Genomic DNA, 56,560 nt, shown 5'->3' with positions numbered 1-56,560 from the left:
GGGCCGCAACGATCTGGGCCGGGTCTGTGAACCGGGCAGCGTCGAGGTGGTCGAGTTCATGGAGGTGCGCCGCTATTCGCACGTGATGCACATGGAGGCCGCGGTCACCGGGCGGCTCGCGCCCGGGCGGACCGCCCTGGCCGCGACCTTGGCCTGTTTCCCGGCGGGCACGCTGTCGGGGGCGCCGAAGGTGCGGGCGATGGAGATCATCGAACGGCTCGAGCTGACCCGGCGGGGGACCTACGGCGGGGTGGTCGGCTGGTTCGACTTCAACGGCGACTCCGACACCGCGATCGCGATCCGCACCGCGCTGGTCAAGGACGGTACGGCGTTCGTGCAGGCCGGCGGCGGGATCGTCGCCGACTCGGTACCGGCGCTGGAGAACGCCGAGTCGCAGAACAAGGCGGCCGCGGCGCTGCGGGCGATCGCGGCCGCGGCCGAGCTGCGCGAGCTGGAGCCGGGGGATCTGGATGGCTGAGCGGGTCGGATCCAGGAGCCGGACGTACGCCCTGGGTGGGCTCGCGCTCGGCTCGATCGCCGGGCTGATCCTGGCCTCGGTGAGCGGGGCCGGTGGGCCGGCCGGGGTGGTGCTGGCCGCGGCCGCACTGGCCGGGCTGGCGCTGGCGCTGATCCTGCGGCACATCGGGCGACGGGTGCTCGGGGTGCTGCTGGCGCTGCTCGGGATGGGCATGGTGGCTGGGGTGATCAGCGGCGGCCCGGCCGGGATCGCGCACTGGGCGTACGCCCTCTGCGGGCTGCTGGTGGTCGCCGGGTCGGTGCTGATGGTGGCCCGGGCGCAGCGCTGGCCGCGCCGCCCGGACCGGTTCGACCGGACCCGGGCCCGCGCGCAGACCTCACCCGATGACGATCCGAACGAGGTGTGGAAGGCGCTCGATGCCGGGCACGACCCGACCACCGCGGCACGTCCGGATGACAGCACCCCCGGAAATGCACGAGAATGACCGCGATGCCCACCGCGCAGACACCTGGATCGAAAGAGGACCGATGAGCCGCCGCCGCACCACCGTCAAGAACGTCCATCACGGCCGGACCCCCGCTGCCTGGACCGGTTCCATGATCGCGCTGGTCGCCTTCATCGTGCTCACCGTCGGTTTCCTCGCCGGTCCGGGCGGATTTCCCTCGATCAACGTGCCGATCTCGATCGCCGGCGGTGTGCTGCTGGTGCTCGCGCCGATCGTCGGCGGGATCATGAGCCGGATCGGGATGGGGCAGGACTGATGACCGTCCTCGACGAGATCATCGTCGGGGTCCGCGAGGATCTGGCCGAGCGGGAGCGTGCCGTCCCGGCCGCCCGGCTCGCCGAGCAGGTCGCCGGCGCCCCTGCGCCACGCGATCCGATGCCCGCCTTCACCGCCCCCGGGGTGAGCGTGCTCGCCGAGGTGAAGCGCGCCAGCCCGAGCCGCGGCGACCTGGCCCAGATCGCCGACCCGGCCGCGCTGGCCGCCCGCTATGCCGCCGGTGGCGCCGCGGCGATCTCGGTGCTCACCGAACGGCGCCGGTTCCGCGGCTCGCTCGAGGACCTGGTCAGCGTCCGGGCCGCGGTCGAGGTGCCGGTGCTGCGCAAGGACTTCATCGTCACCGACTACCAGCTGATCGAGGCGCGGGCCGCCGGTGCCGACCTGGCGCTGCTGATCGTCGCCGCACTGGACGATGCGCAGCTGCGGGACCTGCACGCCACCGCGGTCGAGCTGGGGCTGACCCCGCTGGTCGAGGTGCACGACGAGGCCGAGATCGAGCGCGCCGTCGCGGTCGGCGCCCGGCTCGTCGGGGTGAACAACCGCAATCTGAAGACCCTCGCGGTCGATCCCGCCACCTTCGCCCGTCTGGCGCCGCTGGTGCCCGAGGGGGTGTGCCGGGTGAACGAGTCCGGGATCACCGGGCCGGCCGATGTCGCCGCATCCCGGGCCGCCGGTGCCGATGTGGTGCTCGTCGGCGAGGCGCTGGTCACCGGGGACGACCCGGCCGCCGCCGTCCAGGCGATGATCGACGCCGGTCGCTGAGGTCGCCGGCCCGTGATCACCGTCGTCGACCACGATCCGGGGTGGGTCGAGGCCTTCCGGGGCCTGCGGGACCGCTATGCGGGTGCGCTGGACGTGGCCGGCGTACCGGTGGTCGGGATCGAGCACGTGGGCAGCACCGCGGTGCCGGGGCTGGCCGCGAAACCGGTCATCGATGTGGACATCATCGTCGCCGCCGAGCAGGTCGAGGCGGCCTCGGATGTCCTGTTGGGGTTGGGATTCCGGCCGCTGGGGGAGCTCGGCATTCCCGAGCGCTGGGCGTTCGCCCAGCCCGCCGACTGGCCGCGTACCAACACCTATGTGATCGTGGCGGGCAGCCTGTCGCTGCGCAACCACCTGGCGGTCCGCGACACCCTGCGCGCCGACCCGGAACTGCGGGACGCCTACGGCGCGGTCAAGCAGCGGGTGGCCGCCGCGGCCGAAGACCTGGACGCCTACATCAGGGACAAGAACGCGATCGTCCAGCAGATCCTCACCGCCGCCGGACTCACCGCAGCCGAACGCGCCGCGACCGATGCCAACCAGATCCCACCCGGCGCCGGCCGCCGCGTCCCGCGCTGAACCCGTCGGAAAGGTTGACGAGCCCGACCGGAGACACCTAGAGTCGCAACTGTTCTAGATCAGTTGTGCGAGGGGGGTGTGATGAGCGGGCGGGCGAAGTATCTGGTGATCGCCGAGCTGCTGCGCACCGCGATCGACACCGGCGAGCTCGCGCCCGGGGCCGCGCTGCCCTCCCAGCGAGAACTGGCCGAGGCGCACGGGGTCACGGTGATGACCGTGCGGCAGGCGCTGGCCCGGCTCACCGAGCAGCAGTTGATCGTCAGCGAGCACGGCCGTGGCACGTTCGTCGCGCCGCGGGCGTTCGCGCTGCCGCTGGGGCCGCTGGCCAGCCTGGTCGACGAGGCCGCCGCGGCCGGGCGGACGCTGACCACCACGGTCCTCGACCACGGCTCGGCAGTGCAGACCGGTGAGGCGGCGTACCTGATCCGACGCCTCCGGCACCTCGACGGGGAACCGTTCGCGCTGCAGACGTCCCGGTTGCCGCTCGAGGCGGCCGCACAGATCGACCCCGAACGGCTCACCGACCGCGCCCTGTACGCGGTGCTGGCCGAGGCCGGTCTGGAGGTCGTCGCCGCCAGCGAGCGCATCCATGCGGTCAACCTGGACGCCGACGCGGCCGCCCTGCTGGGCCGCGCCCCCGGCACCGCCGCCCTGCTCAGCATCCGCGAATCCCGGACCGCCGACGGGACCACCGTGCTCACCGACCACGCGCAGATCCCCGGCGATCTCGGTGTGGTCAGCGCCGAGCGCGCCCGGCTGCAACCACTGCCCAGAACCAAGGAGGCGTCATGACCGACACCCGTACCCTGCCCGACGAGCGCGGACACTACGACCGCTTCGGCGGCAGCTTCGTGCCCGAGGCGCTGCATGCCGCGCTCGCCCAGCTCAGCCAGGCGTACGCCGACGCGATGGCCGACCCGGCCTTCGCCGAGGAACTCGACGCGCTGCACCGCGACTACGTCGGCCGGCCCAGCCCGATCACCGAGGCGCCCCGGTTCAGCGAACACGCCGGAAACGCCCGGATCCTGCTCAAGCGCGAGGATCTCAACCACACCGGGTCGCACAAGATCAACAATGTGCTCGGGCAGGCGCTGCTGACCCGCCGGATGGGCAAGACCCGACTGATCGCCGAGACCGGTGCGGGCCAGCACGGGGTCGCCACCGCGACCGCGGCCGCGCTGTTCGGGATGGAGTGCCGGGTCTACATGGGCAAGGTGGACACCGATCGGCAGGCGCTCAACGTCGCTCGGATGCAGCTGCTCGGTGCCGAGGTGGTCGCCGTCGAATCCGGTTCGCAGACGCTGAAGGACGCGATGAACGAGGCGCTGCGCGACTGGGTCGCCTCGGTCGATGACACCCACTATCTGATCGGTTCGGTCGGCGGTCCGCACCCGTTCCCGATGATCGTCCGCGATTTCCAGCGGATCATCTCCACCGAGGCCCGCGCGCAGACCCTCGAACGCTATGGCCGGTTGCCCGATGCGGTGGCCGCCTGCGTCGGCGGTGGGTCGAACGCGATGGGCCTGTTCGCCGACTTCATCCCCGACGGCGACGTGCAACTGTTCGGCTTCGAGGCCGGCGGCGACGGGCTGGAGACCGGCCGGCACGCCGCCACCATCTCGGAGGGGAAGACCGGTGTCCTGCACGGCATGCGCACCTTCGTGCTGATGGACGAGGACGGCCAGACCAAGGAGTCGCACTCGATCTCCGCCGGCCTCGACTATCCCGGGGTCGGCCCCGAGCACGCCTGGCTCGCCGAGACCGGCCGGGCGAGGTACGAACCGGTCACCGACGCCGAAGCGATGGCGGCCCTGCGGTTGCTCGCCCGGACCGAGGGGATCATGCCCGCGATCGAGTCGGCGCACGCGCTCGCCGGCGCACTGCGGCTGGGGAAGCGGTGGGCCGAGGAACGCCCCGATGAGGAACCGATGATCCTGGTCAACCTGTCCGGGCGGGGTGACAAGGACGTGGAGACCGCGATCAGATGGTTCGGCCTGGACGGCAGCGTCGACGCCACCACCGGCGGTGCGGCGGCCGACGCCGACGCGCCCGCCTCGATGACCGGAAGCAAGGAACTGTGATGAGCGAGACGAGCACCAGCGACACCGCGCGGACCTTCGCACTGGGGCGTACCGGGAGGGTCTTCCGGCAGGCCGAGGCCGACGGCCGGAAGGCGCTGGTCGGCTTCCTGCACGTCGGCTATCCGGAGGTGGCCACCTCGCTGGCCGCGCTGCGGGAACTGGCACCGGCCTGCGATCTGGTCGAGATCGGGCTGCCGTATTCGGACCCGGTGATGGACGGCCCGGTGATCCAGCGCGCCGGCACCTCGGCGCTGACCCGCGGGGTGCGTACCCGCGATGTCTTCGCCGCCGCCGAAGCGGTCGCCGAGGCCGGCGGGAACGCGGTGGTGATGACCTACTGGAACCTGGTCGAGCACTACGGGGTTGATGCCTTCGCCCGCGACCTGGCCGCCGCCGGCGGGTCCGGGCTGATCACCCCCGATCTCACCCCGGACGAGGCCGAGGAGTGGTTCGCCGCCTCCGACGCCCACGAGCTGGACCGGATCTTCCTGGTCGCACCCAGCTCCAGCGACGAGCGGATCGCCAGCACCGTCGACGCCTGCCGGGGCTGGTTGTACGCCACCTCGGTGATGGGCGTGACCGGCGTCCGATCGGAGTCCTCGACGGCGGCACCGGAACTGGTACGCCGGATCCGGGCCCTGCGACCCGAGGTGCCGATCGGCATCGGGCTCGGCGTCTCCAACGGCGCCCAGGCGCGGGAGACCGCCGAGTACGCCGATGCGGTGATCGTCGGCTCCGCCCTGGTACGCACCCTGATCGACGCCGAGGACGCCGGTACCCCCGACGACCTCAGCGGCCTGCGCGAGGTCCTCGCGGACCTGCGGGCCGGGGTACGCGGCTGAGCCGTTCGCTCGACCAGGTCGCGCAGCGACCGTTGTTCCACGCTCCTCGAGTAGGTCGCGCAGCGACCTTCCCCACGCTCCTCGAGTAGGTCGGGCGGCCTTCCTCACGCTCCTCGAGTAGGTCGCGCAGCGACCGTTGTTCCACGCTCCTCGAGTAGGTCGCGCAGCGACCGTGTCGAGAGGAGCCCAGCGCTGATGGCCTGCGGAATTTGCGGCTCGATCGGGGAACTGGTCGATCTGGGCGCCGATCGTGAATCGAGCCGCAGATTTCGGTGGGGGTTCATCTCGACACGCCGACCATTGCTCCGCTTCGCTGCGCATGGTCGGCTACTCGATGAACGGGGTGGGGGTTGGGCTCCCACGCTCCTCGAGTAGGTCGCGCAGCGACCGTGTCGAGAGGAGCATCCTTGGTGCCGCTGGTGTCCTGGGGTTCATCTCGACACGCCGACCATTGCTCCGCTTCGCTGCGCATGGTCGGCTACTCGATGAACGGGGTGGGTGCTTCGCTGCGCGTGGTCGGCTGCTCGATGAACGGGGTGGGTGCTTCGCTGCGCATGGTCGGCTACTCGATGAACGTGGTGGGTGCTTCGCTGCGCATGGTCGGCCACTCGATGAACGGGGAGGGTCAGCGCAGGAAGGCGGTGATCTCGGAGAGCACCTCGGGGGTGCGGGTGTGCAGCAGATCGTGCGGGGCGCCGGGCAGGGTGCGTACCGTGGCGCGGGGGAGCAGCCTGGCACGGGTCTCGGCGGTACCGACGTCCTGGACCCCGGATCCACCGGCCAGCAGCGCCAGGGTCGGGAGTTGCAGCTCCCGCAGCTGACGCTCGGGAATGGTGTCACCGACCCGGGACCGATCCCGATGCTCGGCCAGCCCGGCGACCGCCAGCCGGCCGGTCGCGCCGCGCACCGGCGCCCCGGCATGCTGCTCCAACCAGGCCCGCTGCCAGCCCTCCGGTCGGTCCGGTTCCGCGCTCGCCCAGCGCCGCAGCCCCTCGCTGAGCGGCGGCTCGGCGAAGACCCGCTCCGGATCGATCAGGATCAGCCCGGCCACCGGACCCGGCCGGCGGACCGCCAGATTCATCGCCGCCCAACCACCGGTACCGGCGCCGACCAGCACGTACTCCCGGCCGGGCAGCTGGCCCAGCACCTGGTACAGCCAGTTCGCGGCATCCGAATCGCTCTCCAGCGGCCGTGACTGCAGGCTCATCCCGGCATCACCGAGGGTGTCCACCGCGTACACGGTCCGCTGCCGCACCAGCGGGCCGACCAGCGGCGCCCAGTCCGGGGTAGCCCGGGCCCGGTCGGCGAGCAGCACCAGGGCCGGCTGCTGCGGATTCGCCCCCGCGAACCGGTGCACCCGGACCACCCCGAAATCGGTCCGCAGATCCAGGCTCGCCGCCGGCGGCGGCAGGTCCCGCAGCGCATCGGTGTACGCCGCGGCGTACCGGTCGTGACCGGCGGCGGAGGTGAACTGCCCGACCCGCACCGCCGGCTGCAGCAACCAACCGGCCAGCAGCCCGAGCACCAGCAGCAGCACCGGCAGCCAGCGGTGCCGCCGGGGTGCGGCGGTGCTGCGGGTACGCGCAGCAGTCCGGCGCGTCGGCTGCCGGCCCGGCGAACTCTTCCGCGGCGGGGGCCTGCGCGGGGTCGCCTTCCGCGGTGCCGGCTTGCGGGTGGTGGACCCGGTGGACCGGGTGGCCGGGCGCGCGCCAGTGCCGCGCGTGGGCGTACGCGAGGTGCCAGAGGCAGGGGACATCGACAACTAACTCCTGGGGGCGGCCGCCGAGGCGGTGGGAAGTGGCCCGCAACGCCTTCATGATACGCCTCTCACCGGCCGCAGCCGCTAGCATGGCCGGGTGAATTCGCCCCTGTCGACCCCGGCGCCCGAGCAGCACCAAGGCTCCGATGGTGCGACATCGAGCGGTGGCGCCACCGCCACCCGGGGGACGGCCGCCGGCGGCCGGGTGCTGCTGGCCGCCGCGATCTTCGTCATCGCCACCTATCTGATCTCGATCCCGCTCTACTGGCTGCAGGGCCGCTTCGAGATCGCCACCTGGGTCTTCAATCTCGGCACCCTCGGCCCCTTCCTCGGCGGGCTGGTGGCGCTGCTGGTCTGCCGCGGGCTGCGGCTGCCGCTGCGCTGGGTCGCCGGCCTCGGTTTCAACGTGCAGGTGGTCCGGCGCTCGATCCTCGCCGCCGCCGCCGCGCTCGCGATCGTGCTGCTGGCGGTGCAGTTCTATGGCTTCTTCCACTGGCAGATGAAGCCGATCGACCTGGCCGGGGTGCCCTATCCGCTCGCCATGCCGGGCGACTCGGGCACCATCTTCGGGTTCATCGCGATCGGGTTGCTGATCGGCTGCATCCTCGAGGAATTCGGCTGGCGCACCATCCTGGAGCCGACGCTGCTGCCCAAGCTGGGCGTGCTCGGCACCGGCATCGTGGTTGGTGTGATCTGGGGTCTGTGGCAGTGGCCGTTCTGGCTGGCGCTGATGCAGCGGCAGAGCACCAACCCCAGCCGGATGCAGGCACTGCTCTACACCGGCAGCCACTTCGTCGCCGCCATCGCGGTGTCGCTGATCCTGGTCGTCATCCACCAGCGGATGCGGCACGGGCACTGGGCGGCCGCGGTCGCCTTCCGATGGGTCTACGGGATCGGTTTCTTCCTGATCCTGGACGAGGAGCTGGGCCGCTGGCAGCCGATGTTCGCGATCGCCGCCTGCTCGGCGCTGGCCGCCGCGGTCGGCTACTACTACCACTGGCGCCGGACCCGGACCAAGCGGGTCCGCCCGGCCGCCCGGACGGCGCCGTCGAGCTAGCCCGAAGGGCGCCGGTTCGTCAAGATCGTCTCACCATGGCACACGATTTCGGAGAACGCTGACGGGCTGAGTACCGTTTCACTGCTGCACCCGGGGCCCCCCGAGTGCGGTGGGCCGTGCCGCCACGCAGCCAGCGCGCGCGGGCGGCACGCACCAGAAGTCAGGAGATGAGACATGACGAGCGAACCCGTGATCGCGCGACGGCCCGTCCACCGCCCCGCCGAGGGGCTCTACGATCCTGCCTTCGAGCACGACGCCTGCGGGGTGGCCTTCGTCGCCCAGCTGAGCGGCGTGGCCGACCACGACATCGTGGAGAAGGGTCTGGAGGCGCTGCGCAACCTCGACCATCGCGGCGCGACTGGCGCCGACACCGCCGCCGGTGACGGCGCCGGCATCCTGATCCAGGTCCCGGACGCCTTCCTGCGCGAGGTCTGCGACTTCGAGCTGCCGGACGCCGGGGCGTACGCCGTGGGCACGGCCTTCCTGCCCCAGGAGGGCGACCAGCGCGCCGCCGCGGTCGCCGGTATCGAGAAGATCGCCGCCGCCGAGGGCCTGACGGTGCTCGGCTGGCGCGACGTGCCCACCGAGGACGGCACCCTGAGCCCGGTCTCGGTGGCGGTGATGCCGCACTTCGCGCAGCTGCTGGTGGCCGGTACCGACGGCCAGCAGGGCATCGAACTGGACCGGTTGGCGTACGCCCTGCGGCGCCGCAGCGAACGTGAGGTCGGGGTCTATTTCCCCTCGCTGTCCGCGCGCACCCTGGTCTACAAGGGCATGCTGACCACCGATCAGCTCGAGGAGGTCTTCCCCGAGCTGCACGACGAGCGGCTGGCCTCGGCGCTGGCGCTGGTGCACTCCCGGTTCTCCACCAACACCTTCCCGAGCTGGGAGCTGGCCCACCCGTTCCGGATGATCGCCCACAACGGCGAGATCAACACCGTCAAGGGCAACCGCAACTGGATGCGGGCCCGGGAGGAGCTGCTCGCCTCCCAGTTGATCGGCGGCAGCCTGGAGCGGCTGTTCCCGATCTGTACGCCCGGGCACTCCGACTCCGCCTCCTTCGACGAGGTGCTGGAGCTGCTGCACCTGGGCGGGCGCTCGTTGCCGCACGCGGTGCTGATGATGATCCCGGAGGCGTGGGAGAACAACCCGTCGATGGATCCGGCCCGCCGCGACTTCTACCGCTTCCACGCCTGCCTGATGGAGCCGTGGGACGGTCCGGCCAGCGTCTGCTTCACCGACGGCACCCTGATCGGTGCGGTGCTGGACCGCAACGGCCTGCGCCCCGGCCGCTACTGGATCACCGAGGACGGGTTGGTGGTGCTCGCCTCCGAGGCCGGTGTGCTGCCGGGGATCGAGGCCGCGCAGGTGGTCCGCAAGGGCCGGATGCAGCCGGGTCAGATGTTCCTGGCCGATCTGGACCAGCACCGGATCATCCCCAACGACGAGATCAAGGACACCCTGGCCGCCGAGCAGCCCTACGGCGAGTGGCTGGCCGGTGGGCTGATCAGCCTCGACGACCTGCCCGAGCGCGATCACACCGTGCACGGGCACAGCTCGGTGACCCGCCGCCAGCAGGTGTTCGGCTACACCGAGGAGGAGCTGCGGCTGCTGCTCACCCCGATGGCCAACACCGGTGCCGAACCGATCGGTTCGATGGGCACCGACACCCCGATCGCCGCGCTCAGCGAACGCCCGCGGCTGATGTTCGACTACTTCGCCCAGCTGTTCGCACAGGTGACGAACCCGCCGCTGGACGCGATCCGCGAGGAGCTGGTCACCTCGCTGGCCGGCACCATCGGCCAGGAGCAGAACCTGCTCGAACCCGGCCCGGCGTCCTGCCGGCAGATCGTCATCCCGTTCCCGGTGCTGGACAACGACCAGCTGGCCAAGATCGTCGCGCTGAACCGGCTCGGTGACATGCCCGGCTTCCGCCCGCACGTGGTCCGTGGCCTCTATCGGGTCGAGGACGGCGGGATGGGTCTGCGGCACGCCCTGGACCGGGTCTGCGCCGAGGTCAGCCGCGCCATCACCGAGGGTGCCCGGACGGTGATCCTGTCCGACCGGCACTCCAACGCCGAGTACGCCCCGATCCCGTCGCTGCTGCTCACCGCGGCCGTGCACCACCACCTGGTGCGCACCAAGGCGCGCACCCGGGCCGCGCTGATCGTCGAGGCCGGTGACGTCCGCGAGGTGCACCACGTCGCGACGCTGCTCGGCTACGGCGCCTCCGCGGTGAATCCCTACTTGGCCTTCGAATCCGCCGAGGACCTGGCCCGCGAAGAGGTCTATGTCCGCACCTCCCCGGAGGAGGCGGTGGTCAACCTGAAGAAGGCGCTCGGCAAGGGCGTGCTGAAGGTGATGTCCAAGATGGGCGTCTCCACCGTCGCCTCCTACACCGGCGCCCAGATCTTCGAGTGCCTGGGCCTGTCCCAGGAGGTCATCGACCAGTACTTCACCGGCACCACCTCCAAGCTCGGTGGGCTGGGCCTGGACGAGATCGCCGAGGAGATCCGCCGCCGGCACCAGAAGGCGTACCCCAGCGACGGCATCCCGCTGCCGCACCGCGAGCTCGAGGTCGGCGGTGAGTACCAGTGGCGCCGCGAGGGCGAGCCGCACCTGTTCGACTCCGAGACGGTGTTCCGGCTGCAGCACTCCACCCGGGCCGAGCGCTACGACATCTTCAAGGCCTACACCGGGCGCGTGGACGACCAGTCGAAGCAGCTGATGACGCTGCGCGGGCTGCTGGAGTTCAAGTCCGACCGCGAACCGATCCCGCTGGAGGAGGTGGAGCCGGTCGAGGAGATCGTCAAGCGGTTCTCCACCGGTGCGATGTCCTACGGCTCGATCAGCCGGGAGGCGCACGAGACCCTGGCGATCGCGATGAACATCCTCGGCGGCAAGTCCAACACCGGTGAGGGCGGTGAGGACGCCGACCGGCTCTACGATCCCGAGCGCCGCTCGGCGATCAAGCAGGTCGCCTCCGGCCGGTTCGGGGTGACCTCGGACTATCTGAGCAATGCCGACGACATCCAGATCAAGATGGCCCAGGGTGCCAAGCCCGGTGAGGGCGGCCAGCTGCCGGGCAACAAGGTCTATCCGTGGGTGGCCAAGACCCGGCACAGTACGCCCGGGGTTGGCCTGATCTCCCCGCCGCCGCACCACGACATCTATTCGATCGAGGATCTCAAGCAGCTGATCCACGACCTGAAGTGCGCCAACCCCGCGGCACGGATCCACGTCAAGCTGGTCGCCGAGGTCGGTGTCGGCACGGTCGCGGCCGGGGTGTCCAAGGCGAAGGCCGATGTGGTGCTGATCTCGGGCCACGACGGCGGCACCGGTGCGGCCCCGCTGACCTCGCTGAAGCACGCCGGCGGACCCTGGGAGCTCGGCCTGGCCGAGGCCCAGCAGACGCTGATCGGCAACGGGCTGCGGGACCGGATCGTGGTCCAGGTCGACGGTCAGTTGAAGACCGGCCGCGATGTGATCATCGGCGCCCTGCTGGGTGCCGAGGAATACGGCTTCGCGACCGCGCCGCTGGTCGTCTCCGGTTGTGTGATGATGCGCGTCTGCCACCTGGACACCTGCCCGGTCGGTGTCGCCACCCAGAACCCGGAGCTGCGCAAGCGGTTCTCCGGCAAGCCGGAGTTCGTCGTCAACTTCTTCCGCTACATCGCCGAAGAGGTCCGCGAATACCTTGCCCAGTTGGGATTCCGGAGCCTGGATGAGGCGATCGGGCGGACCGACGTGCTGGAGACCCGGACCGCGGAGGCGTACTGGAAGGCGCACGGGCTGGACCTGGGGCCGATCCTGCACAAGCCGACCGGACACTTCGCCGACTCCTCGCCGCTGCTGTCGGTGACCGGCCAGGACCACGGCCTGGACGAGTCGCTGGACCGGCAGGTGCTGATCCCGCTGGCGCAGCCGGCGCTGGCGAACGGTGAGCAGGTGACCGCCGAGGTCGAGGTGCGCAACATCCACCGCACCGTCGGCACGATCCTCGGTCACGAGGTGACCAGGGCCACCGACGGCAAGGGCTTCGACGACGACACCATCGATCTCACCCTGATCGGTTCGGGTGGCCAGTCCTTCGGCGCCTTCCTGCCGCGCGGGGTGACCCTGCGGTTGATCGGTGACTCGAATGACTATGTGGGCAAGGGATTGTGCGGGGGCCGGATCGTCGTCCGTCCGCCGGCCGACGCCGGTTTCGAGCCGCACGAGCAGATCATCGCCGGCAACGTGATCGGCTATGGCGCGACCTCCGGTGAGCTGCTGCTGCGCGGCCAGGTGGGGGAGCGGTTCTGCGTCCGCAACTCCGGTGCCACCGCGGTCGTCGAGGGTGTCGGCGACCATGGGTGTGAGTACATGACCGGTGGCCGGGTGCTGATCCTGGGTGGTACCGGGCGGAACTTCGCCGCCGGCATGTCCGGAGGGGTCGCCTACGTGCACCAGTTGCGCGAGGAGAACCTGAACCGGGAGATGGTCGACACCTTCGCCCCGGACGCCGAGGACGTCGCGGTGATCACCGAACTGCTGCAGCGCCACCACGAGCAGACCGGATCGCAGAGCGCCGCCGAGCTGTTGTCCGGTGACATCGCGGGCAGCTTCACCAAGGTGCTGCCGCGCGAGTACGCCAAGGTGATGGCGGCGCGCAACCAGGCCAAGGCCGACGGCCTCGACGAGGAGGCGGCCGACCGCCGGATGATGGAGGCCGTCGGTGTCTGATCCCACCACCACCCCACGCCGAGACGAGATGGAGGCGTACCATGGCTGACCCCCGCGGATTCCTCAAGCACGACAGAGAACTGGCCGAACGCCGCCCGATCGCCGAGCGGGTGAACGACTGGCAGGAGGTCTATCCCGGTGGACCGGGCAAGGCGCTGCTGCCGATCATCACCGAGCAGGCCAGCCGCTGCATGGACTGCGGTATCCCGTTCTGCCACCAGGGCTGCCCGCTGGGCAACCTGATCCCGGAGTGGAACGATCTGGTCTACCGCAACGACTGGACCGATGCGCTGGACCGCTTGCATGCCACCAACAACTTCCCCGAGTTCACCGGGCGGCTCTGCCCGGCGCCGTGCGAGACCGCCTGCGTGGTGGGCATCAACTCCCCGCCGGTGACGATCAAGAACGTCGAGGTGGCGATCGCCGACCGCGGCTGGGACAACCGCAATGTGAAGGCCCAGTTGCCGGAATGGCATACCAACAAGACGGTTGCGGTGATCGGCTCCGGCCCGGCCGGGTTGGCCGCCGCCCAGCAGTTGACCCGCGAGGGGCACACCGTCGCGGTCTACGAGCGCGCCGACGCACCGGGTGGCCTGCTGCGTTACGGCATCCCCGAGTTCAAGATGGAGAAGGAGGTGCTCGACCGGCGGCTGCGGCAGATGCGCAACGAGGGCACCATCTTCCGCTCCGGTGTCGACGTCGGCACCGACATCACCGGTGATGAGCTGCTGAAGCGCTATGACGCGGTGGTGCTGGCGATCGGGTCGACCGTGGCGCGGGATCTGCCGATCCCCGGCCGCGAACTCGGCGGAATCCATCAGGCGATGGACTTCCTGCCGCAGGCCAACCGCGCCGCGCTCGGTGAGGAGGTCGAGAACCAGATCCTCGCCACCGGCAAGGACGTGGTGATCATCGGCGGCGGCGACACCGGTGCCGACTGCCTGGGCACCTCGATCCGGCAGCAGGCCCGCTCGATCACCCAGCTGGAGATCATGCCGCAGCCGGGCGAGGACCGTCCGGAGAACCAGCCCTGGCCGACCTACCCGATGATCTATCGGGTGTCCTCGGCACACGAGGAGGGCGGCGAGCGGATCTTCGCGGTCAACACCACCGAATTCGTCGACGACGGGTCGGGCAATGTGGCCGCGCTGCGGTTGACCGAGGTCGAGCAGGTGGACGGGAAGTTCAACCCGATCGAGAGCAGTGAACGCGAGATCCCCGCGCAGCTGGTGCTGTTGGCGATGGGCTTCACCGGCCCGGAGCGCGGTGGCCTGGTGGAGGAGTTCGGGCTGGAGCTCGACGCGCGCGGCAACATCGCCCGCAGCGAGCACTACGAGACCTCCAAGCCGGGCGTCTTCGTCGCCGGCGACGCCGGCCGTGGCCAGTCGCTGATCGTCTGGGCGATCGCCGAGGGCCGCTCCTGCGCCGCCGGGGTGGACTGGTATCTCACCGGGGACACCAAGCTGCCCAAGCCGATCATGCCCCACGAGCGCCCGCTGGTCGTCTGAGGCGTACGCTCGCGGCATGAGTCGGCCCACTGAATCGTCGGTACGCGGCCGGCCGAAGTCCTATCTTCGGCTGGCCGGGGTGGTGCTCTGGGTGCTGCTGGCCATTGCGGCCTTCTTCGTCAACCAGCTGCTCGCGATCGGGTTGCTGGTGATGCTGCTGGGGATGGTGCACCGCTCACTGCGGATCCCGTTGCTGGTGCTCGGGGTGGTCTGCGTGATGGGCGGGGTGCTGATGCTCGTCGGTGTCTTCGGCGGCGCACCCGCCTGAGCTGGCCGCGGGGCGCTCGGCCCGATCCGGCCCCGGCCGGGGAGCGTACGGGCGCCCCGGCGGCTGGCCAGGCGGTCATCGCGAGGTCGATGATCTGGTGCAGCCGGGTACGCGGAACGCTCGCGTTCGACTGGTTGGACAAGCCCTCCCACAGGGTACGCACCCAGTCGGTGAGCACCGCGGGGTCCAGGCCGGGGTCGAGCCGGCCAGCCGTCTGGTCCTGTTCGATCCGCTCGGTGAGGATCGCGGTGAGCGCATGCTGATGCTCTTCCAGCGTCTGGCGGACATCGATGGTGTCGCGACCACCCTGGATCGCGGCGCTGACCACCAGGCAGCTCATTGGCCGTTCGGTGTCGGTGAACTCATCCACCGAGTCGCGGAGGATCTTCTCGGCGGCCTCGCGTGCGGTCGCGCTGCGCACCGCCTCGATGTAGATCGCGGTGTAGCGCTGCATGTAGTGCTGGACCGCCTCGGCGAACAGGGTGCGCTTGTCGGTGAACGCGGCATAGAAGCTCGACGGTGAGATCCCCATCGCCGCGGTGAGGTCGGCCAGTGAGGTGCCGTCGTAACCACGCGCCCAGAAGAGCCGGGTCGCGGCCAGTAGTGCGGCATCGCGGTCGAAGCCGCGGGGGCGTCCTCGGGTGCTCACCGCGTGACGGAGTACGCCTGCATGGGCTGTGGCGCGCGGGTGAGGGGCCGCCGGTCGTGGTGATCCCCGGGGTGATGGCCGATGCCGAGTCGTTCGGGCCGGTCGTCGATGCGATCGAGGGCGGGCGGCCGGTGCTGATCGTCAACCGGCGTGGGCGGGCGCCGAGCGGGCCGCTGGGGAAGGGGTACGCGGTGGCGGTCGAGGTCGCCGATCTGCGCGCCTGGCTCGACGAACTGGGCAGACCGGTGTCCCTGGTGGGCTGGAGTTGCGGCGCGACGATCGCGCTCGAGGCCGCAGCGGGTGATCCCCGGGTGACGAGGGTGGTGGGTTACGAGCCCGTGCTCGCACCCTTCGGTGCGGACGCGCTGCCCGCGTTGCGTGCCGCCGACAACGACCGGCGGGTGGAGATCGTCAACCTCGACGTGTCACTGTTCCCGCCGAAGCGGGTGGCCGAGCTGCGCGCGAGTCCTGCGTGGCCGGTGCTCGCCCGGCTGGCCGAGCCGCTCGCCGATGAGCTGACGGCGCTGAACGAGTTCCGCCCCGGCGACTGGTCGGGAGTCCATGCCGAACTGATTCTCGGTGAGCTCAACCAGGGCGGGGAGCCCTACGGTTCCGCGTTCGATCGGGTTGCCGAGCGGTTGCCGTCGGCCCGCACGGTCCTGCTGCCCCATCAGGGGCATCTCGCGCACGCGGAGGATCCCGCCTCGCTCGGCCGGTTGATCGGTGAGTTGCTCGCCCGCCGCTGAATCCGTGCTGGCAGGGCATTCGCGAGATTCGAGAGCAATGCTCTTGATTCTCGGACGGCCGCGTGGTTCAGTCGACTCATCAAAACGAGAGCGGTGCTCTCTAATCCGGTGAGGAGTAACCGTGGTCACCAGTGAGCTCGATTTCGCGACTCGATTCTTCAATGCGGTCATCAAGGGGTTGTCCCGGCTGGGCATCAGTGCTTTCGGCGCCCAGGAGCTGATCGTCCGCGGACGCAGGAGTGGCAAGGAATTCAGTACACCGGTCAACCCGATGACCGTCGGCGGGGTGACCTATCTGATCGCGCCCCGCGGTCAGACCCAGTGGGTGCGCAATGCGCGCCACCACCGGGAGGTGGCGCTGCGTCGAGGGCGGCGGCGGACGGCGTACGAGATCGCGGAGGTGCACGGTGCCGAGGCGGTGCCACCGATGCGCCACTACCTGCGGAAGTGGGCCTGGGAGGTCGGACGATTCTTTCCCGAGGGGGTCACGGCAGACTCGACCGATGCCGAGCTGGCTGCGGTCATCCCCGCGCACCCGGTGTTCCGAATCACCGAGCGGGCCGCGTGATGATCCGAATGCTGTGGGGGAGTGTTGGAGTCGCGGTGCTGGCGTTCGCGGTCTTCGAGGCGGTCAAATACGGCGGGTGGACCTGGCTGGCGCTGGCGTTCGGTGTGCTCGGGCCGGACCTGGCCTTCCTGGCTGGGCTCGGAGCCGATCCCCGCGAGACTGGCCGGGGCCGGCTGGCGCCCAAGGCCGTACCGGCGTACAGCCTGGCACATCGTGCCTGGCTCCCGATCCTGTTCCTGGTGGTGGTGTCGCTGCTGCCGATCGCGCACGCGGTGTTCGTGCCCTGGTTCCTGTTCGGGCTGGCGTGGCTCACCCATATCGCCATCGACCGGGCCGCCGGATATGGGCTGCGCGATGCGGAGGGGTGGGTGCGGGGTCGCGCGCCGGTGGCCTGAGTCCGATCTCCATCGGCCCATAGTGCGTATTGCATTAGTGCAATGTGCACTATAGGCTCTCACCGGAGAGCGAGGGGGCAGCGCATGGGCATCGGTAGGGCGGACCGCGACCTGGTGAGCCTGGCGGTGCTCGGGCTGCTGCTCGGCGGGCCGAAGCACACCTACGAGATGCAGCGGATGATGGTCGAGACCCGCAAGGACTTCGTCACCGGCCTGCCGCGCAGCATGTACCACGCGGTGGACAAGCTGCAACGCACCGGCAGCATCACCCCGGTGGAGACCGTGCGGGTCAGCGGCAAACCGGAGCGGACCGTGTACGCGATCACCGAGCGGGGGAGCGCCGAACTGCAGCTGCGCCTCGAATTGCTGCTGGCCCAACCCGACCCCGACGCCACCCTCTTCGTCGCCGCGCTGTCCTTCCTGGCCTGCCTGCCGACCCGGCGGGCCACCGCCGCACTCCGCGCCCGGGCCGAGGCGCTGACCGAACACATCGAGACCACCGAGGCCGACCTGGCCGACGCGCCGACGACCCTGCCGGCGGTGCTGCTGGTCGAGGCCCGGTTCGAACTCGCCACCGCCCGATCGCAACGTGACTGGGTGCGGGGCGTGCTCGCCGATCTCGAATCCGGCCGCCTCGACTGGTCCGACGACATCACCCGCCTGACGCCAGATTCCCAACCGGAGAAGGATTCGCGATGACCACCACACCCACCGACGAGACCCTGCGGCACGTATTGAGCGAACTGGGCCGCGCCTGGAACGCCGGCGACGCCCGGGCGTACGCCGACCTGTTCACCCCGACCGCCAGCTATGTCACCTTCGACGGCCGGCTTCTCGCCGGCCGCGAGCAGATCGAACAGGTGCACCGCTTCCTGTTCACCGGCCCACTCCGCGGTTCGACGATGGTCACCGGCGATGACGCCATCGAATCGGTCCCGACCCGCACCGACGACCTCGCGGTGATCGTCAGCACCGGCGCCGTCCAGCTCGCCGACCAGCCGGTCGCCGACGACCGGGACTCGATCCAGACCCTGGTCCTCACCCGCGTCGAGCAGGGCTGGCGGATCGCCGCCTTCCAGAACACCCGACTCAGCGCGCCGGGTACGCCTTCGGCAACCGCATCCCACGCTCGGCCATCAGCGCCCGGACCCGGTTCGGGTAGTCGGTGATGACACCGTCCACTCCGTTGTCCATCAGCGCGGCGACCGTCGGCAGGTCATCGACGGTCCACGGCACCACCTTCAGCCCGAGCGCGTGTGCCTCGGCGACCATCGCGCGATCCGCATAGATCCGAAACCCCGGAACGCCGACCTTGCCGTTCTGCGGGAACCCGTAGTTCGGGGACAGCGTGGTCACCCCCTCGATGGATGCCGCGGCCCGGACGAAGCTGCCACCGAAGTCGTCCACGTCGATCCCGCCGAGCCAGGGGGACGCGCCGGGCTTGCCGATCTCGAGGAAGTCGTAGTTGGTGAGCGCGACCAGCGGCCAGGACGGCTCGAGCTGGTGCATCAGCTTCAGCGAGCCCCAGTCGAAGGACTGGATGGTGACCTGCTTCGCCAACCCGGAACGGGCGATCTCGTCGCGCACGGTGCGGACGAAGACCTCCCGCGGGGCGGTCTGTTCGGGGGCGCCGGCCTCGACCTTGGTCTCGATGTTCATCTTCACCTGTTTGGCGTTGTGCGAGCGGACGACGGCGAAGACATCGGCGAGTTCGGCCATCTTGGCGCCCCATACGACTTCCTGCTCGGGGAATCCCGGGAGCTGCTGGAAGCCGCAGTTCATCGTCTTGATCTGGGCCAGGCTGAGATCCTTGATGTACTTGCCCACATAGGGAAATTGCGGATCACCGGGGATGACCGGAGCGGTGTCGGCGCACTTGATGTCGCTCACCTGCCGGTCGTGGGTGACGACGACCTTGCCGTCGCGGGTCACCTGGGTGTCCAGTTCGAGGGTGGTGACACCGAGCTCGAGGGCCTTGGCGAAACCGGCGGGCTGTTCCTCGGTGGTCATGCCGATCCCGCCGCGGTGGGCCTGCAGGTCGAACTGCGTCTTCTGCGGCAGCACCTGCCGCTTCGGCTCGGGTCCCGGCGCGGCGGAGGCGGTCGCGGTGGCGGACACGGTCAGGGTGAGCGCGGCGAGGCCGGCGAGGAGTACGCGGGCCGCGGCGGGGGTGGTGGTCATGCTTCCGTACGCTAGGCAGCCCAGGCGACAACCGGGTGAATCCCGCGTGACGGTTGTGGGCGAGTGTGGCGGGTTCATCTCGACACGCGGCCCCGGCTCCGCTTCGCTCCGCCGGGGCCGCTACTCGATGAACGTTCGAAGCCCTCAACCGCCAACTGCCGGAAACCACACCGGCATTCAGAATCAGGTTCGTGCCCTTGGTCGCCACCGGCCGCCGATCGGACGAGATGATCCGCTGGTCCGTGGTACCGGGGCCCATCACCCACGGATCGAAACCCGGCAGCAGGCGTACCGAGTCGACCGGTTCGGCGGAGGTGAGTGCGTCCAGATCCGCGGTCCGGGGGTACGCCGCCAGGTAGCCCTCGATGGCCCGCAGGCCGGCATCGTTTCGCTCAGCCGCCGACCGCGCTCGCCAACTGGGCCAGGGAATCCTCGAGCTGCTGTTCGGTGAAGACCGGGAACTTGACCCGCTCCAGCACCTTCTTGTCGGTGACCTTGCTCCAGTCGTAGGTCAGCGTGACCTCGGTGCTGTCCGAACCGTCGGACTCCAACTCATACATCCATTCCCAGCCGGCCGGTTCGTCCCCTGGCCGCGAGGGCTGCCAGGCGACGAGCCGGTTGGGCTGCAGACCGGTGACGTGATTGCTCATCTGGTAGTCACCGCCCATCCGGTCGAAGAACATGTTCATCCGGAACTGCTGGCCGACCTGCTCCAACCGGTCGCCCTGCTCGACCGAGCGGACCATCCCGCTGGCGTCGATGTCGGGGTGCCGCTCGGGATTGGTGAGCAGCTCGTAGATCTCCTTGGCGGGCGCATTGATGGTGCGCTGCACGGACAGTTGCTTCGCGTCATCGCTCATGGATGCAGTCAAACATTCTCCGCGCGCCGCGGAACCCGCGGGGTGGCCGGTGTCGTGTGGGAAGGTGACAACGACAGCGAGGGGGAGGTGCGTGGCCCGGGCCGACAGGGATGCCGAGTTCGCGGAGTTCGTCAGAGAGCGTTCGCCGCGGCTGCTCGCGTTCGCGCGCGGGCTGTGCGGTGACCCCACGTTGGCCGAGGACCTCACCCAGGGGGCGCTGGAGAAGGCGTACCTGAAGTGGCACCGGGTCCGGGCCACCGATGACCCGACGAGCTATGTCCGGCGGATCCTGGTCAACCACTACCGGGACCGGTTGCGGCGCCGGCCGTGGCGGGAGCAGAGCACCGACTTCGACCCGGGCGGGGCACCGCTGGACGCGGCGGCCGCGCACCGTCTGGACGGCGATGACCGGCCGGATCGGGCCGCCTCGGTCGCGGACCGGGAGTCGGTGCGGGCCGCGCTGGCCGGATTGACCGCCCGGGAACGCGCAGTGGTGGTGCTCCGCTTCCTGGAGGACCTCAGCGAGGCCGACACCGCGGCCGCGCTCGGCATCAAGGTCGGCACGGTGAAGAGCGCATGTGCCCGCGCCCTCGGCAAGTTGCGCGAGGCACCGGACATCCAGGGACTGCAGGAGGCGGGATGAGAAGCGAGGAAGAGCAACTGCGCGGCGCCCTGCACCGACTCAACGAAGGCGAGCCGGAGCCGCTGGACGCCGACCGGATCATCGCCGGTGCCCGGGCCCGGCAGACCCGGAACCGGGCCCGGATCGCCGGGGCGACCGGTGCGCTCGCCGTGGTCGCGCTGGCCGGTGTCCTGCTGCCGCCGGTGCTCCGCACGACCACCTCCGGGGTCAGTTCCTCCGCCCCCGAGGCGGCGCCCGCCCCCGTGCCCGCGGCCAGCGGCGCGGCGGCTCCGCAACGGGCCGATCGGCCGGCGGCCACGATCGCCGACGGGCGGTGGTGCCTCGTCGGCGCCATCCCGGCCTGTCAGCCGCTGGACCAGGATCGGGCCGAGATCGAGTTGTCCGGTACGCCGACGCTGGCGGTGCTGGCGCCGGCCGGTACGGAGCGGATCGAGCTGGTACGCCCCGGTGGTCCCGCCCCGCGGGTGCTGGCCGCCCAGGGGGACGACCCGCGGTTGATCGGGCTGCAACCGCTGGCCGGCCGGCAGCCGATCCAGGCGGTGGCCGCCGACGGGCGGGTGCTCGCGACCTGGTGAGGTCGGCGATGGGGGGTGTTCGAGGAACTGGGGGTGGGTTCATCTCGACACGCCGCCCATTGCTCCGCTTCGCTGCGCATGGGCGGCTACTCGATGAACGAGGGGCAGCGCTGCGCATGGGCGGCTACTCGATGAACGAGGGCAGGACTCGATGAACGTGGCGAGCCGGGCGGGGAGTGTCGGCGGAGCGAGGTAGTCTTTCTGGTCTCCCCGTCGGCACCCGGCGAGGCGGCATCCGCAGGCGATTTTCAGTGGAGGTTGAACGCCCAGACATGGCTGACCAGAACTCCTTCGTGCACCTGCACTGCCACTCGGAATACTCGATGCTCGACGGCGCCGCGCGGGTCGGTGACATGTTCTCCACCGCGGCCGAGATGGGCATGCCGGCGATCGCGATGACCGATCACGGCAACCTGTTCGGTGCCTATGAGTTCTACAAGAAGGCGCAGGGCACCGGGGTCAAGCCGATCATCGGGCTGGAGGCGTACCTCACCCCCAAGACGCACCGCTCGGAACGCAAGCGGGTGCGGTTCGGTGACGGGACCGGTGACGATGTCGCGGCCTCGGGGGCGTACACCCACATGACCATGTGGGCGGAGAACAACACCGGGATGCACAATCTGTTCCGGCTCTCCTCGCTGTCCTCGATCGAGGGGTTCTTCTACAAGCCGCGGGCGGACCGGGAGCTGCTGGAGACCTATGCGCCGGGACTGATGGCGACCACCGGTTGCCCCTCGGGTGAGGTGCAGACCCATCTGCGGCTGGGGCAATATGACGAGGCGGTGAAGTCGGCGGCCGATTTCCGCGACATCTTCGGCGCGGACAACTATTTCGTCGAGCTGATGGATCACGGCCTGGACATCGAGCGCAGTGTGCGGTCGGGGCTGCTGCGGCTCGCCAAGGATCTGAACCTGCCGCTGGTCGCGACCAACGACCTGCACTACGTGCACAAGCACGACGCCGACGCCCACGACAACCTGCTCTGCGTCTCCGCCGGGTCGACCAAGGACAGCCCGAACCGATTCAAGTTCAACGGCGACGGCTACTACGTGAAGACCGCCGAGGAGATGCGGCAGCTGTTCAGCGAGCTGCCCGAGGCCTGCGACACCACGCTGGCGATCGCCGAGCGGTGCAATGTGTCCTTCACCGAGGGTGAGGGCCGGTTCATGCCGCGGTTCGACTGCCCGCCGGGGGAGAACGAGGAGTCCTGGTTCGTCAAGGAGGTCGAGCGCGGCCTGCAGGAGCGGTTCGACGGCGCGGTGCCCGACTATGCGGTCAAGCAGGCGCGGTACGAGCAGGAAGTGATCATCGGCAAGGGGTACGCCGGCTACTTCCTGGTGGTGTCGGACTTCATCAAGTGGGCCAAGGAGAACGGCATCCGGGTCGGTCCCGGGCGTGGTTCGGGTGCGGGCTCGATGTGTGCGTACGCGATGAAGATCACCGACCTGGACCCGATCCCGCACGGGCTGATCTTCGAGCGCTTCCTGAACCCCGAGCGCAAGTCGATGCCCGACTTCGACGTCGACTTCGACGATCGCCGCCGGCCCGAGGTGATCCGCTACGTCACCGAGAAATACGGCTCGGACAAGGTCGCGATGATCGTCACCTACGGCACCATCAAGGCCAAGCAGGCGGTCAAGGACTCCGCGCGGCTGCTCGGCATGCCGTTCTCGATGGGGGAGAAGATCACCAAGGCGATGCCGCCGGCGGTGATGGGCAAGGACGTGCCGCTGAAGGACCTGTTCGACCCGCAGCACAAGCGGTACACCGAGGGCGGCGAGTTCCGCGAGCTCTACGACTCCGATCCCGAGGTCAAGACCGTCGTCGACACCGGTATCGGCATCGAGGGGCTGAAGCGGCAGTGGGGTGTGCACGCCGCCGGCGTGATCATGTCCTCCGAGCCGTTGCAGTCGGTGATCCCGGTGATGAAGCGGGAGTCCGACGGCGCGATCATCACCCAGTTCGACTACCCGACCTGCGAGACGCTCGGGCTGGTCAAGATGGACTTCCTGGGCCTGCGGAACCTGACGATCCTCGATGACGCGGTCACCAATGTGAAGCTGAACCGCGACTTCGACCTGGATCTCGAGGCGCTCAGCAAGGACATGACCGACCGGCGCACCTACGAGCTGCTCGGCCGCGGCGACACCCTGGGTGTGTTCCAGCTCGACGGCGGCGGGATGCGCTCGCTGCTGCGGTTGATGCAGCCGGACAACTTCGAGGACATCTCCGCGGCGCTCGCGCTCTACCGCCCCGGCCCGATGGGCGCCAACGCGCACACCAACTTCGCGCTGCGCAAGAACGGCAAGCAGGAGATCACCCCGATCCATCCGGAGCTGGAGGAAGCGCTCTCGGAGATCCTGGACACCACCTACGGCCTGATCATCTATCAGGAGCAGGTGATGGCGATCGCCCAGCACCTCGCCGGCTACACCCTGGGCAACGCCGACCTGCTGCGCCGGGCGATGGGCAAGAAGAAGCGCGAGGTGTTGGACGCCGAGTTCGTGAACTTCGAGGCCGGCATGCTCGCCAACGGTTTCTCGAAGGCGGCGGTGAAGGCGCTGTGGGACGTGTTGCTGCCGTTCTCCGACTACGCCTTCAACAAGGCGCACACCGCGGCGTACGGTCTGGTCTCCTACTGGACGGCCTACCTGAAGGCCAACTATCCCACCGAATACATGGCCGCGCTGCTGACCTCGGTGAAGGACGACAAGGACAAGATGGGGCTCTATCTGGCGGAGTGCCGCCACATGGGCATCAAGGTCCTGCCGCCGGATGTGAACTCCTCGGAGATGAACTTCACCCCGGTCGGCACCGACATCCGCTTCGGGCTGTCCGCGGTCCGCAATGTCGGCGCCAACGTGGTCTCGCTGATGTCGGCGGAGCGCGAGCAGACCGGCAAGTCGACAGACTTCAACGACTTCCTGGACAAGGCGCCGCTGCCAGCCTGCAACAAGCGGCTGGTCGAGTCGCTGATCAAGGCCGGTGCGTTCGACTCGATGGGCCATCCGCGACGCGCGCTGATGGAGATCTTCGAGGAGAACATCGACCAGGTCATCGACGTCAAGCGCAACCAGGCCAACGGCCAGGACGACCTGTTCGCCGGCTTCGGGGACGAGTCCGCCTCCGCGATCAGCATGCTCACCCCGGTACCGGACGTGCCGGACTGGGACAAGCGGACCAAGCTCGCCTTCGAACGCGAGATGCTCGGGCTCTACGTCTCCGACCACCCGTTGCAGGGGTTGGAGCACATCCTGGAATCGGAGCGGGAGATCTCGATCGGCCGGCTGGTCGCCGAGGACGGGCCCAGGGACACCACCACCGCGATCTGCGGGATGATCACCCAGATCGTTCGCAAGACCACCAAGTCCGGCGATTCGATGGCGATCCTGACCGTGGAGGACCTGGAGGCCTCGGTCGAGGTGCTGCTCTTCCCGAAGGTCTATTCGCTGGTGTCCACCGTGCTCGCCACCGACACCGTGGTCCGGGTGAAGGGCAACGTACGCTCGCGCGACGACTCGGTGAATCTGATGGCCACCGAGCTGACCGTGCCCGATGTGGACACCGGCCCCGCGAAACCGGTGGTGATCTCGCTGCCCTCGACCCGCTGCACCCCGCCGGTGGTGGAGGAACTGCGGCAGGTGCTGCGCAACCATCCGGGGGTGACCGAGGTCCATCTGCGATTGCTGACCCAGAGCCGGACCAGCATCTGGCGGGTCGATGAGGGGCTGCGGGTGACACCGTCGCCGCCGCTGATGGCGGATCTCAAGGCATTATTGGGCCCATCATGTCTGAACGTGTGATCGATGTCTGAGCGCAGCCCCGAGTCGGTGGTGAACACCGACCCGTCCCAACCGAGCATCCAGCACGTGGGCGACTCGGTCACCACCGGCACCATTCCGGTGATCACCGACGCCACCCGCCTGCCGGAGCGCGGTCAGCCACGCCCGGTACGCCGCCCGCTCAACCTGTGGCTCAGCGTGCTCGGGCTCGGGTCGGTGCTGCTCGGTGCGCTGGCCGGGGTGGTGTGGCGTTTCGGAGTGGACCTGCCCACCTATCAGGTCAACGACGATGGCAGCGCGGTGACCAGCGAGCGGGGTCTGTCGCAGTTCATCGCCGCCGACGCCTGGTTCGTGGTGCTCGGGTTGATCTGCGGACTGATCTGCGGACTCGTGGTCTGGAAATGGTTCGCCGGCCTCGGCTGGCCGATGGTGTTCCTGGCGATCGCCTCCGCGACGGTGATGGCGCTGACCTGCTGGCAGCTCGGCTGGCTGCTCGGCCCCGGGCCGCTGGAGCCGCGGCTGGCCGCGGCCCGGCCCGGTGAGGTGCTACCCATCGAGCTGACCCTGCGCGCCCAGGCCGCCCTGCTCGTCTGGCCCTTCGCCGCCTGTCTGCCGATCATGCTCTTCGCCGCCCTCAGCCACGACCCCGAGGAACCGGCCGACACCTGAGCCTGTGGCGCGTGCTGCTCGCCCGCGCCGGTTGACTCTGCCCAACTGCCCTCCAGCCGGTACGGGTTTGATGCCCAGGAGGGATCAAAGAATTTCTTGATGCCCCCAGGGGATCAAAGATTTCTTTGATGCCGTGGGTGGATCAGCGATTTCCTTGATGCCATACGGGGATCAAGGCCCTATTGGTTGGCAGGGGGTGCTGAGGAGCAAATCGAGCCGGGGCGGCTCGCGCCGTCGCGAGCGGGGCGATATCTGCGCCCTCTATCCTGACCGCATGATCCAGATCACCGTGAAGTTCCCCATCCGTGAGGACAAGATGAGCGAGTGGGAGGAGATCTCCGCCGACTACGCCAGGGCCGTCACCGCGGAGCCCGGCAACATCTTCTTCGAGTTCTCCCGCAGTGTGCTCGAACCGCAGACCTTCATCTGCATCGAGGGGTTCCGCGATGATGCCGCCGGCAAGGAGCACATGGCGCAGCCGCATGTGGAGAAGTTCATGGGCGTGATGCCCGACATCGTCTCGGCACAGCCGCAGATCATCTACGTCGACGCCGAGGAGGTCGACGGCTTCGGGCCGATGGGGGAGATCCAGCCCCGTTGACCGAGTCCCGGTGGCGGTTGCCGTGGTTGCGGCGGCCGCCCTGGGGCTGGTTGCTGCTGGCCGCCGGCGCCCTCGCGGTGCTCACCGGGCTCGTCCCGACGCCCGAGGCGGCCCACGCCTGGGATCTCGGCTGGCCGGTGCTGCTGTTCCTGATCCTGGTCAAACCGGTCGCCGATCTGTGCCAGGTCGCCGGGCTGTTCCGGGTCGCCGCCGACGCGCTGGCCCGGTTGGCCCGCGGCTCCGGTGGCGCCCTGTTCTGGCTGTTCACCGGGCTCGCCACGCTGACCACCGTCTTCCTCAGCCTGGACACCACCGCGGTGCTGCTCGCGCCGATCGGGGTGGTGCTGGCGCGGCGACTGCGGCTCGACCCGCTGCCCTATGCCTTCGCCGCGATCTGGCTGGCGAACTCCGCCTCCCTGCTGCTGCCGGTGTCGAACCTGACCAACCTGATGGCCCACCAGCGGCTCGGTTCGGCGTACCTCGCGCAGAGCTGGTTGCCGCAGCTCGGCGTCCTGGCGGTGACCCTGTTGGTGCTCGGCCTGCGCTGGGGCCGCCGGGTCGCCGGGGCGTACGCACCGCCGCCGGTCGAACCCGTCGCCGACCGGGTGCTGCTGGTCGCCTCGGCCGTGGTCGCGCTCGCCCTCGGCCCGCTGCTGGTCCTCGGCGTACCGGCCTGGGCCGTCGCCGCCGGGGGACTGGCCGTGCTCTGGTCGACCGCCGCGCTGCGACGCCATCCAGAAGCCCGGGTACGCCCGATGCTGGCGCTGTTCCCGTTCGAGGTGGCCGCCGGGGTGCTCGGGCTGTTCTGGCTGGTCGCCGGCTTCTCCGACCGGTTGGCCGGTTGGCTGCCGACACCCGATGCCGGTGTCACGGGCAACCTGCTCGTCGCCGGAATCGCCGCCCTGGCGGCGAATGCGGTCAACAACCTGCCCGCGTTCCTGGCGCTGGAGGGCTGGGCCGGTACGCCGCAGCAGTTGCTCGCCCTGCTGGTCGGGGTGAACGTCGGCCCGACCATCCTGCTCTGGGGCTCGCTGGCCAACCTGTTGTGGTGGCAGTCGATCCGCCGGCTCGGGGTGCACGTCGGGGTACGCCGGTTCGCCGTCGAGGGACTGTTGCTGGTGCCTGTGGCTGTCCTCGTCGGTGCGCTGCTGGTAGGTGCCTGATGAACGCCCTTGACATGCTTCGACTGGAGGCCGAGACGATCTGGGGCACCGAATCGCGGGGCCGGCTCGCGGCACCGACCGTCGAGGTACTGCTCAGCACCTACGACGGGCGCAGCGCGACGATGCCGGGTGCTGCTGCCCTGGGGAGCGATGACGCGGTCCATGTGACGATGGCGCGCGGTTGGCTCCTCGGCCCCGGAGAACCCGGGCGCCCACCTGAGGGATACCGGCTGGTGACCGATGCTCAGAGTGGAACCCTCGCTCGACCATCGGGATGGGCCGAGGCCGATTGGGAGCAACTGGTGTCTGGCGGGCTGGGGCCATGGGCCGTGGTGCTGCAGGGAGAACAAGTGGTGTCGCTGGCGCACGCGGCCCGCCTCACCGAACGGGCGGCCGAGGTCGGCGTGCAGACCGAAGCGGCGCATCGTGGACTGGGTCTCGCAGGGTTCGCGGTGCGGACCTGGGCGTCGTTGTTCACCGACGAGCGGGTGCTGTTCTACAGCGCGTTCGAGGAGAATCTTCCATCGCACCGGGTCGCCGCCCAGGTGGGTGCCCGGCCCCTGGGTCGACTCACCCGGTTGTTCCTCGCGCCCGGGGCTGAACCATCGTGATGAATCGATGCGGTTCTGCCTACTGGCGTATGCAGATCCGTATCGCTGGAGGCGGGTGCTGGCGGAGGAATCGGATCAGCGGCGGACGATGTGGGCGTACTCACCGCCGGTGACCCGGAGCAGGTCGGCCGGGGCCAGTTCGAGCTGCAGGCCGCGCTTGCCGGCGGAGCAGAAGATGGTCTCGAAGTCGGCCGCGGAGGTGTCCACCACGCTACGGTGCCGCTGCCGTTGGCCGATCGGGGAGATGCCGCCGACAACCATGCCGGTCGTCCGCTCGGCCACCGCCGGGTCGGCCATCGCGGCCTTCTTCGCCCCGACGGCCGCCGCGAGTGCCTTCAGGTCGAGCTGCCCGGCCACCGGCACCACCGCGGTCACCAGCTCACCGCCGGGCAGCTCGGTCAGCAGGGTCTTGAACATCCGCGCCGGATCCACCCCGAGCGCCTGTGCCGCCTCGGCACCGTAGCTGCCGTGCCCGTGCCCACCGACCGCATCGTCGTGGGCGTACGGATGGGTGCGGTAGGCGATCTTCGCCCGGTCCAGGGCGAGCGTCGCCGGTGTACCCGAGGACCGTCTGGCCATCAGCGCAGCACCGCGACCAGCTGCACCAGCAACGGAGCCACCAGCAACGCCGGCAGCAGATTGCCCACCGGCAGCTGGCGGAGATTCAACAACCGGATACCGAGCCCGACGAGCAGCAACCCACCGGTCGCGGTCAGCGCCACCAGATGTGCCTCCGGCAGGAAGTCGCCGATCGCCAGCCCGACCAGGGTGAGCGCGCCCTGCACCAATCCGACCATCAGCGCGGAGGCGAGTACACCGACCCCGAGCGAAGCGGCGAAGGCGATCGCGGCGAAACCGTCCAGCACCGACTTCAGCAGCAACTGATCCGCGCCGCGGCCGAGACCATCGGAGAGCGCACCCAGGATCGTCAACGGGCCGATGCAGAACACCAGCGAGGCCGTCACGAAGCCCTCGATGAACCGCTCCTTCGCCGACAGGTGTGCGGCACCGGTATCGGGCTTCGACTCGCTCGTACCTCGCTCGCTCAGCCGACGTGAGGGGGACCCGCTCGTACCTCGCTCGCGCCGACCGGAGATGAGCCGACGTCGCAGCCAGTCACCGAGATCCTCCAACCGCCGCTCCAGATCGATCAGCGAACCGATGATCCCGCCGATCAGCAGCGCACCGAGCACGATCAGCACCGGTGCCGACGAACCCACGCGATCGGCGAGCACCCGGTCGGTGACATCCATCGCCGACAGGGCCCCGATCAGCAGCGTGACCAGACCGAGAACATCGGTCACGGTGCCGCGGGTACGGCGCGGGAGCCGGTGTCCCAGGCCCATCCCGATCAGCGAACCCAGGATGACGGTGGCCACGTTGGTGACGGTGCCGATGCCGATGAACCCTCCGCTCAACAACATGGCCGCGATTGTTCCACGGACCCACCCGGGGTCCGGCCCGTTGACCGATGCGGAAGACTGGCACCGTCCAGCTGAGAACCAACCGCCCGGTAGGGCATGAGGGAGAGCCATGCAGAACGTTCCCGCGTACGCCGCCACCTCCGCCACCGACCCGCTCGTCCCGATCACCATCGAACGCCGCGAGGTGGGACCCAAGGATGTGCTGATCCACATCACCCACGCCGGCATCTGCCACTCCGACATCCACACCGCCCGCAGCGAATGGGGCCCCGCCCAGTACCCGCTGGTCACCGGTCACGAGATCGTCGGCACCGTCACCGAGGTCGGCTCCGAGGTCACCACGCACGCCGCCGGCGACCGGGTCGGTGTCGGCTGCATGGTCAACTCCTGCGGCGAATGCCAGTACTGCAAGGCCGGTGAGGAGCAGTTCTGCGAGAAGGGCAACATCGGCACCTACGGCGCCACCGACGTCGACGGCACGATGACCCAGGGCGGTTACTCCACCCATGTCGTGGTCACCGAGGACTTCGTGCTGAAGATCCCCGACGCCATCGACTCCGACAAGGCCGCGCCGCTGCTCTGCGCGGGCATCACCACCTACTCGCCGCTCAAGCACTGGGGTGCCGGCCCCGGCAAGAAGGTCGCCGTCATCGGCCTCGGCGGGCTCGGCCACATGGCCGTCCAGCTCGCGCACGCGATGGGTGCCGAGGTGACCGTGTTGTCCCAGTCGCTGAAGAAGCAGGAGGACGGGCTGCGGCTCGGTGCCGACGACTACCGCGCCACCGAGGACCCGGCCACCTTCGAGGAGCTGGCCGGGAAGTTCGACCTGATCATCAACACCGTCAGCGCCCAGCTCGACATGCGGGCGTACCTGAACCTGCTCGCGGTCGACGGCACGATGGTCAACGTCGGCGCCCCGCCGGAGCCGATGCCGGTGCAGGCGTTCTCGTTGATCATGGGCCGGCGTTCGTTCGCCGGTTCGCTGATCGGCGGCATCGCCGAGACCCAGGAGATGCTCGACTTCTGCGCCGAGCAGGGCATCGGTGCCGAGGTCGAGGTGATCTCGGCCGACAAGATCAACGAGGCCTGGGATCGCGTCGTCGGCTCCGACGTCCGCTACCGCTTCGTCATCGACACCGCGACCCTCGAGGATGCGGTCAAGAACTGAACTCGCTCAACCAGCGTTGGAGGCGGCGCGGCGCAGGGCGTTGATGAAGCGCTCGTTCTCCAACGTCTGCAGCTGATCCATCAGCGGCCCGAAGAACTCGGCCACCAGGGCGCGACGACCCGTCCAGCCCTGGTGGCCGTGGGCCAGCCGGTACGCCTCGAAGGTCGGCAGGTCGTGCCACGGCAGGTCCAGGGTCAGACCGTGCCGGGCCGCCGAGGCCGCCAGGGCCCGGTGGGCGGCCGCCACCTGATCGACCGGCAGCGCCCGGCCGAGTTCGGCATCGGGTGCCATGTATTCCGCGCGCAGCAGCTGCGCCAGGCTGATCGTCACCACCAGATCGTTGAGGTCGGGGAGGGGTCCGCGCTCCAGCGCAGCGAAGGTGGCGGCATCGAAATCCGGTCGATCGGCTCCGCTCCAGGTGTCTGGTACGCCGAGCGTTGAGCCGTTCATGGCCAGGTGCAGCGACATCGATCTTTCCCCCGTCCGGGCCAGCGCATGTTCGGGTAGGTACTGACCCTCGGTAGGACTTGGAGTCTAGTCGGCGACCGGCCAGTACGGCTGTGAGAGTGCTGAGAACTCGCTGTCCAACCCGACCGCAGCCCGGGGCCGGAGGGGCCGGAGGGACGGCTCAGCCGAGGAAGCGGGAGATCGCGCCGGAGACCCGGCCGCGGGTGGGGCCGATCCAGTAGAAGTGCGTCGCTGCCTCGGTGTTCACCAGTTCCGCACCCGGGATCAGTTCGGCCAGCGATTCGGCATGCCGCCAGTCCACACCACCGTCGTGCGGGCTGCCGGTGACCAGCGTCGGTACGCCGACCCGGGCCAGCGCGGCACTCCGGTACGCCCGCAGTGCCGGTGAACCCTGCCGCAGGTCGAGCAGGAACCCCGACCCCGAATCCATCCCCGCGAAGGTGGCCCGCGCCGCGTCCTTGTCGGCCTCGGTCAGATCCGGCCACCAGCGCACCGCCGGCAACCGGCTCAACCGACCCAGATGGCGCCGCAACCCCGCATCGGTGCGCACGCTCCGGCGTACCGTCGCCCAGGTCACCGCCTGCGTGCTCGGCCCGAACACCACCGGTGCCGCCGCCCGCTGGGCCGGGGCGTCGGGATAGGGCCGCGCCGAGGGGGCCGCGCTGTGCAGGATCAGCGACCGGGCCCGCTCGCCGAGCGCCAGCGTCGCCTGCACCGCGGTCGGCCCACCGACCGAGACGCCGACCACCGCCGCCAGCGGACCCAGACCCATCCGATCGCAGACCTCGACCAGCAGCGGGCCGAACTCGGCCGCGGTCAACGGGCCCACCGAGGTCCGGCCGTACCCGGGCCGGGAAACCGTGACCACCGTGTGCCCGAGCTCGGAATAGAGCTCCTGGCCGATCGGGGTCCGGGCGGTCGTGTGCCCACCGCCCAGCAGCAGCACCGGCGACAGCTCACCCGGCCGCAGGCACACCTCGACCGGGCCGGCCGTGGTGACCACGATCGACTCCATGCGCCTGATCCTAGGGAATCGGCTTCTCAGCGCGCAGTAACTGGTCGGAACCACCCGCGCGACTCCGTAGAATCGCGGGCGTGCCTGAATCCACTGAGACCCAGCCGACGACCCACCTGCGCGTGATCGACCTGCGCGGCCATTCGCGGACCGAGGATCTCACCGGCGTGGTGCCGCGGGCAGCCTTCGACGTCGAGCAGGCGATGGCCGCGGTGCGCCCGGTCGTCGAGGACGTCGCGGCCCGCGGCGAGACCGCGCTGCGGGAACTCTCCGAGCGCTTCGACCGCGTCGTCCCGACCAGTTTCCGCGTGCCCGCCGAACGGCTCGCCGAGGCGGAGAAGGCCCTCGATCCCGAGGTCCGCAAGGCCTTCGAGGTCGCGATCGAACGCCGCCGCCGGGTCAGCGAGGCCGAGCTCGGTGAGCAGCAGGTCGAGGTGCAGGTCGCCGACGGCGCCCGGATCATCCAGAAGATGATCCCGGTGAACCGCGTCGGCCTCTACGTCCCGGGCGGGCTGGCCCCGCTCGCCTCCAGCGTGATCATGAACGTCGTCCCCGCCCAGGTCGCCGGCGTCGGCTCGATCGCGGTCACCTCCCCGCCGCAGGTCGAATTCGGTGGCGAACCGCACCCCAACATCCTCGCGCTGTGTTCGATCCTCGGCATCGACGAGGTGTACGCCGTGGGCGGCGCCCAGGCGGTGGCGATGTTCGCCCACGGGGTGCCCGGGCTGATCGAGAAGGTCGACCTGGTCACCGGCCCCGGCAACATCTACGTGGTCGCCGCCAAGCGGCTGCTCAAGGGCCGGATCGGCATCGACTCCGAGGCCGGCCCCACCGAGATCGCCATCCTCGCCGACGACACCGCCGATCCGACCCATGTCGCCGCCGATCTGATCTCCCAGGCCGAGCACGATCCGCTGGCCGGGTCGGTGCTGGTCACCGACTCGACCGAGCTCGCCGAGGCGGTGCAGGCCGAGCTCGAACCGCAGATCCGGCGTACCCGCCACACCGAGCGGATCCGGACCGCGCTGGCCGGCGAACAGTCCGGGATCGTGCTGGTCGACGACCTCGACCAGGGCCTGGCCGTGGTGGACGCGTACGCCGCCGAACACCTGGAGATCCACACCCGGAACGCCTTCGGGGTGGCCCAGCGGGTGACCAATGCCGGCGCCATCTTCATCGGCGGCTACTCGCCGGTGTCGCTGGGGGACTATGTCGCCGGCTCCACCCACGTGCTGCCGACGGCCGGTGCCGCCGCGCACAGCAGCGGGCTGAATGTGAAGTCGTTCCTGCGCGCGGTGCACCTGATCGAATACGACCGGGATGCGCTGGCCGAGGTACGCCGCGACGTCGAGACCTTCGCCGAGGCCGAGGAGCTGCCGGCCCACGGTGCGGCGGTGACCGTGCGTTTCGAGGAGCTCTCGTGAACCCTTCGACTCGGCCGCAAGCGGCCTCGCTCAGGGAACGTGGAAAGGGGCCGCAGGCGGCCTACTCGGGGAACGTGGAACTGGCGGATCTCCCGCTGCGACCGGGGCTGGAGGGGGAGCAGCCCTACGGTGCCCCGCAGCTCGACGTGCCGGTGCTGCTCAACGTGAACGAGAACCCCTACCCGCCCAGCGATCGCGTACTCGATCAGATCGCGACCGCGGCGGCGGAGGCGGCCTCGGGGATGAACCGCTATCCGGACCGGGAGGCGACCGCGCTGCGCGAGCGGCTGGCCGCGTACCTGGGTCACGACCTGACCCGCGACCAGATCTGGGCCGCGAACGGGTCGAACGAGGTGATGACCCACCTGCTGCAGGCCTTCGGCGGACCGGGGCGGACGATGCTGTCGTTCACCCCGACCTATTCGATGTATCCCGAGTACGCCCGCAACACCTTCACCGACTATCTGACCGCACCGCGCGCCGACGACTTCACCCTGGACCCGGAGCGCGCGGTCGCCGCGGTCGAGCAGCACCGGCCGGATGTCGTGGTGATCACCACCCCGAACAATCCGACCGGGACCGCGACCCCGTTGGCGACGATCGAGGCGGTGCTCGCCGTCGCGCCGGGCATGGTGGTGGTCGACGAGGCCTACCAGGAGTTCGTCCGCCCCGGTACGCCGACCGCGCTGGAACTGCTGCCCGAGCATCCGCGGCTGGTCGTCTCCCGCACGATGAGCAAGGCGTTCGCGTTCGCCGGTGGCCGGCTCGGCTATCTGGCTGCGGCGCCGGCGGTGGTCGATGCCTGCCGGATCGTCCGGCTGCCCTACCACCTCTCCGCGGTCACCCAGGCGGTCGCCTCGGTGGCGCTGGACAATGCCGCGGAGATGATGGCGCATGTCGCCGCGCTGCGGGCCGGCCGGGACGAGCTGGTCGACTGGCTCACCGGGCAGGGGCTGGAGGTGGCGCCCAGCGACGCCAACTTCGTGCTCTTCGGCCGCTTCGCCGACCGGCACGCGGTCTGGCAGGGTCTGCTCGATGACGGCGTACTGATCCGGGAGACCGGGCCCGCGGGGATGCTGCGGGTCTCGATCGGTACGCCGGAGGAGATCGATGCATTCAAGGAGTCGCTCACCGGGCAGCTCAAGAAGGGAGTGCGCTGATGCGCAAGGCGACCGTCGAACGGGAGACCTCCGAGTCGCGGATCAAGGTCACCCTCGACCTGGACGGCAGCGGGCTGTCGGTGATCAGCACCGGAGTCGGCTTCTATGACCACATGCTCACCGCGCTGAGCAAGCACTCGCTGATCGACCTGGAGGTCGAGGCCACCGGCGATGTCTGGATCGACGGGCACCACGTCATCGAGGACACCGCGATCGTGCTCGGCCAGGCGCTGCGCGAGGCGCTGGGGGACAAGAAGGGGATCCGCCGCTACGGCGACGCCCAGGTGCCGCTCGATGAGGCGCTGGCCAGCTGCGTCGTCGACGTCGCCGGCCGGCCGTACGCGGTCGTCGTCGGCGAACCGGACGCCCAGGCGTACGCGCTGATCGGCGGGGGACCGACTCCCGATGGCCGGCCCGGGACGCCCTATGCCGGTTCGATGACCCAGCACGTGGTGGAGACGCTGGCGCACAACGCCGGGCTGTGCATCCACCTGGAGCTGATCCGGGGCCGCGACCCGCACCACATCGTGGAGGCCCAGTTCAAGGCGCTCGCCCGGGCGCTGCGCGCCGCGGTCGAACCCGATCCGCGGGTCAGCGGGGTACCGAGCACCAAGGGCGCCCTGTGACGGCTGCCGAGACCACCGGTACGCCGAGCGTCGCGCTGCTCGACTACGGCTCGGGGAATCTCAGGTCGGCCTACCGGGCGCTGGCGCGGACCGGGGCGCGGGTCGAGCTGACCGCCGATCCGGAGGCGGCGCTGGCCGCCGACGGGCTCGTCGTCCCCGGAGTGGGCGCGTTCGCCGCCTGCATGGCCGGGCTGCGGTCGGTGCAGGGGGACCGGGTGATCCGCGAACGGGTCGCCGCCGGCCGGCCGGTGCTGGGCATCTGCGTCGGTTACCAGATCCTGTTCTCAGAGGGCATCGAGCACGGCGAGCGGACCGCCGGGGTCGGCGTACTGCCCGGGGTGGTCGAGAAGCTGGACGCCCACCGGCTGCCGCACATGGGCTGGAACACCGTGCAACCACCGGCCGATACGCGGTTGTTCCGGGGGGTCGCCGACGACTGGTTCTATTTCGTGCATTCCTATGGGGTACGCCGGGACGAGGGTCTCGATGGGGTGACCTGGTGCGAGCTGGAGCAGGGGCGGTTCGTCGCCGCGGTGGAGCAGGGCGCGTTGTCGGGTACCCAGTTCCACCCTGAAAAGTCAGGGCAGTCAGGGGGTTGCCTGCTGACGAACTGGATTATGGAATTGAACGGTAGCTGAACAGACGTGATGAGATTCTCACGTTCGACCCCCGATGCATTAGGGTGCGGTCTGGAATCTCTGGCAGCTGAAGGGGTATGACAACGTGTCCACACAGGGAACCGCGGCATCGCGCAAGGGGTTGATCGGCTGGACCCTGTCCGCGGTCGTCGCCCTGGTGATGCTGATCGCCGGAGTGATCGCTTTCACCGGCGACAAGAAGTCTGAGGAGACCAACCCCACCGCCCAGCAGACGATCGCGCCCCCGGGATCCTCCGGTCCGTCGTCGCAGGGCGGCAGCCAGCAGCCGGGCTCCACCCCGAACACCGACCCGACCCAGCCGCCGCCCCCGGGCAACCAGCCCGGTGAGGAGGAGGGCTCCGAGTCGGGTGTCGGCCGGGACACCTCCGAGAACACCGGTACCGGCATCGGCCGTGACCCGGGCGCCACCCCGGCCCCCACCACCGAGGTGGGCGAGGGTGGCCAGGTGTCCCCGTCGCCGAGCGGCCCGCCGACCCTCGAGGTCCCGTCCCCGGAGCCGACCACGGCCCCGGTCGCCGATGGTGGCGATGGCTCGCAGCCGACCACCCAGCCGACCGGTCCGGGTACCGTGCCGACCGACCCGCCGGTCACGACCGACCCGACCGACCCCACGACGTCGCCGGTTCCGCCGACCACCTCGCCGGAACCGCCCACCACCTCGCCGGAACCCCCGACCACCTCGCCGGAACCCCCGACCACGTCGCCGGAACCCCCGACCACGTCGCCGGAACCGCCCACCACGTCGCCTACCCCGCCGACCACGAGCCCGACGCCGACCACCCCGGGGCGGACGCTTGAGTTCCGGAATGCGAACGCCGACTTTGACGACGCCGGACGGATGCTCAAACTGACTGCCGACTCGCCTACCTGGCCGGGTGACTATGTCCTCAGTTACACGATCACGGCGAAGGATGGCGGGGCTGAGCAGACGCTCACCTTGAATGTGACTGTCCGCGGTAATGGTGAGGTGATTGTCACGATGCCGGACAGGACGATCCAGCGATTCTCGGACTGGCGTTTCGAACTGAACCTCAGCCCGCAGCAGTTCGGCTACCCGCCGGAGGCGCAGACCTATCCGAGCGAGGGCACGCTGACTGCAGAAGCGCCGTTCGGCGTAGAGCCGTCTGAGGGCTTCGAGCCGGCGCCGTCCCAGACCCCGAGCCCGACGCCCACGCCCACGGAGAGCCCCACGCCGACCGAGAGCCCGGCGCCGAGCGAGAGCCCGACCGCGACCCCGACCGATACGCCCTCCGCGACACCGACGGCCCCGGAGTCGACCACGCCGGCGCCGAACGTGCCCAAGGCCACCGCGACGCCGACTACCTCGGCGTCCAAGACCGCGGCCCCGAAGGCGAGCAACGCCCCGAAGGCGAGCAGCACGCCGAAGGCCAGCTCGACGCCGACCTCGCCCGCCAAGAAGAAGGTCACCCTGGCGACGAACACGCCGAGCGCGAGCAAGGCGCCCAGCAAGTCGGCCACCCCGAAGGCGACGCCGACGACCAAGGCCACCACCACGGCGGCCCCGAAACCGGCCACCACCCCGACGGCGGACACCTCCAGCAGCGATACCGGTGACGGTGGCTCGGCCGCCGTCTCCCATCAGCGCCCGCTGGCGGTGACCTCACCGCGTCGTACCCGCGCAGTCTCCCGGCGTACCCGTTGAGGACGCCATCGCCAGACCGGCGGTGACTGCGTGATCGAACGGACATCGCGATGACCCGCCCCGAGGATCAGCCCCGGGGCGGGACGGGGAACGGGCGTGAGCACTGGTATCGCCCGCATCGTCCCGAGGACCTGATGTGGGCGCCCGGTGCGCAGCCCGCAGAGCGCCCGTCCGAGGAGCCGCCCGTCGGGCCGGCGGGGGAGCAGCCCCAGCCAGGGAGCCCGCAGCCCGAATTCCCGCAGCAGCAGGGATTCCCGCAACCCCCGGTGCCACCACAGCAGCCCTACGCCCAGTACCCGCCGCCCGGGGAGGCGTACCAGCCGGGACCCGGTGAGCCCTTCCATCCGGGTCCGGCGCCGGCCGAGGACCCCACCCACCTCTCCTTCCCCGAACCCGAGCCGCCGCAGCGCTACGTGATCGGGCCGGGATATGAGAACCAGGGCTACCCGGAGCAGGGTTATCCCGAGCCCGGTCACCCGGAGCAGGGTTACCAGCAGCAGCCGGGCCCGCCGCCGCCCAGCCCCGTGCTGCCCGGCCCGGATCCGATGCAGCCGCCCGCCTCCGCCTACCACCCGGCGTCGGCGTACCAGCCCGGCACCACCCCGGTCTCGGCCAGCCACCCGATGTCGCAGGCCTCCGCGCCCCACCCGATGTCGCAGGCCTCCGCGCCGATGCCGCTGAACCAGCCCTCGGCGACCTATCCGCCACAACCCGGTACGCCGGGCGGCCCGCCGGCCGGGGCCAAGGCGGTCCCCAACAACAAGGGCAAGCGGAACACCAACCGGGCCATCGCCGCACTGGTGATCGGCGCGGTCGCGCTGGCCGGGGTGCTGCTCTTCGGGATCAGCCAGTTCCAGCGCGCCAGCCAGTCGACGGCCAGCAGTGCCGCCGCCAAGGAACTCAGCCGTCCCGCCCCGCCCGGCTGGTCGCAGCGGTTCGTCTGGTCCACCGAGATCCCGGTCACCGGGTCGGTCGCGGTGCTCGACAACCGGGTCGCCTACATCGACGGTGCCGGCGTCCTGCGCGTGCTGAACGCCGATACCGGCCAGGCCGTGCTGACCAGCACCACCAACAGCGTGACCAAGGACGCCAAGCCGTTCCTGGCCGTCACCCAGGGCGTACCGGTCAGCGGCATCGTCGACGGCACCAATCTGCTGCTCTGGCGGCTGGACAACCCGGGTGAGGAGCCGCGCACCATCACCCTGGCGCCCAAGGCGCTGCTGCACTCCGACGGCGGCGGCCTGCTGGTCTCCACCGGCAGCGAGTTCTGGGTGGTGAACGCGGCCGGCGCGCTGGCCCCGGTCACCCTGCCGCCCGATCACGTCGCGCTCGCCGCCACCCCGGACGGCAACCTGCTCTCCTCACCGCCGCGCGGCGGGTGGACGATCAACTCGCCCAACCAGGGTACCGCGCCGCGCGAGGTCCGCCCGGAGCGTACGCCCGATGGCACCGTCGGCGACATGCAGGTGGCCTGGTCCGCCCGCGGGGTGATCGCCGCCTGGGGTGACACCGCCGACCCGGCCCGGCGTACCGTCGCCCTCTTCGATGCCGACAGCGGCAAGCTGCTCGCCTCCGGGACCCTCGCCACCGACGTGGTCAAGTCGGGGCTGCGGCTGATCGTCTCGCCGAACCGGGAGTTCGCCTCCGCGGGCCCGCTGCTGGCCCGGCTGTCGGACGGCAGGACCGAGGTCGTCGACCGCTGGTCCTCCACGCTGGCCGACGCCAAGAACCTCTACGGCACCCGCGACGGCAACAAGATGTTCTGGAATGGTGAGTTGCAGCCGCTGGAGATGGACGCCAAGGCCGTCGTCCCGTGGGGGATGTCCGCGGCGCGGTACGCGATCGTGATGGACCCGGTGGACTCGACCCGGGTCCGACTGGGCGCGCTCGCCGAGGGCTGACCCGGTGGCGACCGACGACGATGCCGGGGAGGACACCCCGACACCGCAGTGGCAGACCTATCCCCGCTCGGGCGCCGAGAGCAGCGAGGCGGGGCCGCAGGATCCCGATCCGCCGGAAGTCCTGCTGCAGAAGGCCGAACAGCGCGCCCGTGAGGCCGAGGCCCGTGCCAAGGAGGCCGAGGAGAAGGTACACCGGGCCGAGGCCGAAGCCGACCGCGAGGCCCGGCTCGCCCGCTATCAGGGCGCCCAGGAGGAACGGGAGCGGGATGCCCGCCTCCGCGCGAACCGGAAGACGTGGGAGCGAGAGCGGCGCGCGAAGCAGCGGCGGAACAGGTTCAACCGGGTCAAGCAGGCCGACGCCGAGCAGTTCCGCGGGATGGCGCGCGGGTTCAGGCGGGCACGGATCGTCGCCGGATGGCTGGTTCTGGCCGCGATCGCGGTGGTTGCGGGGCTGGCCCTCATCGGCGTCGACGGCAGCTCGTCCTCCCGCGGTGGACGCTTCGAACGACCACCCACCCCCACACCGCAGGCGACCGAACAGGCGCTGCGGCCCGGACGCTCGATGACGGTGGTGACCGGTGGCTCCCGCACCGTCTACACCGCCGACGGCACCGGCCGATTGCTGGCCGGGCCCGCGTCCCGGAGCAATGCCTGGCAGATCGGGATGGCCGACCTGCGCAGCGAGGAGTTGCGCTGGAATGCCGCGGTGGTGCCCGGTGTCGGCGTCAGCGGCTACAACGGCGGCGCGACCAGCCTGAACGAGCGCTATCTGATCGAACCCGGCCGGCTGGTCCAGGGCCCGGAGACCCGTGGCTGGTCGCTGCTCGAGCTCGACACCGGCACCGTGACCCGCACCGCTCCGGTCACCCCGTCGGGCACCGAACGCGGTTCCGACGACGACACCTACGCCGCGCTGTCCGGTGCGCAGCTCATCGTGGCCACCCGCAAGGACTATGGGTGGCCCGGTGGCTGCCAGCTGTACGAGGTGGCGGCGTACCCGGATCCGGCCAGCACCCAGACGCGGTGGACCACCGAGATCGCGGTGCAGAACAGCCTGAACATCGCGACCCGCACCGAATCCGGGCTGCTCTGGATCACCTCGGACACGCCGACCTCCAGCGGTTTCGGACCGGGCCCGATGCCGGATCTGTTCGATGTGGCCATCGACCCGGCGACCGGGCGACCGCCGGCCTGGTATCAGCCACCTCAGGACTGCGGCGAGGGCGTCGTCGGCTATCTGCCGGTCGACGGCGGGCACGTGCTGCGGGTGAGCGAACCAGAGGGCACCGACAGCGAGGAACGCTGGCGCGACCGCAGGTATCAGCTGCTGGACGCCACCGGACGCGAGCTGTGGACGAGCAAGAAGCCGCTGACCGTCTTCGACGGACAGATCTTCCAGCTGAGCGCCCCGAACTCCTACACCGACTATGTGGCCGCCGATGCCCGGTTGCTGGACCTGCGCACCGGGAAACCGATCTGGCAGGAGGCGGTGCCCGGTTACCCGATCGGGATCGCCGGGGACCAGCTGCTGCTCAAGGGATATCCGGGGATCACCGTGGCCGCGCGCGCCGACGGCGCGGTCCGCTCCACCCAGGCCGTGGGTCGCGACGGCTCCGCGGTGACCCTCGGCGACACCTATTACATCGCCGCCTCGCGATCGGGAGAGACCGCGGTCAGTGCGTACGCCGTCGCCGACGGCCGGCCGCTGTGGACCCAGCTCTACCCGCTGGATGAGGCCCAACTGATCACCAGCGGTGACCAGCTCGCCCTCGTCAGCCGGGCCAGCGGCACCATCCTGCCGCTCAAGCCGCTACCCTGACCCGATGCCCCAGGTCGAAGCGGACGTGGTCGTCGACGTCAGCCCCGAGATCGCCTTCGCCGTCTCCCAGACCACCGGGGAGACCCGGCTGCGCTGGGATCCGTTCATCCGCCGACAACGGTTCCTGGGCGGCGCGCAGACCGCCGGCAAGGGCGTCCGGACCCTGACCATCTCCCGGCACGGGCTGTCGATGATCAGCGAATACGTGTCCTATCAACCACCGCGGAACGTGGGGATGACGATGCGCCGCGGGCCCTGGTTCTTCCGCACCTTCGGCGGCGGCTGGCGGTTCACCCCGACCGAGGACGGCCGCACGCGGGCGGTGTGGAAATACACCTTCACCGTCCGGCCGGACTGGCTGCGCCCGATCGCCGAACCGATCGGGATCCGGTTGCTGGGCAGCGACATCCGGCGCCGCATCGACGCCTTCGCCCGGGCCTGCGCCGATCCGGAGATCGTCGCCGCGGCGACCGAGGGGCCGGGCTGATCACCCACGTCCCCCGGCGGGTTCATCTCGACACGCCGACCATTGCTCCGCTTCGCTGCGCATGGTCGGCTACTCGATGAACGTGGGTGGGACGCTCAGCTGAGGCGTACGCCCTCGGCGACCAGCTCGAAGCGGTGGCCGGCGGAGAAGTCCTGCTCGCCGATGAAGGTGGCGGCGATCTGACCGGTCCAGGTGAGGTCGTAGGTGTAGGAGCCGACCCGGGTGAACCGGATCCGGTGATCCCCGCTGAGGTCCTGACCGAGCACGTAGCAGCCGAAGGCGAGCTCCTCGGCGGCCTCGTCGAGGGAGACCTTCGAGGTCGGGTCGGCGGTCAGCTCCAGCTGGTCCAGCATCGTCTCGCGGAACTTGTCGGCGGCCACCGGCAGTTTCACCCCGGCGTTGTCCCACTTGGTGGAGGAGAGGATCGCCGAGGTGTAGCGCTGCCAGACCTCCGGCTGCTGCCAGGGCGTGGCTCCGTCCCCGGCAACCGGTTGCACCCCGGGATTCTCGGCGTCGTAGTCCTGGGTCTCGGCGTGCAGATGCAGCCGCAGCGCGCCCTCGTCATCGCCGCGGACGGTCAGCTCGATCCGATCCAGGGCATGCCCGCCGGGCCAGGGGCTGTCGGCAAAGGTGATCCGGCCGTGAGTCATGGCGGCACTCTACCGGTGGCCTCAGCCGCCGCCGGGTACGCCCCGGATCGGCCCCATGAAGCGCGCCTCCAGCCGGCGTTCCAGGGCGTACGCCCGCCGCGCGGCCCGCCGCAGGGTGGGCGCGGCCCGGGTCTTCAGCGTCTTCCGCCCGCCCGGCAGATCGAGCTCACCGAGGCGTACCGCGGGGAAGAAGCGGGCCTCCGCCGCGCCGTACCGCTCCAGCCAGTCGACGACGGCGGCCCGCCGGTGGGAGAGCACCTCGGGCTGCATCACGAAACCGACCGCCTCGACCAGCCCGGTCAGCTGGCCGATGTCCAACCGCGGCGGCTCGGTCGCGGTGGGCAGCAGCGAGTCGATGATCACCAGCGGGATCCGATTGCTGTTCTGATAGGGCTTGAGCCGCTGCAGCAGGGCCGCGGTACCGACCCGCAGGGCCGGCAGGTCGAAGAAGCTGCTGGCGGTGACCAGCGCGGTGGAGAAGCAGCCGACGACCAGCTCGACGGGGCTGCGCCGGTAGACGATCTCGGCGAGCACCGGTTCGGTGAACACCTCGACGGTGACGCCGAGTTCGGCGGCCCGGGCCAGCATCGGCCCGGCGAGTTCGGCCGGTGCGGTCGGATGCGGCTTGAACACGATCGAGGAGAATCCCTTGGCCACTGCGGATTCCAGCATCTCGGTGTGCAGCCGTTCCTCCTCGGTGGCGCTGATCAGACCGAGCGGGGTCAGGTACTGCCCGAGCAGCAGCGCATAGGGTTCGGTGGTCGCCGGCAGCGGGGCGCCCGCGGCCAGTTCGGCGAGCACCGCGGTGAACGCGGCGGTGTCGATCACCTCACGGCGGATCGGGAACTCATCGAGCAGCAGCGGGGTGAGCCCGGGTACCAGGTCCAGGTGCAGCAGCCGTTCGATCCGGGAACCGATCTCCGAGAGGATCTTGTTGCGGGTCGGGCCATAGCTCATCAGGCCGTCGGCGTAGACGTCGATGGAGGCCTGCGGGAAGCACCAGCACAGCGCCTGGGCGGGGGAGACCTGGATCGACTCCACGACCAGCTGCACCGGCTCGTCACCGAGTGCCCAGAGGCCGCGGAAATACCTTTCCCACAAAGGCATCTCGGCCTCGGTCGGGGTCCAGGCGCTGGGGTGCAGCGGCTCGATGGCCGCGTTGTAGGAGACCACCTCGGTGAACGGCTCGGCCAGCCGGGCGAAGGAGGGGGACTCGGTCAGCTCGGCGACCGCCTCGGGGGTGGCGGCATTGTTGCTGGTGACCAGGATCCGGCGGCCGTTGCTGTCCGCATCGAACAGCCCGGCACTGATCGCCGCGTTCAGCGTGGCCAGCCCGTAGAGCGTCGACGCCTCGAAGATCTGCGTTCTTCCGCTCCTCGAGTAGGCCGTCGGCTCTGTCTGCCCGCTCCTCGAGTAGGCCGCTTGCGGCCGTGTCGAGAGGTGCGGTGAGGTGTCCATCAATTGCCTCCTGCGTGGGCCATCAGCCGGGTGATCCGGCCGCGGCGGTCGGGGGTCATCGCGGCCAGGGTCTCGGCCATCGGTTCGGCGGGGGCCGCGGCGAGCGCGCTGCCGAGCAGGGTGGTGAAGGTGCGGCGCACCTCGGGGGTGAACCGGTCCAGGTTCGCCAGATGGTGCAGGGTCAGCTCGCACCAGCGGCGCAATGCCTTCGGCAGGAATCGCTCGGCCTCCGGGTCGGCCTGCACGGTCTCCACCACCAATTGCATCGAGCGGACGAAGTCGAGCTGGGTCGAGGTCGCCACCCGGGACAGCGATCCGGGCAGATCGCGGCGATAGTGCAACCCGACCACGTCCGGTACCGAGAAGGCCTCGACACCCAGCTGCAACCGCCAGATCCAGGGCCGGTCCTCGGCGGTCCGCAGATCGTCGAAACGCAGCAATCCCTGCTCGGCAAGGGATCGGTGATAGATGCCGGCCCAGGCGTACGGGTGATCGATCGCGGTCGGCTGGTCGACCGGCAGGATCGCCTCCCGCGGGCTGCCGATCCGCCCCTGTCGGAACCCGGTCGGGATCCGGCGCACGGTGCGCCGCCGGCCTTCGACGACGATGTGGTCGGTGCGCAGCATCGGTACGCCGAGGGCGGTGATCGCATCCAGCAGCGCCGAGAAATAGCCACCGGACACGAAATCGTCACCGTCGAGGAAGGTCAGATGATCGGTCTCCGCCAGCTCCATGCCGAGATTGCGTACCCCCGACAGGCCGAGATTCTGCTCGATGCGATGCAACCGGGCACCCGGGACCCGGTGCAGCCCGGCGGCCAGCGCGTCGGCGGTGTGATCGGTGGAGGCGTCGTCGATGAACAGATAGCTGACCCGCTCGTCGCCGGCCCGGCGCAGCGCCGCGAGCGTGGTCGGCACCATCGCTTCAAGGTTGTGGAACGGCATGATCACCGTCAGTCCGGCGCTCATCCGCGTCCCCCCACGAGGGATGCGGTCCGCCGCAGGCCCTCGATCGCCTGCCGCTTGGATTCCGGCATCGCCCGGACCACCCGCTGCAGCTCGGGCTGATCGGCGGTGTCGAGCAGCGCACCGGCCTCCCGGGCGAACCGCAGCCGCAGTCGCGGGGTGAGTCGGGCGCGGTGCTCCCAGTGCCAGGCGAACAGCCCGGCCCAGGTCTTCCACACCTTCGGCAGGAACTTCTCCGCGTCGCGGTCGGCGAGCACCAGCTGCTGCACCTGCCGCATCGACTCGGTGATGTCGAGCTGCCGGTCGTCACCGGTCTGGGTGAGCGAGGTGCTCAACCCGAGCCGATAGTGCAGGCCGACGGTGCGGGCGACGGTGAACTCCGGTACCCGCAGGTGCAGCGACCAGATGGTCGGACGGTCCTCGGCGGTGCGCAGTTCGGTCGGGAAATAGAGGGTGCCGTCGTCGACCAGGCCCCGGTGATAGACCCCCGACCAGGAGTGCGCGAAGTCCACCGAACTCGTCCGCGCCGAGAGGATCGACTCGCGCGGTACGCCGATCCGGCCGGCCCGGTTGATGTCGGGGATCCGGGTCAGGATCCGCTGCTTGCCGCGGCTGGCGACATGGTCCACCCGCACCCAGTCGACACCGGCGGCGAGCACCTCGTCGAACAGTCGCGGGAAGTAGTTGCGGGCCACCCAGTCGTCGCCGTCGAGGAAGGTGACCCAGTCGGTCTCCAGGCGTTCCAGGGCCGTCATCCGGGCGGCGGCCACGCCGACGTTCCGCGGCAGGGCGAGCAGCTCGGTGTTCGGCGTACGCCGGGCCGCGGCGGCGAGCCGCTCGGGGGTGTCGTCGCCGGAGCCGTCGTCGACGAGCAGGAACCGGATCCGGTCGTCGACCGAGGTCCGCAGGCTGCGTACGCAGTCCTCGACCATCGCCCCCAACCGATGGGCGGTCACGACGACCGTGAGGCTCCGATCCGGCGAGGGCATGGGGGCCACTCTTGCACACGATCCGTCAGCGCGCGGCTCGCCGACTCGCCCGCTCGGGACACTCACCCCGGGCGTGTAGCGTTGCCCACTGCAGAACCCCGGCGAGCAGAGCAGAGGATTCACCATGGCCAGCAGCAGTGCAGGACCCGTTCGGACCATCGGCGACCGGCCGGTCGGCGCCGGGCACCCCGCCTACGTCACCGGCGAGATCGGCATCAACCACAACGGCGATGTCGAGAACGCGCTGAAGCTGATCGACGCCGCGGTCGCCGCCGGCTGCGATGCGGTCAAGTTCCAGAAGCGCACCCCGGAGATCTGCACCCCGCGCGACCAGTGGGACATCGAGCGGGACACCCCGTGGGGCCGGATGACCTACATCGACTACCGGCATCGGGTGGAGTTCGACAAGGACGACTACGCCCGGATCGACGCCTACTGCAAGGAGAAGGGCATCGCCTGGTTCGCCTCCCCGTGGGACACCGAGGCGATCGACTTCCTGGAGGAGTTCGACGTGCCGGCGTACAAGGTCGCCTCCGCCTCGCTCACCGATGACGAACTGCTCACCAAGCTGCGCGAGACCGGGCGCACGGTGATCCTCTCCACCGGGATGTCCACCCCCGAGCAGATCGCGCACGCGGTCGAGGTGCTCGGCACCGACAACCTGATCATCTGCCACGCCACCTCCACCTACCCCGCCAAGACGGAGGAGCTGAACCTGCGGGTGATCAACACGCTGCAGGAGCAGTACCAGGTGCCGATCGGCTACTCCGGCCACGAGACCGGGCTGCAGACCACCGTCGCCGCGGTCACCCTGGGCGCGGCGTTCGTCGAGCGGCACATCACCCTGGACCGCACCATGTGGGGCTCCGACCAGGCCGCCTCGGTCGAACCGCAGGGCCTGGAGCGGCTGGTCCGCGACATCCGGGTCGTCGAGACCGCCCTCGGCGACGGGGTGAAGAAGGTCTACGACTCCGAGCTCGGCCCGATGAAGAAGCTCCGCCGGGTGCAGTGAGCCGCATCCTCGGGCTGGTGGAGTCACCGGCCCAGTTGCTGAATGCGCTCGAATGGGCGTACGCCGCCGGGGTGCGGGAGACCGCGCGGCTGGTGATCGCCGGGCCGACGGATCCGACCACCCGGTTGCAACTGCACCGGCTCGCCGAGCTGGCGCGCGCCGACGGGTTCTCGGTCGCCTGGTCGGAGGTCCGGGGGAGTGCCACGCAGCGGGCCCGGGCGCTTGCCGCGCTGGCCGGGTTGGTCCGCGACGCCGACACCCTGGTGCTCGGTGATCCGTATTCGGGGATCGCGCACCTGCTGTTGAACTCCACCCGGTTCACCCGTGGCGAGCCGCGGATCGTGGTCGTCGACGACGGCACCGCGACCCTGCACTACGAGCAGCAGTGGGTGAGCGCGGAGCCCCTGCAGCGTTGGCATCTGGAGGGTCGCTCGCACCTGGCGCGTCTGGTCGGCGGCCGGGCCCACCAGTTGCTGGGCCGCGGCTCGGAAGCCGTCGAACTGTTCACCGCGATGCCGATCCGGACCCGCATCCCCGCGGTCCGCAACAGCTACGCCTGGACCCGCGAGCGGTTCGGTCCGCCCGAGGTGCTCGACGGGATCGACCTGCTCGGCTCCTCCCTCGCCGAGACCGGCACGATCGCCGAGCCCGCCTACCTGGCCGGGGTGCGCCGGCTGGTCAGCGCGCACGGCCTGCGCCGCTACCTCCCGCACCGCAAGGAATCCGCCGCCAAGCTCGCCGCCATCGCCGCGATGGGGGTCGAGATCGTCCGCCCCGATCTCCCGGTCGAGGTGTACGCCCGGCGCGGCCCGGTCGCTCGGGAGCTGTGGTCCTTTCCCTCCACGGTGCTGCACACCCTGCCGATCGTGCTCGCCGATACCGGGGTGGGCGTGCGGCCGCTGGCGGTCGCCGAGGACTGGTTCAGTGCCGAGGCCGACCAGGTGGCCCGCGGCTTCATCGCCGGGATCTGACGGCGCAGCGGCGCCACGTCGAAGCCACAAGGTCCAGAATGTGTCACGCGTTCTCGGGCGTTGCGCGCAGACCCGCATGAACACTGGGATCCAACTCCGGCGCCCGCGCACGCGTGGCACATTCTGGACCTTGAGCCCCGGGTCCCTCGTGCCTCGCGCACTCAGAGGGGCTCAGGAGCGCATCGAGTCGGGGACCTCGAGGGCGATCACCCTGCCGGTGGCGACGGTTTCGCCCTCGGCGGTCATCGTCAGCTCGACGGTGACCTTGCGGCCCTTCATCTCGGCGACCCGGCCACGGACCACCAGCGGCGGGCCCAGCGGGGTGGGTCGCTGGTAGCGGACCTCGAGCGTGCCGGTGACGAACCGGACCGCCTCCGAACCGGTCTCGCCCACCAGTTCGATGCCCTGCTCCCGGGTCGCCGCCAGCGACGCCGAGCCGGTGCCGGAGCAGTCGAGCACCGAGGCCACCAGGCCGCCGTAGACGTAACCCGGCATCGCGGTGTGCTCCGGGCGCGGGGTGAACACCGTCTCGGTCTCGCCCGAGCCGTCATCGGCCCAGCGGGTCTTCAACTGCAGCCCGGCGGGGTTGTTGCGGCCGCACCCGTAGCAGGCGGCGGCATCGGCGGGGTAGTGGTCCTGGATGGCGACAGTGCTCATGGACAGATCGTAGGGCCGGCGCCACGCACCCGGGACAGGCACGATCATGCCGATCATCCGAGCGGGTAACGCGGCGGCGAGGGCGATGCGGGGCGATCGGCATGATCATGCCGATTTGGCTTGCCAGAAGGGGTCAGGTTGGACAGAATGGTGTGAAACGGCACGATCATGCCGATTGGAGACGAATGGAAGCCACTGACGTAGCCAACTCCTTCCGGGAGCGCCGCAGGGAACTGGGGCTGAACCAGGCCGAGGCAGCCGAGCTCGCGGGCGTTTCCGAACGTTTCCTGCGCAGCCTGGAGGCCGGGAAACCGACCGTACGCCTGGACAAGGTGCTGCAGGTAGCGACGACGCTGGGGCTGACCGTCGAGGTGCGGGTGCGCGATGGCGAACACTGAGCTCGCCGACCGGGATCCCCGCGCGGTCGACCGGGCGGTGGTCCGGAAGGGCGGCGTGCCCGCTGCCACGCTGACCAGCGACCCGTCACGGTCAACGAGAACTACTTCCTGGGCCTGGCCCGCCGGCTACGGATCCCGGTCAGCCGGACCGAACTGATCCATGACAAGCATGGTCGCGCAGGTCTCGTCGTGGAACGCTTCGACCGCATCAGGCAGGGTGAAGACGTGGTCTCACTCGCCGTCGAGGACGCCTGCCAACTGTTGGATCTCTACCCGGCCGACAAGTACGCGGTCGGCAGCGAGGAGGTCACCCTGGCCGCGGCCGAGGTGTGCGCCGCCCGCCCGGTCGCCGCCCGAGCTGCGCTGACCCAGTTCGCGTTCGCCTGGCTCACCGGGAACGGTGACCTGCACGCCAAGAACCTTTCGGTGTTGCGGCAGCCGACCGGGGAGTGGCGGGTCGCGCCGGTCTACGACATCCCCTCGACGATGCCCTACGGGGACCTCTGGAGCACCTCATCGAGCACCCGACGGAGCGCTCCCGCTCAACCGCAATGCCCTGCAGACCCTCACCCGCCGGCTGGCCAGGCGGCGCCGCGACCTGGAGGGGGTATCGGGCACGATGCGTCCCCCACGCCCCGTCGGCTGAGCGAGGAGCGCAGCGACGAGTCGAAGCCACCGGTCAGGGCTTGCTCATCTCGACACGAACGCCATTGCTCCGCTTCGCTCCGCATGGCGTTCTACTCGATGAGCGTGGGGTCAGGCGGTGAGCGGGCGGCTCGGGGCGCTCTCGTTCCACAGCCGGTCGTAGGCGGTCACCACATAGGTCACCGGTCCCGACGGGGCGTCGGTGTCGACCCAGGCCTGGACCCGCTGATCGGTCTGGGCGCGCACGGTGTCCACCAGATAGGTCGCATCGGCGAGCTGGTCCGCGGTCGGGGTGACCCGGCCGGGCAGCCGCCAGATCGCGTACGAGGTGGGACCGGCCGGGCCCCGGAAGTTCCAGCGCAGTTGGACCTGCTGGCCCTGCCGCCGGGCGTTCATCGCCACCGGCGCGGCGGGCGCCCGGCCGCCGAGATGGGTGATCACCGGAATGATCGCGGGCCGGCTGTAGTACTTCTCCACCATCCGGGAGGTCGCACCCCTGGCGTCGAGCCGCACATCCTTGGCGCTGAACCAGACATCGCCCTCGACCTCGGGATGGGCCTGGTTGAGCGCCAGGTGGTTCGCGAGCTCGTCCGGGTCGGTGAACGCGCCGGAGGTCACCTTGTAGGTCGCCTGCCCGATGTGGAGGGCGACGTCGGTGCCGGCCACCACGTCGGCCCACCAGGGCATGAGCTTCGCGTAGTCGGCGACCGGGAGGCCGATCTGCCAGTAGATCTGCGGGTTGATGTAGTCGACCCAGCCCTGTTTGACCCATTTCCGGGAGTCGGCGGAGATCGCGTCATAGGACTGGGTGCCGCTGGTGTCCGAGCCGAGCGGGTCGGCCGAGGCGTTGCGCCAGATGCCGAACGGACTGATGCCGAACTTCACCCAGGGCTTCTGGGCGTGGATCCGTTCGTGCATCTCCTGCACCAGGCGATTGATGTTGTCCCGGCGCCAGTCCTCGATCCGGGCGAAACCGCCGCCGTACCGGGCGAAGGTGTCGGCGTCCGGGTAGGGCGTGGTGCCGGAGGGGTAGGGATAGAAGTAGTCGTCGAAGTGCACCCCGTCGAGGTCGTAGCGGCCGACCGCGTCCAGCATCGCGTCCTCGACGAACCGGCGTACCTCGGGGATGCCGGGGTTGTAGTAGTGCTTGCCGCCGTAGGCGAAGGCCCAGTCGGGATTGACCCTCACCGGGTGGGTCGGGACCAGCTTCGCCGGATCGGTCTGCATCGAGACGCGGTAGGGGTTGAACCAGGCGTGGTACTCGAGATTTCGCTTGCGGGCCTCGGCGAGCTGGAACGCCATCGGGTCATACCCGGGGTCGCCGCCCTGGCTGCCGGTGAGGTACTGCGACCACGGTTCGTACCGGGACGGCCAGAACGCGTCGGCGGTCGGGCGCACCTGGCAGATGATCGCGTTGAGATTCAGCTCGACGGCCAGATCGAGCCAGGCCACGAACTCGTCGCGCTGCTGCTGGGCGGTCAACCCGGTCCGGCTCGGCCAGTCGATGTTCACCACCGAAGACAGCCACATCGCCCGGAACTGCCGCTTCGGCCGGTCCGGATCGGTGCCCGCGGCGTACGCCGGTGTCGAGGTGGTCACTCCGGCCCAGAAGGCGCCGCCGGCCACCGCGGCGCCGCCGGCCAGGGCGAGGACGGTTCGGCGGTTCATCACTGGGTGGCTCACGTCCGGGTCTCCTTCGACGAGGGGTGGGGGGCCAACGTTACCCGGCCGGGGTCCTCGCCGGTGCCGGCTGATGGCGAAACTCGGCTACCATGCCGGGCGTGGATTCACTGACCCTGTTGCCCGCCGTGGACGTCAAGGACGGCCAGGCCGTCCAGCTCGTACAGGGGGTCGACGGCACCGAGAAGGTGTTCGGGGACCCGCTCGCCGCAGCCCGCCGTTGGCAGGAGGCCGGGGCCGAGTGGATCCACCTGGTCGACCTGGACGCCGCCTTCGGTCGCGGCTCGAACGCCGCGGTGATCGCCGAGGTCACCAGCGCCATGGATCTCAAGGTCGAACTCTCCGGCGGCATCCGCGACGACGCCTCCCTGGAGCGGGCCCTGGCAACCGGCTGCGCGCGGGTCAACATCGGTACCGCCGCCCTGGAATCCCCCGACTGGGTCACCGAGGTGATCGACCGCCACGGCGACAAGATCGCCGTCGGTCTGGACGTCAAGGGTGACAAGCTCGCCGCCCGCGGCTGGACCTCCGAGGGTGGCGACGTCTTCGAGACCCTGGCCCGGCTCGAGGCCGCCGGCTGCGCCCGCTACGTGGTCACCGATGTGGCCAGCGATGGCATGCTGACCGGCCCCAACTACGAACTGCTCGGCGCGATCTGCGCCCGCACCAGCGCCCCCGTGGTCGCCTCCGGCGGCATCTCCAGCCTGGAGGACCTGCGCCGGCTCCGCGGCCTGGTGCCGATCGGCATCGAGGGCGCCATCATCGGAACCGCCCTCTACGTCGGCAACTTCAGCCTGGCCGACGCCCTCGAGGTTGCCCACGGCGAGCTCGATCCGGACGAGGCTCCCGACCAGGCCGACTCCGACGCCAGTCCCACGGAGCAGCAGTGAGTACCGCGGTACCGGCTCCCGCGAACCAGGGCCGGTCCGCGGCCCTGTCGGGCGAACTCCACGACGGCCCGCTGCTGGACGGCCCGATGGCCGAACTGCTGGCCGGGCAGAAGATCGTGATGACCGGGGTCACCGGCTTCATCGGCGAGCAGCTGCTCTGGAAGATCCTCACCGATCTGCCGGACACGACCGTCGGCGTACTGGTCCGCCGCAAGGGTTCCGCCTCGGCGTACGACCGGGTGGTCCAGCTGGTCAAGAAGAAGATCTTCAAAGACCTCCGGGACGCCGCCGGCGGCGCCGAGCAGCTGATCGCCGACCGGATCGAGGTGATCGAGGGCGACCTGCCGAACGTCCCCGATCTGCCGCGCGATCTCGATGTGCTGATCCACTGCGCCGGTGACGTCTCCTTCGACCCGCCCATCGACTCGGCGTTCAAGACCAACGTGCTCGGCACCAAGGCGCTGCTCGGCAAGCTGCGGGAGGCGATGTCGGACGAGAACGGCGATCTCGTGCGTACGCCCCACTATCTGCACGTGAGCACCGCCTACACCGCCGGTCGGCGCCGCGGCGCGATCCCGGAGGCCGCCCACGAGCACGACGCCGATTACGCCACCGAGACCGAGTGGGCGCTCAAGTTGGCCGAGCGGATCGAGATCGAGTCCCGCTCCCCGGAGCGGCTGACCGCGCTGCGGGAGGAGGCCGAGGCCCAGCACCGCAAGGCCGGTTACCTGACCACCGCCGCCGATACCGAGAAGCGCCGCAAGAACTGGGTGCACGAGCAGCTCGTCCAGGCCGGTACCGAGCGTGCCCGCTCGTTGGGCTGGACCGATGTCTACACCTTCGCCAAGGCGATGGGGGAGCGGATCGTCGCCGACCTGGGCCACGACATGCGGGTCTCGATCGTCCGCCCGGCGATCGTCGAATCCTCGCTGGTGCACCCCTATCCGGGGTGGATCGAGGGCTTCAAGATGGCCGAGCCGATCATCCTCGCCTACGGCAAGGGCAACCTGCCGGAGTTCCCGGCCAGCCCCGACTCGGTGATCGACATCGTGCCCTGCGACCACGTCGTCAACTGCATCCTGGCGGTCGCCGCGACCGAACCCGCGGTCGGCGAACCGGAGTTCTACCACGTCAACTCCGGCGCCCGGAATCCGCTCACCTTCCGCGACGTCTACGGCCACGTCCGCAACTACTTCACCGAGCATCCGTTCGACCGCGGCGATCGCGGGCCGACCGAGCTGCCGATCTGGAACTGGCCGGGCGCCACCCAGATCGAACGGGTGCTGTCCAGCTCCGAGGTCGCCTCCCGCTGGGCGGACCGGCTGCTCAGCTTCGCACCGCGCTCCGGGCGTACCCGCTCGATCGCCAAGTCGCTGGACAAGACCCGCGGCCGGCTCGACTTCCTGCGCCGCTATCTGACGATCTACGGCGAATACCTGCGGACCGAGCTGCACTTCGTCGACGACCACACCCTCGCCCTGCACCGCTCCCTGCACGCCGACGACGTGGACCGCTGGGCCTTCGACACCGGGGTGATCGACTGGACCCACTACATCGAGGAGGTGCACTGCCCCTCGGTGACCGCGCCGGTCCGCCGGATGGATGCGGTACGCCGCCGCCGCGGCCAGCAGTCCCGCAGCTCGACCTTCAAGGACGTCTCCCGCTCCACCGCCGACCCGGCCAGCGTGGTCGCGGTCTTCGACCTGGACGGCACCGTGATGTCGGGCAACGTGATCGAGACCTACCTGTGGGCGAAGCTGCCGGAGCTGTCGCTGGCCGGCAAGGTGTCCGAGGTCGCCTCGATGATCGGCGCCCTGCCCGATCTGCTGCGCGCCGAGCGCCGTGACCGCGGCACCTTCCTGCGCGCGGTCTACCGCCGCTATGCCGGCGCCGACCTGGCGGCGCTGAACGAGGCCGTCGACGAGCGGATCAGCGAACAGATCCTGGAACGGCTCTCACCCGATGCGATCCGCCGGATCCGCGAGCACCGCGAGGCCGGGCACACCACGGTGCTGATGACCGGTGCGATCCGACCGCTGACCCGGCCGCTGCGGCCGCTGTTCGACGTGATCGTCGCCGCCGAGCTGGCCACCGATGCCGAGGGCCGCTGCACCGGCTTCCTCACCGGCCCGCCGATGGTCGGCGAATCCCGGTCCGCCTGGCTGCGGCACTGGGCCCGGTTGAACGGTATCGACCTCGCCCAGTCCTACGCGTACGCCGACTCGCACGTCGACCTGCCGATGCTGAGCGTGGTCGGGCACCCGGTCGCGGTGAACCCCGATGTGGGGCTGATGCGTGCGGCCAACCAGAACTCGTGGTCGATCGTGGAGTGGGCGGCGATGTCGCAGACGCCGCGCTGGTCGATCCCGTCGCAGAAGGAGAAGTGATGTCCCGTCCCGGTTTCGTCCTCGAGGTGGACGACCGTACGCCGCCGCTGCTGATCGGTGAGGGGGCGGGCTGCCGGTTGGAACGGCTGCCGGTGGGCACCCGGGTCGCCTATCCCGCCGAATCCCTGCCGGGCGTACCGCATGTCGGCGAGGCGATCGACCAGGCGCTGTCCGCGCCGCTCGGGGCCGCCTCCGAGCCGGCCGCCCCGCTCGCGACCCGGTTGAAGCCCGGGATGAAGCTGGCGATCACCTTCACCGACGGGTCCCGTCCCGCGCCCTCGGCCGCCGCCCCCGACCTGCGCGGGCGGGTGCTGGAGCAGGTGCTGGAGCTGGCCGCCGCGGCCGGTGTCGACGACGTCCGGCTGGTCGCCGCCAACGGGCTGCGCCGCAAGCAGACCTCCGATGAACTGCGCGGCCTGGTCGGGGAGCGGGTGCACCGCTCGTTCGCGGTCCAGCAGCGGCTCACGGCCCACGATGCCGAGGCGCCCGACCTGGTCGAGGTGGCGCCGGGCGTACTGCTCAACAAGACGGTCGCCGAGGCCGACCTGGTCGTCAACGTGGTGCTCGTCGACTCCCCGCAGCGCACCGGCTGGGACCAGCTCGCGACCGGGCTGACCGGTACCGCGACCGCCTGGGCGCAGACCGGGCTCGGCGGTGACCCCGCGGTGCGCGCCGAGGTCGCCGGTGTGCTCGCCGACGAACTCGAGGTGTTCCAGATCGAGGTCGTTCTCGATCAGCAGCTCTTCCCACCCCAGTTGGGATTCCTGAGCCGTCGGGAGTGGGACTGGAAGGTCCGTGACCGGGTCGCCTTCCTCGGCTTCCGGCAGTTCCAGGCGATCGCCCCGCACCGGGTCCGGCGGATGTATTTCGACACCAACCCGGCGCCCTACGGGGTGCTGCAGGTGGCCGCCGGTGACGTCACCGCCGTCGGTGCCGCCAGTGCCGAACTGGTCACCCGCCAGCAGGGGGTACGCCTCGGCGAGCCCGCCGACGTGCTGCTCGCCGGCCCGGCCCCGGTCACCGAGCACAACATCGGCGCGGTGATGAACCCGCTGATCGCCGCCTGGGACACCCTGGGCCGGGCCTTCAACGCCTACACCGGCAAGCCGGCGGTCCGCGAGGGTGGCGCGATGATCCTGTTCCACCCGCTCACCCAGGCGTTCAACTCCCGCTTCCACACCGCGTCCGCGGACTTCTTCGCCGACGTGCTGCCGGCCACCACCGACACCGGGCGGATCCGCAGCGAGTTCGAGCCGAAGTTCCTCGGGGATGAGTGGTACGCCAACCTCTACCGCACCCAGAACGCCTTCCACGGCGTGCATCCGCTGCAGCTGTGGTACGCCACCCGGGCCGCGGTCGAGCACTGCGGCGACATCATCTGGGTCGGCGCCGACCGCTCCTCGGCCGAGCGGATGGGTTTCCGGGCCGCGTCCACGCTGGCCGACGCGCTGGAGATCGCCTCGGCCACCGTCGGCCGGAACCCGGCGATCACCCACCTGCACACCCCGCCGTCGATGCTGGCGGAGCTCTCGTGAGCAGCCCCGACCCGCAGCCGCGCCAGCTCGCCCGCTGGGCGCGTGGCGGTGCCCGCCGGCCGCGGCTGTGGCCCCGGCTGCGCGCCGACCTGCGCAAGGTGTCCGGGGTACGCGGGTGGGACGGGGGCCTGGGAGAGGCAGGCCTGCCCCCCGCCCGCTGGTACGAGAGCGGCTGGACGCCGCGGTTCGCCTACGAGGTTGGGAAAAAGCTCGTCGTCGAGGGCCT

The 56,560-nt window shown here is 70.2% G+C and carries 54 protein-coding genes and 2 pseudogenes (1 of these 56 cut by a window edge); 42 read left to right on the top strand and 14 right to left on the bottom strand.

What is annotated here, in order from left to right; translation table 11 throughout:
• The 8 genes from BI335_RS14355 to trpA form a co-directional block, all read left to right on the top strand.
• Positions 1-478 carry the 3' portion of an anthranilate synthase component I gene (locus BI335_RS14355; RefSeq protein WP_229119598.1) on the top strand. It extends 1,070 nt beyond the left edge of the window, so only the last 478 of its 1,548 coding nucleotides appear in the window; its start codon lies beyond the left edge, outside the window; its stop codon occupies positions 476-478.
• On the top strand, positions 471-962 hold the full coding sequence (locus tag BI335_RS14350; protein ID WP_094405158.1) for a Trp biosynthesis-associated membrane protein: 492 nt from the start codon (positions 471-473) through the stop codon (positions 960-962). Before BI335_RS14355 ends, BI335_RS14350 begins: the two co-directional genes overlap by 8 nt.
• Before the next feature lie 43 nt (positions 963-1,005).
• Positions 1,006-1,239, top strand: a complete 234-nt coding sequence (locus BI335_RS14345; protein WP_094357146.1) for an HGxxPAAW family protein — start codon at positions 1,006-1,008, stop codon at positions 1,237-1,239.
• Entirely contained in the window at positions 1,239-2,021 is a 783-nt protein-coding gene (gene trpC, locus BI335_RS14340) for an indole-3-glycerol phosphate synthase TrpC (RefSeq protein ID WP_094428418.1), read from the top strand. The genes BI335_RS14345 and trpC overlap by 1 nt, the downstream gene beginning before the upstream one ends.
• 12 nt (positions 2,022-2,033) lie before the next feature.
• Complete coding sequence (locus tag BI335_RS14335) at positions 2,034-2,600, top strand: GrpB family protein (RefSeq protein ID WP_094357142.1); 567 nt, start codon at positions 2,034-2,036, stop codon at positions 2,598-2,600.
• An 81-nt stretch (positions 2,601-2,681) separates the two neighbouring features.
• Positions 2,682-3,392, top strand: coding sequence for a GntR family transcriptional regulator (locus BI335_RS14330; protein WP_094431694.1), 711 nt, complete (start codon positions 2,682-2,684; stop codon positions 3,390-3,392).
• Positions 3,389-4,681 carry a tryptophan synthase subunit beta gene (gene trpB / locus BI335_RS14325; protein ID WP_094357138.1) on the top strand — a complete coding sequence of 431 codons (1,293 nt, stop codon included), beginning with the start codon at positions 3,389-3,391 and terminating at the stop codon, positions 4,679-4,681. Before BI335_RS14330 ends, trpB begins: the two co-directional genes overlap by 4 nt.
• A gap of 41 nt (positions 4,682-4,722) precedes the next feature.
• On the top strand, positions 4,723-5,523 hold the full coding sequence (trpA, locus tag BI335_RS14320) for a tryptophan synthase subunit alpha (RefSeq protein WP_407644069.1): 801 nt from the start codon (positions 4,723-4,725) through the stop codon (positions 5,521-5,523).
• A gap of 625 nt (positions 5,524-6,148) precedes the next feature.
• Here trpA and BI335_RS14315 read toward each other — a convergent pair.
• A complete protein-coding gene (locus BI335_RS14315) occupies positions 6,149-7,279 on the bottom strand; it encodes an alpha/beta fold hydrolase (protein ID WP_133625661.1) in 1,131 nt (376 codons plus the stop codon).
• A 100-nt stretch (positions 7,280-7,379) separates the two neighbouring features.
• Between BI335_RS14315 and BI335_RS14310 the strand changes: the two genes are divergently transcribed.
• The 5 genes from BI335_RS14310 to BI335_RS22090 all read left to right on the top strand — a co-directional run bounded on the left by BI335_RS14310 (position 7,380) and on the right by BI335_RS22090 (position 15,363).
• Complete coding sequence (locus tag BI335_RS14310) at positions 7,380-8,339, top strand: CPBP family intramembrane glutamic endopeptidase (protein ID WP_094357130.1); 960 nt, start codon at positions 7,380-7,382, stop codon at positions 8,337-8,339.
• Between the two features lie 174 nt (positions 8,340-8,513).
• The gene (gltB, locus tag BI335_RS14305) at positions 8,514-13,064 is read left to right on the top strand and encodes a glutamate synthase large subunit (protein WP_094431688.1); all 4,551 of its coding nucleotides are present in this window, start codon (positions 8,514-8,516) and stop codon (positions 13,062-13,064) included.
• Between the two features lie 41 nt (positions 13,065-13,105).
• Positions 13,106-14,572 (top strand): glutamate synthase subunit beta, encoded by a 1,467-nt coding sequence (locus BI335_RS14300; RefSeq protein WP_094357126.1) that lies wholly within the window; start codon positions 13,106-13,108, stop codon positions 14,570-14,572.
• 16 nt (positions 14,573-14,588) lie between these two features.
• Entirely contained in the window at positions 14,589-14,840 is a 252-nt protein-coding gene (locus BI335_RS22095; protein WP_094401069.1) for a hypothetical protein, read from the top strand.
• A gap of 256 nt (positions 14,841-15,096) precedes the next feature.
• Positions 15,097-15,363: a hypothetical protein gene (locus BI335_RS22090; RefSeq protein ID WP_229119631.1), complete on the top strand. Its 267-nt coding sequence runs from the start codon at positions 15,097-15,099 to the stop codon at positions 15,361-15,363.
• A gap of 3 nt (positions 15,364-15,366) precedes the next feature.
• On the opposite strand, the pseudogene BI335_RS22085 reads toward BI335_RS22090, so the two are convergent.
• Positions 15,367-15,489: pseudogene (locus BI335_RS22085) on the bottom strand (TetR/AcrR family transcriptional regulator); the annotation flags it as partial.
• Between the two features lie 56 nt (positions 15,490-15,545).
• On the opposite strand from BI335_RS22085, the gene BI335_RS14290 reads away from it, so the two are divergent.
• The 5 genes from BI335_RS14290 to BI335_RS14270 all read left to right on the top strand — a co-directional run bounded on the left by BI335_RS14290 (position 15,546) and on the right by BI335_RS14270 (position 18,367).
• A complete protein-coding gene (locus BI335_RS14290; protein WP_229119597.1) occupies positions 15,546-16,235 on the top strand; it encodes an alpha/beta fold hydrolase in 690 nt (229 codons plus the stop codon).
• A 121-nt stretch (positions 16,236-16,356) separates the two neighbouring features.
• Positions 16,357-16,803 carry a nitroreductase/quinone reductase family protein gene (locus BI335_RS14285; protein WP_094431683.1) on the top strand — a complete coding sequence of 149 codons (447 nt, stop codon included), beginning with the start codon at positions 16,357-16,359 and terminating at the stop codon, positions 16,801-16,803.
• A 35-nt stretch (positions 16,804-16,838) separates the two neighbouring features.
• A complete protein-coding gene (locus tag BI335_RS14280; RefSeq protein ID WP_229119596.1) occupies positions 16,839-17,198 on the top strand; it encodes a DUF4260 family protein in 360 nt (119 codons plus the stop codon).
• 84 nt (positions 17,199-17,282) lie between these two features.
• Complete coding sequence (locus BI335_RS14275) at positions 17,283-17,897, top strand: PadR family transcriptional regulator (RefSeq protein WP_094431679.1); 615 nt, start codon at positions 17,283-17,285, stop codon at positions 17,895-17,897.
• Positions 17,894-18,367: an SgcJ/EcaC family oxidoreductase gene (locus BI335_RS14270; RefSeq protein WP_094431676.1), complete on the top strand. Its 474-nt coding sequence runs from the start codon at positions 17,894-17,896 to the stop codon at positions 18,365-18,367. The genes BI335_RS14275 and BI335_RS14270 overlap by 4 nt, the downstream gene beginning before the upstream one ends.
• On the opposite strand, the gene BI335_RS14265 is transcribed toward BI335_RS14270, so the two are convergent.
• Both BI335_RS14265 and BI335_RS14260 read right to left on the bottom strand, forming a co-directional pair.
• The gene (locus BI335_RS14265; RefSeq protein ID WP_094431674.1) at positions 18,288-19,379 is read right to left on the bottom strand and encodes a glycerophosphodiester phosphodiesterase family protein; all 1,092 of its coding nucleotides are present in this window, start codon (positions 19,377-19,379) and stop codon (positions 18,288-18,290) included. The genes BI335_RS14270 and BI335_RS14265 overlap by 80 nt on opposite strands.
• Positions 19,380-19,771: 392 nt before the next feature.
• Positions 19,772-20,239, bottom strand: coding sequence for an SRPBCC family protein (locus BI335_RS14260; protein WP_094357088.1), 468 nt, complete (start codon positions 20,237-20,239; stop codon positions 19,772-19,774).
• A gap of 91 nt (positions 20,240-20,330) precedes the next feature.
• Here BI335_RS14260 and BI335_RS14255 point away from each other — a divergent pair, with 91 nt between their 5' ends.
• From BI335_RS14255 to BI335_RS14225, 7 genes are all read left to right on the top strand, one after another.
• On the top strand, positions 20,331-20,882 hold the full coding sequence (locus tag BI335_RS14255) for a SigE family RNA polymerase sigma factor (protein WP_229119595.1): 552 nt from the start codon (positions 20,331-20,333) through the stop codon (positions 20,880-20,882).
• Entirely contained in the window at positions 20,879-21,457 is a 579-nt protein-coding gene (locus BI335_RS14250; protein WP_094431670.1) for a hypothetical protein, read from the top strand. Before BI335_RS14255 ends, BI335_RS14250 begins: the two co-directional genes overlap by 4 nt.
• 272 nt (positions 21,458-21,729) lie before the next feature.
• The gene (gene dnaE, locus BI335_RS14245; protein WP_094431668.1) at positions 21,730-25,260 is read left to right on the top strand and encodes a DNA polymerase III subunit alpha; all 3,531 of its coding nucleotides are present in this window, start codon (positions 21,730-21,732) and stop codon (positions 25,258-25,260) included.
• Positions 25,261-25,263: 3 nt separating this feature from the next.
• The gene (locus BI335_RS14240; protein WP_094357080.1) at positions 25,264-25,908 is read left to right on the top strand and encodes a hypothetical protein; all 645 of its coding nucleotides are present in this window, start codon (positions 25,264-25,266) and stop codon (positions 25,906-25,908) included.
• A 274-nt stretch (positions 25,909-26,182) separates the two neighbouring features.
• A complete protein-coding gene (locus tag BI335_RS14235; RefSeq protein WP_094431666.1) occupies positions 26,183-26,509 on the top strand; it encodes a putative quinol monooxygenase in 327 nt (108 codons plus the stop codon).
• Complete coding sequence (locus tag BI335_RS14230) at positions 26,506-27,672, top strand: ArsB/NhaD family transporter (protein ID WP_094431663.1); 1,167 nt, start codon at positions 26,506-26,508, stop codon at positions 27,670-27,672. Before BI335_RS14235 ends, BI335_RS14230 begins: the two co-directional genes overlap by 4 nt.
• A complete protein-coding gene (locus tag BI335_RS14225) occupies positions 27,672-28,283 on the top strand; it encodes a GNAT family N-acetyltransferase (protein ID WP_094431661.1) in 612 nt (203 codons plus the stop codon). Before BI335_RS14230 ends, BI335_RS14225 begins: the two co-directional genes overlap by 1 nt.
• A 75-nt stretch (positions 28,284-28,358) precedes the next feature.
• Here BI335_RS14225 and ybaK read toward each other — a convergent pair whose 3' ends face one another.
• Positions 28,359-28,862 carry a Cys-tRNA(Pro) deacylase gene (gene ybaK, locus BI335_RS14220; protein WP_094431659.1) on the bottom strand — a complete coding sequence of 168 codons (504 nt, stop codon included), beginning with the start codon at positions 28,860-28,862 and terminating at the stop codon, positions 28,359-28,361.
• Complete coding sequence (locus tag BI335_RS14215; RefSeq protein WP_094431657.1) at positions 28,862-29,707, bottom strand: DUF554 domain-containing protein; 846 nt, start codon at positions 29,705-29,707, stop codon at positions 28,862-28,864. Before BI335_RS14215 ends, ybaK begins: the two co-directional genes overlap by 1 nt.
• 109 nt (positions 29,708-29,816) lie before the next feature.
• Between BI335_RS14215 and BI335_RS14210 the strand changes: the two genes are divergently transcribed.
• Positions 29,817-30,875 carry an NAD(P)-dependent alcohol dehydrogenase gene (locus BI335_RS14210; protein WP_094431655.1) on the top strand — a complete coding sequence of 353 codons (1,059 nt, stop codon included), beginning with the start codon at positions 29,817-29,819 and terminating at the stop codon, positions 30,873-30,875.
• Positions 30,876-30,881: 6 nt separating this feature from the next.
• On the opposite strand, the gene BI335_RS14205 is transcribed toward BI335_RS14210, so the two are convergent.
• Complete coding sequence (locus tag BI335_RS14205) at positions 30,882-31,343, bottom strand: hypothetical protein (protein WP_094431653.1); 462 nt, start codon at positions 31,341-31,343, stop codon at positions 30,882-30,884.
• 160 nt (positions 31,344-31,503) lie between these two features.
• Positions 31,504-32,358 carry an alpha/beta fold hydrolase gene (locus BI335_RS14200; RefSeq protein WP_094431650.1) on the bottom strand — a complete coding sequence of 285 codons (855 nt, stop codon included), beginning with the start codon at positions 32,356-32,358 and terminating at the stop codon, positions 31,504-31,506.
• A gap of 116 nt (positions 32,359-32,474) precedes the next feature.
• Between BI335_RS14200 and hisD the strand changes: the two genes are divergently transcribed.
• The 8 genes from hisD (at position 32,475) to BI335_RS14155 (ending at position 42,097) form a co-directional block, all read left to right on the top strand.
• Entirely contained in the window at positions 32,475-33,782 is a 1,308-nt protein-coding gene (gene hisD / locus BI335_RS14195; protein WP_229119625.1) for a histidinol dehydrogenase, read from the top strand.
• A 74-nt stretch (positions 33,783-33,856) separates the two neighbouring features.
• Positions 33,857-34,942, top strand: coding sequence for a histidinol-phosphate transaminase (locus tag BI335_RS14190; protein ID WP_407644064.1), 1,086 nt, complete (start codon positions 33,857-33,859; stop codon positions 34,940-34,942).
• Positions 34,942-35,568, top strand: coding sequence for an imidazoleglycerol-phosphate dehydratase HisB (gene hisB / locus BI335_RS14185; protein WP_094357064.1), 627 nt, complete (start codon positions 34,942-34,944; stop codon positions 35,566-35,568). Before BI335_RS14190 ends, hisB begins: the two co-directional genes overlap by 1 nt.
• Positions 35,565-36,206 (top strand): imidazole glycerol phosphate synthase subunit HisH, encoded by a 642-nt coding sequence (gene hisH / locus BI335_RS14180; protein WP_094428379.1) that lies wholly within the window; start codon positions 35,565-35,567, stop codon positions 36,204-36,206. The genes hisB and hisH overlap by 4 nt, the downstream gene beginning before the upstream one ends.
• Positions 36,207-36,291: 85 nt before the next feature.
• The gene (locus BI335_RS22305) at positions 36,292-37,890 is read left to right on the top strand and encodes a hypothetical protein (protein ID WP_141212446.1); all 1,599 of its coding nucleotides are present in this window, start codon (positions 36,292-36,294) and stop codon (positions 37,888-37,890) included.
• A 50-nt stretch (positions 37,891-37,940) separates the two neighbouring features.
• Positions 37,941-39,791, top strand: coding sequence for a WD40 repeat domain-containing protein (locus BI335_RS14165; protein ID WP_172421913.1), 1,851 nt, complete (start codon positions 37,941-37,943; stop codon positions 39,789-39,791).
• A gap of 4 nt (positions 39,792-39,795) precedes the next feature.
• On the top strand, positions 39,796-41,610 hold the full coding sequence (locus BI335_RS14160) for an outer membrane protein assembly factor BamB family protein (RefSeq protein ID WP_094428371.1): 1,815 nt from the start codon (positions 39,796-39,798) through the stop codon (positions 41,608-41,610).
• Between the two features lie 4 nt (positions 41,611-41,614).
• Positions 41,615-42,097 carry a type II toxin-antitoxin system RatA family toxin gene (locus BI335_RS14155; RefSeq protein WP_094428369.1) on the top strand — a complete coding sequence of 161 codons (483 nt, stop codon included), beginning with the start codon at positions 41,615-41,617 and terminating at the stop codon, positions 42,095-42,097.
• Positions 42,098-42,192: 95 nt separating this feature from the next.
• Here the strand turns inward: BI335_RS14155 and BI335_RS14150 are convergent, their stop codons facing one another.
• From BI335_RS14150 to BI335_RS14135, 4 genes are read right to left on the bottom strand one after another with little or no spacing between them, the layout of a single operon-like run.
• Positions 42,193-42,747 carry a hypothetical protein gene (locus BI335_RS14150; RefSeq protein WP_094357053.1) on the bottom strand — a complete coding sequence of 185 codons (555 nt, stop codon included), beginning with the start codon at positions 42,745-42,747 and terminating at the stop codon, positions 42,193-42,195.
• A 21-nt stretch (positions 42,748-42,768) separates the two neighbouring features.
• Complete coding sequence (locus tag BI335_RS14145; RefSeq protein ID WP_208109112.1) at positions 42,769-44,205, bottom strand: polysialyltransferase family glycosyltransferase; 1,437 nt, start codon at positions 44,203-44,205, stop codon at positions 42,769-42,771.
• Positions 44,205-45,173: a glycosyltransferase family 2 protein gene (locus tag BI335_RS14140; protein ID WP_094428367.1), complete on the bottom strand. Its 969-nt coding sequence runs from the start codon at positions 45,171-45,173 to the stop codon at positions 44,205-44,207. The genes BI335_RS14145 and BI335_RS14140 overlap by 1 nt, the downstream gene beginning before the upstream one ends.
• Positions 45,170-46,159 (bottom strand): glycosyltransferase family 2 protein, encoded by a 990-nt coding sequence (locus BI335_RS14135; protein WP_166646677.1) that lies wholly within the window; start codon positions 46,157-46,159, stop codon positions 45,170-45,172. The genes BI335_RS14140 and BI335_RS14135 overlap by 4 nt, the downstream gene beginning before the upstream one ends.
• Positions 46,160-46,283: 124 nt before the next feature.
• Here BI335_RS14135 and BI335_RS14130 point away from each other — a divergent pair, with 124 nt between their 5' ends.
• Together BI335_RS14130 and BI335_RS14125 are read left to right on the top strand one after the other, a co-directional pair.
• On the top strand, positions 46,284-47,171 hold the full coding sequence (locus BI335_RS14130) for an N-acetylneuraminate synthase family protein (protein WP_094357049.1): 888 nt from the start codon (positions 46,284-46,286) through the stop codon (positions 47,169-47,171).
• Positions 47,168-48,142, top strand: a complete 975-nt coding sequence (locus tag BI335_RS14125; protein ID WP_094428364.1) for a hypothetical protein — start codon at positions 47,168-47,170, stop codon at positions 48,140-48,142. Before BI335_RS14130 ends, BI335_RS14125 begins: the two co-directional genes overlap by 4 nt.
• A 171-nt stretch (positions 48,143-48,313) precedes the next feature.
• Here the strand turns inward: BI335_RS14125 and BI335_RS14120 are convergent, their stop codons facing one another.
• A complete protein-coding gene (locus BI335_RS14120; RefSeq protein WP_094431646.1) occupies positions 48,314-48,799 on the bottom strand; it encodes a PaaI family thioesterase in 486 nt (161 codons plus the stop codon).
• Between the two features lie 185 nt (positions 48,800-48,984).
• On the opposite strand from BI335_RS14120, the gene BI335_RS14115 reads away from it, so the two are divergent.
• Entirely contained in the window at positions 48,985-49,197 is a 213-nt protein-coding gene (locus BI335_RS14115) for a type II toxin-antitoxin system Y4mF family antitoxin (protein WP_094357043.1), read from the top strand.
• Between the two features lie 108 nt (positions 49,198-49,305).
• Positions 49,306-49,638 (top strand): annotated as a pseudogene (locus BI335_RS22485) (HipA domain-containing protein); the annotation flags it as partial.
• A gap of 315 nt (positions 49,639-49,953) precedes the next feature.
• Here BI335_RS22485 and BI335_RS14105 read toward each other — a convergent pair.
• Positions 49,954-51,525: a glycoside hydrolase family 10 protein gene (locus tag BI335_RS14105; RefSeq protein ID WP_229119593.1), complete on the bottom strand. Its 1,572-nt coding sequence runs from the start codon at positions 51,523-51,525 to the stop codon at positions 49,954-49,956.
• Between the two features lie 89 nt (positions 51,526-51,614).
• Between BI335_RS14105 and priA the strand changes: the two genes are divergently transcribed.
• The 4 genes from priA to BI335_RS14085 all read left to right on the top strand — a co-directional run.
• Positions 51,615-52,412: a bifunctional 1-(5-phosphoribosyl)-5-((5-phosphoribosylamino)methylideneamino)imidazole-4-carboxamide isomerase/phosphoribosylanthranilate isomerase PriA gene (gene priA, locus BI335_RS14100; protein WP_094357039.1), complete on the top strand. Its 798-nt coding sequence runs from the start codon at positions 51,615-51,617 to the stop codon at positions 52,410-52,412.
• Complete coding sequence (locus tag BI335_RS14095; protein ID WP_324252401.1) at positions 52,409-54,799, top strand: HAD-IB family hydrolase; 2,391 nt, start codon at positions 52,409-52,411, stop codon at positions 54,797-54,799. The genes priA and BI335_RS14095 overlap by 4 nt, the downstream gene beginning before the upstream one ends.
• Positions 54,799-56,334: a lactate racemase domain-containing protein gene (locus tag BI335_RS14090; RefSeq protein WP_094428359.1), complete on the top strand. Its 1,536-nt coding sequence runs from the start codon at positions 54,799-54,801 to the stop codon at positions 56,332-56,334. Before BI335_RS14095 ends, BI335_RS14090 begins: the two co-directional genes overlap by 1 nt.
• The coding region (locus BI335_RS14085) for a hypothetical protein (RefSeq protein WP_229119592.1) at positions 56,331-56,560 on the top strand (230 nt) is incomplete at its 3' end. The genes BI335_RS14090 and BI335_RS14085, both read left to right, overlap by 4 nt.

The organism is Enemella evansiae (genome assembly GCF_002250705.1).
GTDB classification, from domain to species: domain Bacteria; phylum Actinomycetota; class Actinomycetes; order Propionibacteriales; family Propionibacteriaceae; genus Enemella; species Enemella evansiae.
Note: the sequence above shows the minus strand (reverse complement) of the source record. Positions and strands in the feature narration are given on the sequence as shown.

What these genes read in the sequence shown, in the direction of transcription:
- BI335_RS14350 (WP_094405158.1), top strand. Translation starts at nt 471, where the DNA reads ATGGCTGAGCGGGTCGGATCCAGGAGCCGGACGTACGCCCTGGGTGGG.
- BI335_RS14345 (WP_094357146.1), top strand. Translation starts at nt 1,006, where the DNA reads ATGAGCCGCCGCCGCACCACCGTCAAGAACGTCCATCACGGCCGGACC.
- trpC (WP_094428418.1), top strand. Translation starts at nt 1,239, where the DNA reads ATGACCGTCCTCGACGAGATCATCGTCGGGGTCCGCGAGGATCTGGCC.
- BI335_RS14330 (WP_094431694.1), top strand. Translation starts at nt 2,682, where the DNA reads ATGAGCGGGCGGGCGAAGTATCTGGTGATCGCCGAGCTGCTGCGCACC.
- trpB (WP_094357138.1), top strand. Translation starts at nt 3,389, where the DNA reads ATGACCGACACCCGTACCCTGCCCGACGAGCGCGGACACTACGACCGC.
- BI335_RS14315 (WP_133625661.1), bottom strand. Translation starts at nt 7,279, where the DNA reads ATGTCCCCTGCCTCTGGCACCTCGCGTACGCCCACGCGCGGCACTGGC.
- gltB (WP_094431688.1), top strand. Translation starts at nt 8,514, where the DNA reads ATGACGAGCGAACCCGTGATCGCGCGACGGCCCGTCCACCGCCCCGCC.
- BI335_RS14300 (WP_094357126.1), top strand. Translation starts at nt 13,106, where the DNA reads ATGGCTGACCCCCGCGGATTCCTCAAGCACGACAGAGAACTGGCCGAA.
- BI335_RS22095 (WP_094401069.1), top strand. Translation starts at nt 14,589, where the DNA reads ATGAGTCGGCCCACTGAATCGTCGGTACGCGGCCGGCCGAAGTCCTAT.
- BI335_RS22090 (WP_229119631.1), top strand. Translation starts at nt 15,097, where the DNA reads ATGCTGATGCTCTTCCAGCGTCTGGCGGACATCGATGGTGTCGCGACC.
- BI335_RS14275 (WP_094431679.1), top strand. Translation starts at nt 17,283, where the DNA reads ATGGGCATCGGTAGGGCGGACCGCGACCTGGTGAGCCTGGCGGTGCTC.
- BI335_RS14270 (WP_094431676.1), top strand. Translation starts at nt 17,894, where the DNA reads ATGACCACCACACCCACCGACGAGACCCTGCGGCACGTATTGAGCGAA.
- BI335_RS14265 (WP_094431674.1), bottom strand. Translation starts at nt 19,379, where the DNA reads ATGACCACCACCCCCGCCGCGGCCCGCGTACTCCTCGCCGGCCTCGCC.
- BI335_RS14260 (WP_094357088.1), bottom strand. Translation starts at nt 20,239, where the DNA reads ATGAGCGATGACGCGAAGCAACTGTCCGTGCAGCGCACCATCAATGCG.
- BI335_RS14250 (WP_094431670.1), top strand. Translation starts at nt 20,879, where the DNA reads ATGAGAAGCGAGGAAGAGCAACTGCGCGGCGCCCTGCACCGACTCAAC.
- dnaE (WP_094431668.1), top strand. Translation starts at nt 21,730, where the DNA reads ATGGCTGACCAGAACTCCTTCGTGCACCTGCACTGCCACTCGGAATAC.
- BI335_RS14240 (WP_094357080.1), top strand. Translation starts at nt 25,264, where the DNA reads ATGTCTGAGCGCAGCCCCGAGTCGGTGGTGAACACCGACCCGTCCCAA.
- BI335_RS14235 (WP_094431666.1), top strand. Translation starts at nt 26,183, where the DNA reads ATGATCCAGATCACCGTGAAGTTCCCCATCCGTGAGGACAAGATGAGC.
- BI335_RS14225 (WP_094431661.1), top strand. Translation starts at nt 27,672, where the DNA reads ATGAACGCCCTTGACATGCTTCGACTGGAGGCCGAGACGATCTGGGGC.
- ybaK (WP_094431659.1), bottom strand. Translation starts at nt 28,862, where the DNA reads ATGGCCAGACGGTCCTCGGGTACACCGGCGACGCTCGCCCTGGACCGG.
- BI335_RS14215 (WP_094431657.1), bottom strand. Translation starts at nt 29,707, where the DNA reads ATGTTGTTGAGCGGAGGGTTCATCGGCATCGGCACCGTCACCAACGTG.
- BI335_RS14210 (WP_094431655.1), top strand. Translation starts at nt 29,817, where the DNA reads ATGCAGAACGTTCCCGCGTACGCCGCCACCTCCGCCACCGACCCGCTC.
- BI335_RS14205 (WP_094431653.1), bottom strand. Translation starts at nt 31,343, where the DNA reads ATGTCGCTGCACCTGGCCATGAACGGCTCAACGCTCGGCGTACCAGAC.
- BI335_RS14200 (WP_094431650.1), bottom strand. Translation starts at nt 32,358, where the DNA reads ATGGAGTCGATCGTGGTCACCACGGCCGGCCCGGTCGAGGTGTGCCTG.
- hisB (WP_094357064.1), top strand. Translation starts at nt 34,942, where the DNA reads ATGCGCAAGGCGACCGTCGAACGGGAGACCTCCGAGTCGCGGATCAAG.
- BI335_RS14165 (WP_172421913.1), top strand. Translation starts at nt 37,941, where the DNA reads ATGACCCGCCCCGAGGATCAGCCCCGGGGCGGGACGGGGAACGGGCGT.
- BI335_RS14155 (WP_094428369.1), top strand. Translation starts at nt 41,615, where the DNA reads ATGCCCCAGGTCGAAGCGGACGTGGTCGTCGACGTCAGCCCCGAGATC.
- BI335_RS14150 (WP_094357053.1), bottom strand. Translation starts at nt 42,747, where the DNA reads ATGACTCACGGCCGGATCACCTTTGCCGACAGCCCCTGGCCCGGCGGG.
- BI335_RS14145 (WP_208109112.1), bottom strand. Translation starts at nt 44,205, where the DNA reads ATGGACACCTCACCGCACCTCTCGACACGGCCGCAAGCGGCCTACTCG.
- BI335_RS14140 (WP_094428367.1), bottom strand. Translation starts at nt 45,173, where the DNA reads ATGAGCGCCGGACTGACGGTGATCATGCCGTTCCACAACCTTGAAGCG.
- BI335_RS14135 (WP_166646677.1), bottom strand. Translation starts at nt 46,159, where the DNA reads ATGCCCTCGCCGGATCGGAGCCTCACGGTCGTCGTGACCGCCCATCGG.
- BI335_RS14130 (WP_094357049.1), top strand. Translation starts at nt 46,284, where the DNA reads ATGGCCAGCAGCAGTGCAGGACCCGTTCGGACCATCGGCGACCGGCCG.
- BI335_RS14120 (WP_094431646.1), bottom strand. Translation starts at nt 48,799, where the DNA reads ATGAGCACTGTCGCCATCCAGGACCACTACCCCGCCGATGCCGCCGCC.
- BI335_RS14115 (WP_094357043.1), top strand. Translation starts at nt 48,985, where the DNA reads ATGGAAGCCACTGACGTAGCCAACTCCTTCCGGGAGCGCCGCAGGGAA.
- priA (WP_094357039.1), top strand. Translation starts at nt 51,615, where the DNA reads ATGCCGGGCGTGGATTCACTGACCCTGTTGCCCGCCGTGGACGTCAAG.
- BI335_RS14090 (WP_094428359.1), top strand. Translation starts at nt 54,799, where the DNA reads ATGTCCCGTCCCGGTTTCGTCCTCGAGGTGGACGACCGTACGCCGCCG.